Below are 57,671 nucleotides of genomic sequence, written 5' to 3'. Positions count from 1 at the left end.
TTGTGGGAGCGGGCTTGACCCGCGATGCAGTCGCCGCTATCTGTCAGGCGTCCGGCGCACAGCCCTTGAGCACCAGCCGGATGATGGTCTGCGCCGCCGCCTCGTAGTCGCTGTCCTCGAGCTTGGCCTTGCCGGTGACCACCGAGATCTGCCAGTCGAAATCGGCATAGGTCTGGGTTGCAGCCCAGATGCTGAACATCAGGTGGTGCGGGTCGACCGGCGCGATCAGGCCGCGCTCGATCCAGCCCTGGATGCATTCGATGTTGTGCCGTGCCTGCACGTTGAGCTGCTCGACCTGGCTGGCGCTCAGGTGCGGCGCGCCGTGCATGATCTCGCTGGCGAACACCTTGGACGCGAAGGGCAGGTCGCGGGAGATGCGCACCTTGGAGCGGATGTAGGCACTGAGCACCTCTTGCGGCTCACCGTCGGCATTGAACGGGGTGGAGGCCTGCATGATCGGCTCGATGATGCTTTCGAGCACCTCGCGGTAGAGGTTTTCCTTGGATTTGAAGTAGTAGTAGACGTTGGGCTTGGGCAGGCCGGCCTTGGCCGCGATGTCGCTGGTCTTGGTGGCGGCGAAGCCCTTGTCGGCGAACTCCTCGCTGGCGGCCCGCAGGATCAGTTCTTTGTTGCGCTCGCGAATGGTGCTCATGGTGGCGCTGTTCCTTGTATCTGGCCGCGTGCGGCAACAGGCCTGGGCAGGCGGTTGCGCATGGTAGCACCGCGTTCGCGAAGCGCTCAAGGTCGCCCCTTTTGCCCATCGACAGGCTAAGCTTGGCGCCATCTCACCTCAATGGAACATGAATCATGGCTGCAAGCAGTTTGCTGGTACTGATCGACGATATCGCCACGGTACTCGACGATGTCTCGGTCATGACCAAGGTCGCGGCCAAGAAGACCGCCGGCGTACTGGGTGATGATCTGGCCCTCAATGCCCAGCAGGTCACGGGTGTGCGCGCCGAGCGGGAACTGCCGGTGGTGTGGGCGGTGGCCAAGGGCTCGTTCCTGAACAAGCTGATCCTGGTGCCGGCTGCGTTGCTGATCAGCGCATTCATCCCGTGGGCGGTAACCCCGCTGCTGATGCTCGGCGGCGCCTACCTGTGCTTCGAGGGGTTCGAAAAGCTCGCGCACAGGTTTCTGCACAGCGCCGAGGAGGCCAAGGCCGGGCATGCTGCATTGACCGAAGCAGTGGCCAACCCGGCGGTCGACCTGGTGACGTTCGAGAAAGACAAGATCAAGGGCGCGGTGCGTACCGACTTCATTCTCTCGGCCGAGATCATCGCCATCACGCTGGGCACCGTGGCCGATGCGCCACTGCCCCAGCAGATCATCGTGCTGTCGGGCATCGCGATCGTGATGACGATCGGCGTGTACGGGCTGGTGGCGGGGATCGTCAAGCTGGATGACCTGGGCCTGTGGCTGACGCAAAAGGCCTCGCGTGCAGCCAAGGCCATCGGCAACGGCATTTTGAGTGCGGCGCCCTACATGATGAAAAGCCTGTCGGTGATCGGCACCGCAGCGATGTTCCTGGTAGGTGGCGGGATTCTGGTGCATGGCATCGCGCCGCTGCATCATGCCATCGAGGCCTTCGGCGAAGGGCGTGGCGGGGCGCTGACGACGGCCTTGCTCAATGCCGGCGTGGGCGTAGTGGCGGGGGCTGCGGTGCTGGCGGTGGTTGCGGTGGTGGGCAAGCTCTGGAAGGCCATCCGGGGCTGATGGCCTCTTCGCCGGCAAGGCCGGCTCCTACAGGAGTGAGCCGTCTGTAGGAGCCGGCCTTGCCGGCGAAGAACGCAACCCGGTCAGAAGTGCACTTTCACCAGCAGGCTCGCGGTGTTCTGGTCGGTATCGAAGGCGTCGCTGTCCTTGATGCCGTACTTGTCTTTCCAGTAGTCGTATTCGAAACCGACGTACAGCTGTTTTTCGCCCAGGTTCAGGGCCTTGCCCAGGTCATACTTGATCTGCGGGTTGAAGTGCAGGTTGGAATGATAGGTGCCGCGACGCCGGGTCTCGTCGTTGTCCACCACCCAGTCCATGTAGCCGTCGATCAGGATGTCCGACTTGCCCACGGGAATGGTGTACGACCACACCGGGGTGATCTGCCATACGTTGTCACCGGCGCGGCTGCCCTCGGTGTGGCGCTGGTAGAAGTTGAGCTGGAAGTAGTCGAAGCCGGGGATGGCCAGGTCGAAGCCTGGGCCGATCAGGTACGACTCGTTGTCTCCCTCGCCAAACTCGTAGGTCATGGCCAGCAGCACATCCTTGACCGGGCCGAACTCCAGTTTCTGGTCGAAGATCTTGCCGAACGACAGGCGCGGGGTGAACTCGCCGTAGTAGGTGTTCGGGCCGACGTTGCCGTCCTTCTTGCCGTTGTAGAAGATCTTGTCGATGAACAGGAAGTTGTCGCCGTACTTCCAGGCATCGGCGTGCTCGAAAGTGAAGGTCTGCTGGATCTGCGGGTTGACCGTAAAGTCCTTGCCGTAGAGGTAGGTCAGGCTGTTGTTCTGCCACTGCAGCAGGTCACCGGCGGTGGCGGTACTTGCCGCCAGCAGGCCGCCTGCAAGCATCAGGCTGTTGGTAATGCGCATTGCGTGCTCCCTTGATTGATTCGGCACTCTGTGTCGGCGCCGTTCTGGTTCAACGTGTTGTCTTTTTGGTCAGCTTTTTTCGATCGGCCACAGCGCGTTCGCAAGAGCTGAGCCAACCTTGGCGGGTTGGCGCAACGGGCCTGCTCGACGTCTTTCTGAACAGTTGAACAAGGGGCGTGAGGCTGGCAATACGCTTACCAACCGCCCGAATTCATTGACTGAGCGGTCAGTAAACGCAGGTAGGAGGGGTCCTACCCTGAGCGAGGGGGCGCGCAGATTACTGGCTTGCGCGCCGTCCCTCAAGTGCTCCGTTATGGAGCGTGTGCGACAAAAACTGTGCGTTCGATCAGGTTTTAGAAGTGAACCTTGATCAGCGCACTGGTCACGCTCTGGTTGGTCTTGAGGCGATCGCTGTCCTCGATGCCGTATTTGTCCTTCCAGTAGCTGTATTCGATACCCACGTACAGCTGCTTGGCGCCGATGTTCAGCGCCTTGCCAAGGTCGTACTTGACCTGCGGGTTGAAGTGCAGGTTGGCGTGGTAGGTGCCGCGACGGCTTTCGTCGTTGTCCACCACCCAGTCCATGTAGCCATCGATCAGCAGGTCGGACCTGCCCATGGGGATGGTGTAGGAGAACGCCGGGGTGATCTGCCACACGCGATCACCCGGGCGGCTGCCTTCGGTGTTGCGCTGGTAGAAGTTGAGGGTGAAGTAGTTGAAGCCGGGGATGGCCAGGTCGAAGCCCGGGCCGATCAGGTAGGCCTCTGTGTCGCCTTCACCGGTTTCGTAGGTCATGGCCAGCAGCACGTCCTTGATCGGGCCGAACTCCAGCTTCTGGTCGAAGATCTTGCCGAACGACAGGCGCGGGCTGATCTCGCTGTAGTAGGTGTTCTTGCCCTTGTTACGGTCTTGGCCGCCGTTGTAGAAGATCTTGTCGACGAACAGGAAGTTGTCGCCGTACTTCCATTTGTTGGCGTGCTCGAAAGTCACCGTCTGCTGGATCCGCGGGTTGACCTGAAAGTCCTTGCCGTACAGATACGTCAGGCTGTTGGTGTGCCAGAGCAGCAGGTCCTCCGCTACCGCAGGAAGCGTGGCCAGCAAGCTGCTGCCCAGCAAGAGGGAAGAGGTGATGCGTTTCATGTGGTTATTCCCGGCTATTGTTATTGTTGGATTGCGGTTTTTTCGGCGCAAACGCGCCCCGAGCGGCCCACTCCCAGGGGCCGACGGTACTGCGTGGTGCTCGGGTTGAGCGGGGCGGCAGGCGCCGCCCCGTGTATCAGTGCTGGTGCACGGCGTCGTTGTGCGCGGCGCGTTCGGCGCCGCCCAATACGTTGAACAGCAGGTTCAGTACCAGGGCACTGACGGTGGCCATGGCGATGCCGCTGTGGGTGATCGGCTCCATCCATTGCGGCATCTGCGCGAAGAACTCCGGACGTACCACCGGGATCAGGCCCATGCCGACGCTGACGGCCACCAGCAACTGGTTGCGTCGGTCGCCGATGTCGGCCTCCTGCAGGATCTTGATGCCGGTGGCCGCGACCATGCCGAACATGGCGATGGAGGCGCCGCCCAGTACCGCCGGCGGGATCGAGGCAATCAGGAATGCCGCCTTGGGCAGCAGGCTGAGCACGATCAGGAACAGCCCGGCCACCACGGTCACGTAGCGGCAGCGCACGCCGGTCATCTGGACCAGGCCGATGTTCTGTGCGAACGAGGAGTGGGTGAAGGTGTTGAAAAAGCCTGCCACGAACGAGGCGCCGGCGTCCCAGAACAGGCCGCGACGCAGCATGCCCGGGGTCACTTCACGCTCGGTGACCTTGCCCAGCGCCAGGAACATGCCGGTGGACTCGACAAAGATGATCACCACCACCAGGCACATCGACAGGATCGGCGCCAGGCTGAAGGTGGGCATGCCGAAGTGCAGCGGGGTGACCACCTGTACCCAGGGGGCCTGGGCCAGGCCGCTGAGGTCGACCATGCCGATGGCGCCGGCAATGATGTAGCCCAGGCCCATGCCGATCAGTACCGACACGTTCACCCAGAAGCCACGCATGAAGCGATTGATCAGCAGGATGGTGGTCAGCACCAGGCCGGCCACGGCCAGGTAGATCGGCGAGCCGAACGGCGCGGCCGCCGCGCCGCCGCCGGCCCAGTTGACGGCGACCGGGAACAGCGACAGGCCGATGGAGGTAATCACCGTGCCGGTGACCAGTGGCGGGAAAAACCTCACCACCTTGGACATGAACGGGGCGATCAGCATGCCGAAGAAGCCGGCGGCGATGGTCGCGCCGAAAATCCCCTGCAGGCCCACGCCGGGCATGCCGGCCATGGCCACCATGCTGCCGACGGCGGCGAAGCTGGCGCCCATCATCACCGGCATGCGGATGCCCAGTGCGCCAATGCCGAGCGACTGGACCACGGTGGCGACACCGGCGACCAGCAGATCGGCATTGATCAGGAATGCGATTTCTTCACGAGAGAGCCCGGCGGCCTGCCCGATGATCAGCGGCACCGCAATGGCACCTCCGTACATCAGCAGAACATGTTGCAAACCCACCAGGATCAGTTGCAGCAGGGGCAGTGGCTGTCGTGGCGGCGCAACGGGGATGTACGCCTTGCGTGACTCGGACATGCAGCACCTCAGGTTTTGTTTTTATTCTGGGTAGCTGCAGGCTCAGGCGCCCTGCTTGCGAAGAAGCAGGAGGCCGCGCCTGGCTTGCAGCTTGTAGCTTGCCGCTTGAAGCTTGTATCAGTTGGTTGGAGCACCCTTGGCGATCCATGCACCAATCAGTTCACGTTCCTGCTGGGTCATCTGGGTGATGTTGCCCAGGGGCATGATCTGGCTGGCGACGGCCTGTGCCTGGATGCGTGGGGCCAGTTGCTGGATCTGTTGCGGGGTATCGAGCATCACGCCGGCCGGGGCGGCACTGAACAGCGGGCTGGTCGGCTTGGCCGAATGGCACACGGTGCAGCGTTCCTGGATGACGCTGTGGATCTTGTCGAAGTTGCCGCTGTCCGCCGCAGCGGTGGCAGTGGCGGGTGCTTCGGCCGGGGTGGCGGCAGGTGCCGGGTTGGCAGCCTGTTCGGCGGCTTTCTCGGCAGCGGTCTTGCCACCCAGTGCGGTTTCCGGCAGCGGCTGGTACTGGACCTTGGCAGCGGCCTGCTCAGGGGCGGTCGGCATCGGCTTGGGGCCGGTGACGTAGGCCAGGCAGATCATCGCCAGGGCGCCGACGGGCAGGGTCCAGGCGTACTTGGCGCTGTCGTGGCGGGTGTTGAAGTAGTGACGCACCAGCACCGCTGCAATCGCGATCCCGGCCAGGATCAGCCAGTTGTACTGGCTGCCGTAGGTGCTCGGGAAGTGGTTGCTGATCATGATGAACAGCACCGGCAGGGTGAAGTAGTTGTTGTGGCGCGAACGCAGCAGGCCCTTGGCCGGCAGGGTCGGGTCGGGGGTTTCGTTCTTCTCGATGGCGGCGACCAGTGCACGCTGGGCCGGCATGATGATGCGGAACACGTTGCCGACCATGATGGTGCCGATGATCGCGCCGGTGTGCAGGTACGCACCACGGCCGCTGAACACCTGGCTGAAGCCGTAGCAGGCCGCAATGATCAGCACGAACAGCACCAGGCCGAGCAGGCCGGGGCGCTTGCCCAGGGGCGAGTCGCACAGCACGTCGTAGATGAACCAGCCGGCGATCAGCGAACCGACGCCGATGGCGATGCCTTCACCACCGCTCAGGGTGCTGCCGGGGGCCAGCAGGTAGACGCTGGGGTTCCAGTAGAACACCAGGCACAGCAGGGCAATACCCGACATCCAGGTGAAGTAGGCTTCCCATTTGAACCAGTGCAGGTTCTCCGGCATTTTCGGCGGGGCCAGCTTGTACTTTTCCAGGTGGTAGATACCGCCACCGTGAATCGCCCAGAGGTCGCCCGACAGACCGTCGCGCGGGTTGGCCCGGTTGAGGTTGTTCTCCAGCCATACGAAGTAGAACGACGCGCCGATCCAGGCCACGCCAGTGATCATGTGAACCCAGCGCACGCTCAGGTTCAGCCATTCCAACAGATGTGCTTCCACAGTCTTTACCTCTTGCCGGTCACCGCAGGCCAGTGACCGACCTTCTCTTATTGGTGGGGTGCGAGGATCAGTTGCTCATCCTCATTGAAGAAATGTTCGTCGCAGTTGTTGCCGGAACCGCTGCGATCAACCACCAGGAAGTCATCCCGCTTTTCGATCGTCAGCACCGGGTGGTGCCAGACGCCGCGATGGTAATTGATGCCCTGCCTGCCATTACTGACAAAGGCGCGGACAAGACCCGATACAGGTACATCGCCAACGGGCGCGACCACGATCAGAAAGGGATTGCCGAGCAGCGGGATGAAGGCCTGGCTGCCCAGCGGATGGCGCTCCAGCATGCGCACGGTCAGCGGCATGTCCTGCGCGTCGGCGCGGAAGATGCTGATGATGGCGGAGTCCTCGGGCTGGGCGGTTTCTACCGTGGCCAGCTTGTGGAAGCGCATGGTCGAACCGTTGTTGATCATGAAGTGGTCGCTGCCGTCGGTTTCGATCACGTCACCGAAAGGGGCGAAGGCTTCTTTGGTCAGGGGCTCAATCACTAAAGTGCGCATGCGGGTGTTCTCTAATTATGTGTTGTCGGGGCTTTGGCGAATGCCGGCAGGCCAGTGCCTGCCAAGGCGCGCCGGTTACAGCTGCTGCAGGCGGAACAGGGCGATCAGGTTGATCTGCGCCAGGGCTTCCTTGAACTCGGCCTCGACCGAGTTGTGGATGCGTTTCTCGAACGAGGCGAGGATCTGGTGCCGGTTGCTGCCTTTTACCGCCATGATGAACGGGAACTGGAACCTGGCCTTGTAGGCGTCGTTGAGTTCGGTGAAACGGGCGAACTCTTCGGCGGTGCACTGGTGGATGCCGGCGCCAGCCTGTTCGTTGGTGCTCGATTCGGTCAGTTCGCCCTGGACGGCGGCTTTGCCGGCCAGGTCCGGGTGAGCATTGATCAGGGCCAGCTGGCTGGCGTGATCGGCGCTGAGCAGGATGTCGCTCATGCGCTGGTGCAGGGCTTCGATCTGGTCCAGCTCGTGCAGTTGGCCCAGGTCGTAGGCTTTTTCGGCGACCCACGGCGAGTGCTCGTAGATGTCGGCGAAGGCGGCGACGAACGCGGCACGGTCCAGGGTCGAAGGCTTGAGGGTCTTGAAGTCGGTCATTTGGCGCTCTCGGCTTGGAAAGGGTGGGTGGCATGCCAGTGGCGGGCGATGTCCACGCGCCGGGCGAACCACACCTGCTCATGGCTCTTGGCGTACTCCACGAAGCGCTTGAGCGCGGCGATGCGTGCCGGGCGGCCGATCAGGCGGCAGTGCAGGCCGATCGAGAGCATCTTCGGCGCCTCGGCACCTTCGGCGTAGAGCACGTCGAAGGCGTCCTTGAGGTACTGGAAGAACTGCTCGCCACAATTGAAGCCCTGCACCTGGGTGAAGCGCATGTCGTTGGTGTCCAGGGTGTAGGGGATCACCAGGTGCGGCTTGCCGGTGGGGTTGTTGGGCTCCCAGTAGGGCAGGTCGTCGTCGTAGGTGTCGCTGTCGTAGAGGAAGCCGCCTTCCTCCATCACCAGGCGGCGGGTGTTGGGCCCGGTACGGCCGGTGTACCAGCCCAGCGGGCGCTCGCCGGTGAGGTCGGTGAGAATGCGGATGGCCTCGAGCATGTGCTCGCGCTCCTGGTTCTCGTCCATGTACTGGTAGTCGATCCAGCGGTAGCCGTGGCTGCAGATCTCATGGCCGGCGGCGACCATGGCGCGGATCACGTCGGGGTGGCGCTGGGCGGCCATGGCCACGGCAAACACGGTGAGCGGCACGCCGGTGTCTTCGAACAGCTTGAGCAGGCGCCACACACCGGCGCGGCTGCCATACTCGTAAAGCGATTCCATGCTCATGTTGCGGGCGCCCTGCAGGGGCTGCGCCGAGACCATCTCGGAAAGGAAGGCTTCGGATTCCTTGTCCCCGTGAAGAATGTTGCGTTCGCCACCTTCTTCATAGTTGAGCACGAAAGACAAAGCGATGCGGGCATTCCCCGGCCAGCGCGGATGGGGTGGGTTGTTGCCGTAACCGATCAGGTCGCGAGGATAATCAGCGCTCACTGCAGCCTTCCTTCTTGTACGTGAAAACGGGGGTGTGGTGTCTGAGTCAGGTCATCGGCCACAACGATGGAGTGATTGTATACAACTTTATTGACGATTTGTAAGCCTGTTTTTTCGCATTTCTTCCGCCATTTGACCTTGAAAAAGGTTGCAAGAAACCTGCCTGATTGGTCAGTAAATGACGATAGCGTCCGCCAGGCGCGCGGCTTTGCGACTGATGGCGTATTTACAGGGCACGCTCGGCAGGCTAACAAAATCGTCGAATTTATTGTGTACAATTTTATCTGAAAATGTCTTAATAATCCGACAGCCGCACGCTGCTCTGCTTCATCCCGGTGCCGTGCGGGTATTTTTTGCCCATAGATTGAAACGAGGCGCACGCAATGGGACGTTTGACCACGCATGTACTGGATGCCGCACATGGCTGCCCTGGCAGCTCGATCAAGGTCGAGCTGTACCGGGTCGAAGGCCAGCAGCTTGAGCTGGTGAACACGGCGCTGACCAACAGCGATGGCCGTTGCGATGCGCCACTGCTGCAGGGTGAGGATTACCGCAGCGGTGTGTACCAGCTGCAGTTCAGTGCCGGTGACTATTATCGTGCCCGTGGTGTGCAGTTGCCGGAGCCGGCGTTCCTGGATGTGGTGGTGCTGCGTTTCGGCATCAGCGCCGAGCAGGATCACTACCACGTGCCGTTGCTGATCTCGCCGTACAGTTACTCGACCTATCGCGGAAGCTAGTTGGTCGCTAGATGAATCTTCGTAGGTCCTTGCCCGCTCTCACTGGCGGGCTTTTTTTTGCCTCGGTTTCGAGGGCGCGCCTGCAGGGCTGTTCGCTGGCAGAGCGGCACAGGCAACAAAAAGCCCCGCCCGAAGGCGAGGCTCCTTGAACCGACGCAGTGCTTACAGGAACACGAACTTGGCCACAAAGATCGCACACAGCACCCACAGGCTCGCCGAGATCTCCCTGTAGCGCCCGGTGCCGGCCTTGAGCACCACATAGGTGATGAAGCCCAGCGCAATGCCGTCCGCCACCGAGAATGTCAGCGGCATCATGATCGCCGTGACGATCGCCGGAATGCTGTCGGTGGCTTCATCCCAGTTGATGTGCGCCATGCTGCCCATCATCAGCATCGCCACATAGATCAGTGCGCCGGCGGTGGCATACGCCGGGATCATGCCCGCCAGCGGCGCAAAGAACATCGCCGCGACGAACAGCAGGCCGACCACCACGGCCGTGAGCCCCGTGCGCCCGCCGGCCGCCACACCTGCAGCACTTTCCACGTAGCTGGTTACCGGCGGCACACCCACCACGGCACCGAACACGCTCGATGCACTGTCGGCCTTGAGCGCCCGCGACAGGTTTTCGATGCGCCCCTCGGCGTTCACCAGGTTGGCGCGCTGGGCCACGCCCATCAGCGTGCCGGCGGTGTCGAACATGTGCACGAACAGAAACGCCAGTACCACGCTGATCATGCTGACGTTGAACACGCCCGCCACGTCCATGGCCATCCAGGTGGGCGCCAGGCTCGGCGGCAGGGAGAACACGCCGCCATATTCCACCAGGCCCAGGGCCCAGCCGGCCAGTGTCACGGCGATAATGCTGATCAGGATCGCGCCGAACACCCGGCGATAGCTGAGCACGGCAATCATCAGGAAGCACGCCGCCGCCAGCAGCGGGCCAGGCTCGTGCAGCGAGCCGAGCTTGATCAGGGTGGCTGGGCTGGCGACGATGATGCCGGCCGTCTTCAGCCCGATCACCCCGAGAAACAGCCCCACACCCGCGCCCATGGCGTGGCGCAGGCTCAGCGGGATGCTGTTGAGCAGCCATTCGCGCACCCGCGACAGCGTCAGCAGCATGAACAGCACACCCGATACGAACACCGCACCCAGCGCGGCCTCCCAGGTGTAGCCCATGGTGCCGACCACGGTGTAGGTGAAAAAGGCGTTCAGCCCCATGCCGGGTGCCAGGCCCACCGGCCAGTTGGCATACAGGCCCATCAGCAGGCAGCCGAGTGCCGCCGCGATGCAGGTGGCCACGAACGCGGCACCGTGGTCGATGCCGGCGTCGGCCATGATGTTGGGGTTGACGAAAATGATGTAGGCCATGGTGATGAAGGTGGTTACACCCGCGATCAGTTCGGTCCTGACAGTGGTGCCGTGCAGCTTGAGTTTGAAAATCCGCTCCAGCCAGCTCGTTTCGAGCGGTGGGGCAAGATCCAGCGTAGGGGCTTGGGGTTTGCGGCTTTCCACAGCGTGTACTCCTCACGTCTTTTCTTGTTGTTCAGAGCTTGTCCTGCGCGTTGACTGGGGGCTCTGCGAGGGGGAGGGCATGGCGACCGGACCTGTTGTTGACCTGCGGGTCAGGAAGTTGCACGGCTGGATTATGCGTTTGTATACAAATAATGCAAATAATGTTTTTGTCGGTGTGTGCAGGTAAATTGTCGCCACGGCTATAACGTGATGGCACTCTGCAGAAATCGCCAAGCCTGTGTACAATGCGTCAATACCATGAACGTCTAATTTTCTATCCAGGACTTGCCATCGCCCTACTGGCTGGTATTACAGTCAGGATCCGATAGGTGGATCTCCGTGCTCGAGCGCCCATGAACGAACAGCTGCAACCCCTCAAGAAACCCACGCGCACCGGCAAGGCCGGTCGTAGCGGCACCCAGGACGATATCGTTTACGCGCACATATTCGAGGCAATCCTCGAACAACGCCTGGCGCCGGGTACCAAGTTGAGTGAGGAAGCCCTGGGCGAGATCTTCGGCGTCAGCCGCACCATCATCCGGCGTGCGCTGTCGCGCCTGGCCCACGAAAGCGTGGTGCTGCTGCGCCCCAATCGCGGTGCGGTAGTGGCCAGCCCGACCGTCGAAGAGGCGCGTCAGGTGTTCTTTTCGCGGCGCATGGTCGAGCGTGCCATCACCGAACTTGCAGTGGAGCACGCCACCGCCGAGCAGTTGAACGAACTGCGCCAGATGGTGCGCGAGGAGCGCGACAGCTTCTCGCGCGGCGACCGGGGTGCCGGCATTCGCCTGTCTGGCGAGTTTCACCTCAAGCTGGCGGAAGCGGCGGGCAATGCACCGCTGATCAGCTTCCAGCGCAGCCTGGTATCGCAGACCTCGCTGATCATTGCCCAGTACGAAAGCGGCAACCGCTCGCACTGCTCGTATGACGAGCACATGCAACTGATCGACGCCATCGAGGCGCGTGATGCGGCCCAGGCGGTGAGCCTGATGATGCACCACATGGACCACATCGACAGCAAGCTCAACCTCGACGAGGAGAGTGCGTCGGATGACCTGCACGCGGTGTTCTCGCACCTGCTGCAAACCAAGAAGCGCGGCAGCTCGGTGCCGGCAAAGGGCTGATACTGCGTCGCCTGCAATCGGGGGTCGAGCCCGCTCCCACAGGATTGTCTCGGTCCTTGTGGGAGCGGGCTTGACCCGCGATGCTTTCAGGGCTGCTGGCACTTGAGCCAACCTCTGCTAGATTTCTATCTGTTGCACTCCCGCAAACCTTCATCAAGCAGTTGGGCTTGCGCTTCAGGCGTACCACTTCTTGAGGACTGACTGATGTCGATGCCCATGAGCAAACGCATGGGAGCTGAATTGATAGGGACGTTCTGGTTGGTGTTGGGGGGTTGTGGCAGCGCGGTACTGGCTGCGTCTTTTCCGATCGGCATTGGCCTGGTCGGTGTCTCCATGGCCTTCGGGCTGACTGTGCTGACCATGGCATTCGCCATCGGTCATATCTCCGGTTGTCACCTCAACCCTGCGGTATCGCTGGGCCTGGTCGTGGGCGGGCGTTTTCCGCTCAAGGACCTGGTGCCGTACGTGATCGCCCAGGTGGTGGGCGCCATCCTGGCTGCCGGCGTGATCTACCTCATCGCCAGCGGCAAGGCCGGCTTCGAGCTGTCGAACGGGCTTGCCTCGAACGGCTATGGCGAGCATTCGCCGGGGCAGTACTCGCTTGGGGCAGGTTTTGTCAGCGAGGTGGTGATGACCGCGATGTTCATTCTGATCATCATGGGCGCCACCGATTCGCGGGCGCCGGCCGGCTTTGCGCCGATCGCCATCGGGCTGGCGCTGACGCTGATCCACCTGGTGTCGATACCGGTTACCAACACATCGGTGAACCCGGCACGCAGCACCGGGCCGGCGCTGTTCGTCGGTGGCTGGGCGCTGCATCAGCTGTGGCTGTTCTGGGTGGCGCCGCTGATCGGGGCGGTGATCGGCGGCGCGTTGTACCGCGGCCTGTTTCGAACGCCTTAGCGCTGGTGCACGCTGCGCCCGGCGGCAAAGGTTTCGCGAATGGTACGGTCGTCGCCCAGGGTGGTCAGCACGAACAGGGTCTCCTCGATGCTGCCGGACTGCTGGAGACGGTAGTCCAGCAGCGGGGTGGCCTTGTAGTCGAGCACGATGAAGTCGGCGTCGCTGCCCGGTTGCAGGGTGCCGATGCGCTCCTCCAGGTTCAATGCCCGCGCACCGCCCAGGGTGGCCAGGTACAGCGACTTGAACGGGCTCAGGCGCGCGCCCTGCAACTGCATGACCTTGTAGGCTTCGTTCAGGGTGTACAGCAGCGAGAAGCTGGTGCCGGCGCCCACGTCGGTGCCCAGGCCGACCTTGACCTTGTGCTGCTCGGCCTGGGGCAGGTTGAACAGGCCGCTGCCCAGGAACAGGTTGGAGGTCGGGCAGAACGCCACGGCCGAACCGGTCTCGGCCAGGCGCTGGCATTCGGCATCGCACAGGTGAACGGCGTGGGCGAACACCGAGCGCTCGCCCAGCAGTTCGAAATGGTCGTACACATCCAGGTAGCCGCTGCGCTCGGGGAACAGCGCCTTGACCCACTCGATCTCCTTGAGGTTTTCGCTCAGGTGGGTGTGCAGGTACAGGTCCGGGAACTCCTTGAGTAACTGGCCGGCCAGGGCCAGCTGTTGCGGGGTGCTGGTGGGCGCAAAGCGCGGGGTCACCGCATAGTGCAGGCGGCCCTTGCCGTGCCAGCGCTGGATCAGCGCCTTGCTGTCGGCGTAGCCCGACTCGGCGGTGTCGGTCAGGTAGTCGGGGGCGTTGCGGTCCATCATCACCTTGCCGACGATCAGGCGCAGGTCCAGGCGCTCGGCTTCCTCGAACAGGGCGTTGACCGAGGCAGGGTGCACGCTGCCGAACACCAGCGCCGAGGTGGTGCCGTTGCGCAGCAGCTCCTTGAGAAACAGCTTGGCCACCTTGTCGGCGTGAGCCTTGTCTTCGAACTGGCGCTCGCACGGGAAGGTGTAGGTGTTCAGCCAGTCCAGCAACTGCTCGCCGTAGGAGCCGATCATGCCGGTCTGCGGGAAGTGGATATGGGTATCGATGAACCCCGGGGTGATCAAGGCGTCCTGGTAGTGCACCACTTCGATGTCGGCGTCCAGGCCTGGCAGCAGTTCGCTGGCGTGGCCGATGGCGCTGATCTTGCCCTGGTCGATGACCAGCAGGCCGTCTTCGAAATATTCATACGATGCTTCGACGCCCACCTCGGCAGGGTCGGCGAGGCTGTGCAGCAGGGCGGCACGGTAGGCTTTGCGGGTTGCGCTCATGTGGCTCTCGTCAAATGGCTTGGCTGCGCCGTGACGGCGGCAGCAGTTTGGCAATGGGTTGGGTGGTGGCCGAGCCGGTATGCTGGCCGAAGTTCGCGTTGTAGGTGGCGATGATTTCGGCGGCGATGGACACGGCGATCTCGATCGGCAGCTTGCCCTTGACCTCGGCCAGGCCCATCGGGCAGCGCATGCGTGCCAGGCTGTCGGCGGCAAAGCCGCGCTCGCGCAGGCGGTGCTCGAACTTCACGCGCTTGGTCCTGGAGCCGATCAGGCCGAACCAGGTGAAATCGTTGCGCTTGAGGATCGCGGCGGTCAGTTCCAGGTCCAGTTGATGATTGTGGGTCATGACGATGCAATAGCTGCCGGCGGGCAGTTCATCGACCTCGTCGACTGGTTCCTCGCTGACGACCTTGCTCACCCCCGTGGGGATGGTGTCGGGGAATTCCTGCTCGCGCGAATCGATCCAGCGTACCCGGCAGGGCAGCGCGGCGAGCAAGGGTACCAGAGCGCGGCCGACATGGCCTGCGCCGAATACCGCGATCTGCGCCTGCACGCCGCCCATGGGCTCGAACAGCAGCACGGTAGCGCCGCCGCAGCACTGGCCAAGGCTGGCGCCGAGGCTGAAGCGCTCCAGGTGGGTGGTTTCGCGGCCTTCGGCAAGCATCTGCCGGGCGATGTGCATGGCCTTGTATTCCAGGTGCCCGCCGCCGATGGTGTCGAACAGCTGGGTCGCGCTGACGACCATCTTCGAGCCGGCATTGCGTGGGGTGGAGCCCAGCTCTTCGATGATGGTCACCAGCACGCAGGGTTCGCCGCGGGTGTGCAGGTCGGACAGGGCGTTGATCCAGGTGTGCATAGTCGGTTGCCTCTTCAGTGCCTGATCGGGCCTCTTCGCCGGCAAGGCCGGCTCCTACAGCAATCGCGCCCTGTAGGAGCCGGCCTTGCCGGCGAAAGGCGCACTACGGTGTAACGGTTTCCACCTCGGTAGCCGCCTGCCGGCCCGCCACCACCTTGCGCATCTGCTCGCAGCCCCACAGCACCCGCTCGGGGGTGGCCGGGGCATCGATCTGCGGTTGCTCGCGATAATCCGCCAGGCTGGCCACTGCATCCTTGATCGCGCACCACGGCGCGATCCCCAGCATGAACGGCGGCTCGCCCACCGCCTTGGAATGGAACACCGTGTCCTCGGGGTTCTTGCGGTTCTCCACCAGCTTCACCCGCAGGTCCACCGGCATGTCCGCCACCGCCGGGATCTTGTAGCTGGCCGGGCCGCTGGTCATCAGCTTGCCCTTGGCGTTCCACACCAGTTCCTCGGTGGTCAGCCACCCCATGCCCTGGATGAACCCGCCCTCCACCTGGCCAATGTCGATGGCCGGGTTCAGCGAGGCGCCCACGTCATGCAGGATGTCGGTGCGCAGCATCTTGTACTCGCCGGTCAGGGTGTCGACGATCACCTCGGCGCACGCCGCGCCGAAGGCGAAGTAGTAGAACGGGCGCCCGCGCGCCTGGCTGCGGTCGTAGTAGATCTTCGGGGTCTTGTAGAAGCCGGTGCTCGACAGCGACACCTGGGCAAAGTAGGCCTGCTGCACCAGGCTCTCGAAGGTGAGGATTTCATCGCGCACGCGCACGTGCCCGTTGCGAAACTCGACGTCTTCTTCACTGACCTTGTACTGGCGCGCGGCAAACTCCACCAGGCGCTGCTTGAGGATTTCGGCCGCGTTCTGCGCCGCCTTGCCGTTCAGGTCGGCGCCGCTGGAGGCCGCCGTGGGCGAGGTGTTGGGCACCTTGTCGGTGTTGGTGGCGGTGATCTGTATGCGGCTGAAGTCCACCTGGAACACTTCGGCCACCACCTGGGCCACCTTGGTGTTCAGGCCCTGGCCCATCTCGGTGCCGCCATGGTTGAGGTGGATGCTGCCATCGGTGTAGATGTGCACCAGCGCACCGGCCTGGTTGAGAAAGCTGGCGGTGAACGAGATGCCGAACTTCACCGGGGTCAGCGCCAGGCCCTTTTTCAGCACCGGGCTGTTGGCGTTGAAGCGGCGGATCGACTCGCGGCGCTGCTGGTAGTCGCTGCTGGCTTCGAGCTCGGCGGTGATCTCCTCGAGCATGTTGTGCTCGACCGTCTGGTAGTAGTGGGTGACGTTGCGCTCGGTCTTGCCGTAGTAGTTGGCCTTGCGTACTGCCAGCGGGTCCAGTGCCAGGTGGCGGGCGATGCGGTCCATCACCTCTTCGATGGCAACCATGCCCTGCGGGCCGCCAAAGCCGCGGTAGGCGGTATTGGACGCGGTGTTGGTCTTGCAGCGGTGGCCGTTGATGGTGGCGTCGCCCAGGTAGTAGGCGTTGTCGGAGTGGAACATCGCACGGTCGACGATCGAGGCCGACAGGTCCGGCGAGCAGCCGCAGTTGCCGGCCAGTTCCAGGTTGATGCCATGCAGGCGGCCGCTGTCATCGAACCCCACGTCGTATTCGATATAGAAGGGGTGACGCTTGCCGGTCATCAGCATGTCCTCGACCCGTGGCAGGCGCATCTTGGTCGGCTGACCGGTCAGGCGCGCGATCACCGCGCACAGGCAGGCGGGGCTGGCGGCCTGGGTTTCCTTGCCGCCGAAGCCGCCGCCCATGCGGCGCATGTCCACCACGACCTTGTTCATCGGCACGTCCAGCACTTCGGCCACCAGCTTCTGCACCTCGGTGGGGTTCTGCGTGGAGCAGTACACGATCATGCCGCCATCCTCGGTGGGCATCACCGAAGAGATCTGGGTTTCGAGGTAGAAGTGCTCCTGGCCGCCGATATGCAGGGTGCCCTGCACCCGATGCGGGGCGCTGGCCAGCGCGGTGGCCGAATCGCCGCGCTGGTGGGTGTGGCTGTCGAGCACGAAATGCTTCTTGCGCAGGGCCTGAACCACATCCAGCACCGGCTCCAGGTCTTCGTATTCGATGATCGCGGCCATCGCTGCGCGGCGGGCGGTGTCCAGGTCGCAGGCGGCCACGGCCAGCACCGGCTGGCCGACGAACTCGACGGTGTCGATGGCCAGCAGCGGGTCGCCCGGCAGCAGCGGGCCGATGTCCTTCAGGCCCGGGATGTCTTCGTGGGTGATGGCGATACGCACGCCCTTGATGGCGTAGCACGGGCGGGTGTCGATGCTCAGCACCCGTGCATGGGCGCGGTCCGACAAGCGAGCGTACACATGCAACTGGTTGGGGAATTCGAGGCGGTCATCGATATACACCGCCTCGCCGGACACATGCTTGTCGGCGCTGTCGTGCTTGATGCTGCGCCCGACGCCACTGGTCAGGCCCTGGGCGAACAGCTCGGCCAGTTCGGCCTGGCTCCTGGCCACGTGAGGATGGTTAGACATAGGCGGTCACCCGGGTTTCGATGTGCGGCGTGTGCAGTTCGATGAAGTACTTGCGCAGCAGGTTCTGCGCGCCGAGCAGGCGGTATTCCTTGCTGGCCCTGAAGTCCGACAGCGGGGTGAAGTCTTCGCCCAGCGCCTGGCAGGCGCGCTCGATACCGGCCTGGTTGAACGGCTTGCCGAGCAGGGCGGCTTCACAGGCGCGGGCGCGCTTGGGGATGGCGGCCATGCCGCCGAAGGCGATACGGGCCTCGGCCACCACGCCGTTGTCGATGCGCAGGTTGAAGGCGGCGCACACCGCCGAAATGTCGTCGTCCAGTCGCTTGGACACCTTGTAGGCCCGGAACGCCCAGGCCAGGTTGGCCCGCGGCACGATGATCTTCTCGATGAACTCGCTTTCCTGGCGTGCGGTGATGCGGTAGTCGATGAAATAGTCTTCCAGCGCCAGGGTGCGTGTGTCCTGACCCCGGCGCAGCACGATCTGCGCACCCAGGGCGATCAGCAGGGGCGGCGAATCGCCGATCGGCGAGGCGTTGCCGATGTTGCCGCCCAGGGTGCCCTGATTGCGGATCTGCAGCGAGGCGAAGCGGTGCAGCAGTTCGCCGAAGTCGGGGTATTCACGGCTCAGCGCGTCATAGCAGTCGGTGAGCGGTGTGGCGGCGCCGATTTCCAGGCGATCGTCAAAGGCCTCGACCCGCTTCATCTCGGCGACGTTGCCCACGTAGATCATCACCGGCAGGGTCTTGTGGAACTGCGTGACCTCCAGCGCCAGGTCGGTGCCGCCGGCCAGCAGGCGGGCTTCGGGGTGCGAGCCGTACAGCTCGGCCAGGTCGGCCACGGTCAGCGGCACCAGGCAGCGCTTGTCGCCGCTGTTGAGTTCGCCGGTTTCCTTGGGCGCAATCGCCTGGAGCCGGGCGATGGTCTGTGCCTGGGCGCTGTCGAACTGGTCGGGGGCGGCCTGGCAGCAGGCCTGCTCGGCGGCTGCCAGGATCGGCCGGTAGCCGGTGCAGCGGCACAGGTTGCCGGCCAGGGCCTCCTGGGCGCGGTGCAGGTCGGGGGCGTCGCTGTTCTTCTGCAGGGCAAACAGCGACATCACGAAGCCCGGGGTACAGAAGCCGCATTGCGAGCCATGGCAGTCGACCATGGCCTGCTGCACGCTGTGCAGCTTGCCCTGGTGCTTGAGCCCTTCGACGCTGATCAGCTGCTTGCCATGCAGGGACGAGACGAACGTCAGGCACGAATTGAGGCTGCGATAACGCAGGTGCTGCCGGCCGTGTTCATCTGCAGCCAGTTCACCGACCACGACGGTGCAGGCGCCGCAATCGCCGCTCGCGCAGCCTTCCTTGGTACCGGGTTTGCCCAGGTGCTCGCGCAGGTACTCGAGCACCGTCAGGTTGGGGTCCAGGGCATGCTCACTGCGCAGCTCCTGGTTGAGTAGAAACTGGATCACGGAAGGCCTCACAAGCGAATTATTGTTGTTGAGTGGACGGGGTCGACTGTAGGCAGACTTGACTTGCCGGTCAACTGCTTTCTGACTTCAAGGTCAGCTTTTTGTGCGTGCTGATCCTGTCATCCTCGATAGCCTCTGTATTCAGCATAGAACCGGGGCCGGGTTGACGATTGTTTTGCTTCAATCGTGCCAACTGCGTGCCTGTGCCGCTGCGCGAGGTGCAGGCAAGTGCGCTACAATCGGCGCTTGTGCACAGTTCAATGATTTTGAAGGAAAACCATGACGTTCAAGGCGCCGGACAGCCTCTCCGAGCAAATTGCCCATTACCTGGCCGAGCGGATCATCCGCGGTGAGCTCAAACCTGCCGAGCGCATCCAGGAACAGAAGGTCACCCAGGCGCTCAATGTCAGCCGTGGCTCGGTGCGCGAGGCACTGCTGATACTCGAGCGCAGGCACCTGGTGACCATCCTGCCGCGCCGTGGCGCGCAGGTTACGGCGCTCAACGAGCACAACGTGCGCAGCCTCTGCACCCTGATGAGCGAGCTGTACATCCTGCTGGGCAATGCCGTGGCCAGCGCGCCGCGCAGCGAAGCCGAACTTGCACCGTTTCTGGTCATCCAGCAGCGTCTGCACGCCGCCAGTGCGCGCCAGGACATCAAGGCCTTCGTCGAAGAGAGCTTCGCGGTGATGCGCGCCGCGTACCCGTTCGCCAACAACCCCTACCTGCAGGAAACCGTCGAGAACCTGCAGCCGGCCATGAGCCGCACCTATTACCTGGCGCTGGACCAGCGCAAGGCCAACATGAACGACTTCCTGGTGCTGTTCGCCCAACTGCTCGAAGCGGTGGTGGGTGGCGACCTGCCGCGTATCCGCGAGGTGCTGACGCAGTACTGCGAGCGCAGCTGCACGCTGGTGCTGTCCTCGCTGGTTGCTGGCTGAGCATGCGCCTCAAGTGCATTCGCCTGGCGGGGTTCAAGTCGTTCGTCGACCCGACTACCGTCAACTTCCCCAGCAACATGGCGGCCGTGGTCGGCCCCAATGGCTGCGGCAAGTCCAACATCATCGATGCGGTGCGCTGGGTGATGGGCGAAAGCTCGGCGAAAAACCTGCGTGGCGAGTCGATGACCGACGTCATCTTCAACGGCTCCACCAGCCGCAAGCCGGTCAGCCAGGCCAGTATCGAACTGGTGTTCGACAACAGTGACAACACCCTGGTGGGCGAGTATGCCGCCTATGCCGAGATCTCGATCCGGCGCAAGGTGACCCGCGACGCGCAGAACACCTATTACCTCAACGGCACCAAGTGCCGTCGGCGCGACATCACCGATATCTTCCTGGGTACCGGGCTGGGCCCGCGCAGCTACTCGATCATCGAGCAGGGCATGATCTCCAAGCTGATCGAGGCCAAGCCCGAAGAGTTGCGCAACTTCATCGAAGAGGCCGCCGGCATCTCCAAGTACAAGGAGCGCCGCCGCGAAACCGAAAACCGCATCCGCCGCACCCACGAGAACCTGGAACGCCTGACCGACCTGCGCGAAGAGCTGGAACGTCAGCTCGAACGCCTGCACCGCCAGGCCCAGGCAGCGGAGAAATACAAGGAATACAAGGCCGAGGAGCGTCAGCTCAAGGCCCAGCTGGCGGCCCTGCGTTGGCGTGCGCTGAACGATCAGGTGGGCCAGCGCGAGGCGATCATCGGCGACCAGGAAGTGGCCTTCGAGGCCCTGGTGGCCGAGCAGCGCAATGCCGATGCGAGCATCGAGCGCCTGCGCGACGGTCACCACGACCTGTCGGAGCGTTTCAACCTGGTCCAGGGGCGCTTCTATTCGGTAGGCGGCGACATCGCCCGGGTCGAGCAGAACATCCAGCACGGCCAGCAGCGCTTGCGCCAGTTGCAGGATGACTTCAAGGAAGCTGAACGCGCGCGTCTGGAAACCGAATCGCACCTGGGCCACGACCGTACCTTGCTGGCGACCCTGGGCGAAGAGCTGGAGATGATCGAGCCCGAGCAGGAACTGTCGCTGGCGGCAGCCGAGGAGGCCGCCGCGACCCTTGAGGAAGCCGAGACCACCATGCATGGCTGGCAGGAGCAGTGGGACAGCTTCAACACCCGCTCCGCCGAGCCGCGCCGCCAGGCCGAGGTGCAGCAGTCGCGCATCCAGCAGCTGGAGCAGAGCCTGGAGCGCGTCTCGGAGCGCCAGCGCAAGCTGGGCGAAGAACGCGACCAGTTGAGCGCCGACCCTGAAGATGCGGCCATCCTGGAACTGAACGAACAACTGGCCAGCAGCGAATTGCTGCTCGAAGACCTGCACCTGGAAGAACAGCAGGTGATCGAGCGCCTCGACGCGCTGCGCGAGCAATTGCAGCAGGCCGCCCAGGCGCAGCAGCAGGCCCAGGGTGAACTGCAGCGCCTGGGTGGCCGGCTGGCATCGCTCGAAGCCTTGCAGCAGGCCGCGCTGGACCCAGGCAGCGGTACCCTCGACTGGTTGCGCGCGCAGGGCCTGGAGCAACGCCCACGCCTGGCTGAAGGCCTGCGCGTGGAGCCGGGTTGGGAGCTGGCGGTGGAAACCGTGCTGGGCGCCGACCTGCACGCGGTACTGGTGGACGACCTGGCCGGGCTCGACCTGACGGGCTTCGAGCAGGGCGAGTTGCGTCTGCTGGAGGCCGCCGGCACCGGCAAGCGCCTTGCCGGCAGCCTGCTGGACAAAGTACAGGGCGGCGTTGACCTGGCCCCCTGGCTGGGCCAGGTCAAGCCGGTCGAGAGCCTCGAGCAGGCATTGAGCCTGCGCGGCCAGCTGGCCGACGGCCAAAGCCTGATCAGCCGCGACGGCTACTGGGTGGGGCGCCACTTTCTGCGGGTCAGCCGAGGCAACGATGCCCAGGGCGGCGTGCTGGCCCGCGGGCAGGAGCTTGAGCTGCTGGGCCTGGAGCGTCTGGAGCAGGAAGCTGCCCTGGAGCAGCTCGAAGCGCAGTTGCTGGCCCTGCGTGAACAGCAGCGCGTGCAGGAAGACAGCCGTGAACAACTGCGTCGTCGCACCCAGGAAGAAGCCCGCCAGCAAGGTGAGCTCAAGGCCCGTCTGTCGGCCGGCAAGGCCCGCGCCGAGCAGCTGACATTGCGCCGCCGGCGCCTTGAAGAAGAGCTGGCCGAGCTGCTGGAACAGCGCGCCATCGAACACGAAAGCCTGGGCGAGTCGCGCCTGCACCTGCAGGAAGCCCTCGACCTGATGGCCCACGACACCGAACAGCGCGAGGCCTTGCTGGCCCAGCGCGACAACCTGCGCGAACGCCTCGACCGCGTGCGCCAGGAAGCCCGCCAGCACAAGGACCACGCCCATCAGTTGGCGGTGCGCCTGGGCTCGCTGCGTGCCCAGCACGACTCCACGCGCCAGGCCCTCGAGCGCCTGGAGCTGCAGTCGGAGCGCCTGAACGAAAAACGTGAACAACTGAGCCTGAACCTGGAGGAGGGCGAGGCGCCCCTCGAAGAGCTGCGCATGATGCTCGAGGCGCTGCTGGAAAAGCGCATGAGTGTCGACGAGGAAATGCGTCAGGCGCGCCTGCACATGGACGAGGCCGACCGCGAACTGCGCGAGGCCGAAAAGCGTCGTACCCAGGCCGAACAGCAATCCCAGCTGCTGCGCGGTCAGCTCGAACAGCACCGCATGGAATGGCAGGGGCTGAGTGTGCGGCGCAAGGCCCTGCAGGAACAGTTGCAGGCTGACGGCTATGATCTGGAAGGCGTGTTGGCGACCTTGCTGGCCGAGGCCAGCGAGCAGGAGGCTGAACTTGAGCTGGAGCGCATCGATGCGCGCATCCAGCGCCTGGGCGCGATCAACCTGGCGGCCATCGACGAGTACCAGCAGCAGTCCGAGCGCAAGCGCTACCTCGACGCCCAGGATGCCGACCTGGTCGAGGCCCTCGATACCCTGGAAAACGTGATTCGCAAGATCGACAAGGAAACACGCAACCGCTTCAAGGATACCTTTGATCAGATAAATGCCGGATTACAGGCACTTTTCCCAAAAGTTTTCGGTGGTGGCAGCGCTTATCTGGAACTGACGGGCGAAGATCTACTCGATACAGGGGTAACGATCATGGCGCGCCCGCCGGGCAAGAAGAACAGCACCATCCATCTGCTCTCGGGCGGCGAGAAGGCGCTGACGGCCCTGGCCCTGGTGTTTGCCATCTTCAAGTTGAACCCGGCACCGTTCTGCATGCTCGACGAAGTCGATGCGCCGCTGGACGATGCCAACGTCGGACGCTATGCGCGCCTGGTCAAGGAGATGAGCCAGACCGTGCAGTTCATCTATATCACCCACAACAAGATCGCCATGGAAATGGCCGATCAACTGATGGGGGTGACCATGCACGAGCCCGGTTGCTCGCGGCTGGTGGCGGTGGACGTGGAGGAGGCGATGGCCATGGTCGACGCCTGAAAAACGGATACAACGCACGAACTTGCAGCAAATGCCCCTGTCAGTTGCGACAGACGGTGTAAAGTTATCTTTGGTCGTGCTAGCTTAATGTAAATTTTTCTATGCGTGGGTAAAACGCCTGTCAGAACATAGAGTTGGCGCCACGTTTTAAAGGGGTTTAAACCCTTTATTTTTCAGCATTTTTCACAGAGGCACGGGATTACATGGAAATCGGTCTGCGCGAGTGGCTGATCGTCATCGGCATCATAGTCATTGCCGGTATTCTTTTTGACGGCTGGCGTCGCATGCGCGGCGGCAAGGGCAAGTTGAAATTCCGTCTGGACCGCAGCTTCTCCAACCTGCCGGACGAAGAGACCAGCGCCGAAGTGCTGGGCCCGCCGCGGGTGCTTGACGACCACAAGGAGCCCCAGCTCGACGAGCACGACCTGCCGTCGATGACGGCTGCGCGCGAGCAGCGCGAGCCGAAGGTGGGCAAGGGGGCCAAGCGTGCCAAGCGTACCAGCGAGCCGCAGCAGGGCGACCTGAACCTGGCGGCCGAGCCACGCGAGCCTGACCTGTTCGGCAACGCCGACGACGACTTCCCGGACGAAAGCCCCAAGAGCACCGGCTTCGGTGCCAGCGAAGGCAAGGACCTGCCGCCGGTCGAGGAAGTGCTGGTGATCAGCGTGATTGCCCGCGACGAGAGCGGCTTCAAGGGCCCTGCGCTGCTGCAGAACATCCTGGAAAGCGGCCTGCGCTTTGGCGAGATGGACATCTTCCACCGTCACGAAAGCATGGCCGGCAATGGCGAAGTGCTGTTTTCCATGGCCAACGCGGTCAAGCCTGGGGTGTTCGACCTGGACGACATCGACCATTTCAGCACCCGTGCGGTCAGCTTCTTCCTTGGCCTGCCGGGCCCGCGCCATCCCAAGCAGGCGTTCGACGTGATGGTGGCGGCGGCGCGCAAGCTGGCCCATGAACTGAACGGCGAGCTCAAGGATGACCAGCGCAGCGTGATGACCGCGCAGACCATCGAACACTACCGCCAGCGCATCGTCGAGTTCGAGCGCCGCGCCCTGACCCAGAAACGCTGACAGGTATGGCCGCTCCCTGCAGGAGCTGGCCTTGCCGGCGAAAGCTGCCCCGCCGATCCACCGATTTGAACGCCAAGAGCAGCCCCGAGCTGCTCTTTTGCTTTGCAAGAGACGACACACATGACCGCCCAAACCCGCATCCTCGAACTGCGCGCCGAACTCGACCAGCACAACTACCGCTACTACGTGCTCGACGAGCCAAGCGTCCCGGACGCCGAATACGATCGCCTGTTCCGCGAGCTGCAGGCCCTTGAGGCCGAACACCCCGAGCTGGTCACCCCCGATTCCCCCACCCAGCGGGTGGGCGGCGCGGCGCTCTCGGCCTTCACCCAGGTGCGTCACGAGGTGCCGATGCTGAGCCTGGGCAACGCCTTCGAGGAAAATGACCTGCGCGAGTTCGACCGGCGCGTGGTCGAAGGCCTCGACCTGCCGACCGGCGACCTGTTCGGCGCAGGGGCGGCGGTGGACTACAGCTGCGAACCCAAGCTCGACGGCCTGGCGGTCAGCCTGTTGTACCGTGACGGCCTGCTGGTGCAGGGCGCCACCCGTGGCGACGGCACCACCGGCGAAGACATCAGCGTCAACGTGCGCACCATCCGCAACGTGCCGCTCAAGCTGCAGGGCAAGGGCTGGCCGGCGGTGCTGGAGGTGCGCGGCGAAGTGTTCATGAGCAAGGAGGGCTTCGAACGGCTGAACGCAGCCCAGGCCGAGATCGGCGGCAAGACCTTCGCCAACCCGCGCAACGCCGCCGCCGGCAGCCTGCGCCAGCTCGATTCGAAGATCACCGCCAGCCGCCCCCTGGAGTTCTGCTGCTATGGCGTGGGCCAGGTGTCCGAGGCCATCGCCGACACCCACATCGGCACCCTCGAAAAGCTAAAGGGCTGGGGCATGCCCATCAGCCGCGAACTGCGGCATGCCGCCGGCATCAAGGAATGCCTGGACTACTACCGTGACATCGGCGAGCGGCGCAACGCGCTGCCCTACGAGATCGACGGGGTGGTGTTCAAGGTCAACAGCCTGGCCTCGCAACGCGAACTGGGCTTTCGTGCCCGTGAGCCGCGCTGGGCGATAGCGCACAAGTTCCCGGCCATGGAAGAGCTGACCGAGGTGCTCGACGTCGAGTTCCAGGTTGGTCGCACCGGTGCGGTAACCCCCGTCGCACGGCTCAAGCCGGTCAAGGTGGCCGGCGTGACCGTGGCCAATGCCACCTTGCACAACATGGACGAAGTGGCGCGCCTGGGGGTGATGATCGGCGATACGGTGATCATCCGCCGTGCCGGTGATGTCATCCCGCAGGTCATGCAGGTGGTCACCGAGCGTCGCCCGGCCGATGCGCGTGCGGTGCACATCCCTACCCAGTGCCCGGTGTGTGGCTCGCAGGTCGAGCGCACCCAGCTGGTCAAGCGCAGCAAGGGCAAGGAAACCGTCAGCGAAGGCGCGGTGTACCGCTGCGTCGGCCGCCTGGCCTGTCGCGCGCAGCTCAAGCAGGCGATCATCCACTACGTGTCGCGCCGCGCCATGGACATCGAGGGCCTGGGCGAGAAGAGCGTCGAGCAGTTGGTGGATGAAGGGCTGATTGCCTCGCCGGCAGACCTGTACCGCTTGAAATTCGAAGACATCGTCGACCTCGAAGGCTTTGCCGAGGTGTCCAGCAACAAGCTGCTGGCTGCCATTGCCGACAGCAAGCGCCCGAGCCTGGCACGCTTCATCTACGCCCTTGGCATCCCGGATGTGGGCGAGGAGACCGCCAAGGTGCTGGCGCGCTCGCTGGGCTCGTTGCAGCGCGTGATGGTGGCGTTGCCGCAGGTGCTGACCTACCTGCCGGATATCGGCCTGGAAGTGGCGCACGAGATCCACAACTTCTTCGAGGACGAACATAACCGCAGCGTCATCGCGCAACTGCTCGAGAACGGCCTGCAGTTGCAGGAGGAGGGCGAGCTGGCCGCCGAGTTCGCGGCCAGTACGACCCTGGCCGGGTTGATCGCCAAGCTCGACATCCCTTCTGTCGGCCCGACGGGTGCCGAGAAGCTGGTGGCCAAGCTGCAAAGCCTTGAGCGCATCATTGCCGCCGACGGCATCGACCTGCGCCAGGCGCTGGCAGCCAAGCAGGCTGATGCGGTGCGCGAGTTCTTCCTGGTCGAGGCCAATCAGGCACTGGCGCGCAGCGTCGAGGCGCAACTGCGCGAGTTCGGCATGCACTGGGAGAGCGAGAAGAAGGTTGCCCAGGGCTTGCCGCTGGCGGGGCAGACCTGGGTGCTGACCGGTTCGCTGGAGCGCATGAGCCGGGATGTCGCCAAGGACAAGCTGGAGAGCCTGGGGGCCAAGGTGGCGGGGTCTGTTTCGGCCAAGACCCACTGCGTGGTGGCGGGCCCGGGGGCAGGCTCCAAGTTGGCCAAGGCCACTGAGCTGGGGCTCAGGGTGTTGGATGAGGATGCGTTCGTGGCGTTTCTGTCGGAGCAGGGCATAGCGGTGTAGCGGTCACGCGGCCCGCTTCTGCCCGAAGGGCGTGGGAGCGGGCTTGACCCGCGATCGAGCGCGAAGCGCTCGCAACACCTGAGCGCACGGTGCGTCAGGCACACCGCAAGCGCTGTCACGCACATGGTGTAGGCTAGGCTCCAGCCAGGAGGTGGCCCCATGTACCCATTCTTCGAACAGCTTGTCGCCCGTATCGCCGCACCCTTCGTCAGCCAGGCACGCCGCAGCACGCGCGTGTGGCAATGCGAGTGCGGACAGTCCGTGTTCTTTCGCAACAGCCAATGCCTGGCCTGCCAGGCGTCGCTGGGCTACTGGCCCGATACCCACCATGTCGGCACATTGCTGCCGGCCGCTGTGGACGGCCAATGGTACCTGGACGGCCAGCCAGAACTCGGCCCGCTCAAGCGTTGCGCCAACCTCGACACCCCGGCTTGCTGCAACTGGCTGCTGGCTGTCGACGACCCCGAAGCGTTCTGCCTGGCCTGTCGCCTCAACCGCACCATCCCCGACCTGTCGTTCACCGAAAACCACCTGCGCTGGCGCAAGCTGGAAACCGCCAAGCGCCGCCTGATTGCGCAACTGCTGCACCTGGGGTTGCCGGTCACGCCCAAGCAAGGCGCAGCCGGCGAGGGCATCGCCTTCGACTTCATCGGCATCGACATTGCCGGCAATCCCCCCACCACCGGCCACGCTGGCGGCCTGATCACCCTGGATATCCGCGAAGCCGACGACGACTGGCGCGAGCAGGTGCGCGTACAGCTTCAGGAGCCCTACCGGACCGTGCTGGGCCACCTGCGCCACGAGATCGGGCATTACTACTGGGACCGTCTGGTGGCCAGCAGCGCCTGGCTGCAGGACTTCCGCCGCCTGTTCGGCGACGAGCGCGCCAGCTACGCCCAGGCCATGGAGCGCCACTACCAGCAAGGTGCACCGCTGGACTGGACCGTCGCCCACGTCAGCGCCTATGCCACCATGCACCCCTGGGAGGACTGGGCCGAAACCTGGGCGCACTACCTGCACATGACCGATGCGGTGGACACCGCCCTTGCGCTGGGCATGGACGCCTCGGTGATGGACCTGGACTATCCGCCGTTCGATGCCCGCAGCTTGTACCAGCCCGAGCACCCTGGGGCGCCTGCGTTCCTGGCGTTCATCAATGCCTGGGTGGAGCTGTCGGCGATGCTCAACGAGCTGTCACGCAGCATGGGCCAGACCGACTTCTACCCGTTCGTGCTGAGTGCGCCGGTGGTGGCCAAGCTGCACTTCATTCACTGCGTGATCCAGGGCGATGCCCCGGCGGCAGTCACAAGTCCTTGAGCCAGAGTGGTTTTTTCACGGTACAGAGGTTGTAACTTCGCGTCAGACCGGTACAATGGCCCCGCTCGCTGCCAGGCGAGCATCGTTATGGTGACCCCATCGGTCCCCCCGCAACGATTACCCGTAAACCTGGTCAGGCCCGGAAGGGAGCAGCCACAGCGGGAACATCGTGTGCCGGGGTGTGGCTGGTGGGGTTGCCTCCATAACGCAAGCCCTTGTCTGCCAGGGGCCGCCTCTATCCAGTTCCCTTTCCCCCGAATACGCATGCAGTGCACTGCTTTCCCTTCGCGCGCACGAAAAATGCCTGCGACCGGATCACTGTCGCAGACACCTCACTCTCTTCAGCGCTATCAGCAGGGCTCGTAAATGAACGCCTTGTAATCGCCACCCTCCCGGTAGATATAGCGCCCGATACATTCAATGTTGGCTATCTGTGCAACGTAGGTAATACGGTCCGGTTTGAATTCCCGTGCCGCGGTGAGCAGCACTTTGGACAGGTCTCTTTTGACGTTTGTCACATGTTGCTCGTTGGTCTGGCTGAAATCATCATACTCGATGGCCCAGACGGTATTCACACCAGCCAACTTCTTCCATTGTTGTTCTGCCAGGAAGTTGTTGAAGTTGTCTCGTTCCGATTCCTTGTTGGTGAGGTCCAGCGAAAGCAATACCCTGATCATTGAGTCATTCCTTTGTGCGGTGCGCTAAGGGACGACGCTGCCCGCTGGCAGCGCCCGGCGGGCATGATTGCAGAAGCGCAGCGCTCGCTTCAAGACGCTGTAATTGCGCCGAAACGGCACGCCTTTGAATGTTTCTGTTTATTTTAAAGTGCCTGAAAGCCCTTTGTTCCATAAAAAGACTTTATAGCTCGTGTTTCTTTGCGTAGTAACTTTCCTACATGGCCTTGGCTAAGTTGTTTAGTTGCTGTTTTTTGGTAAATTCTTGAATTATTTTAACTCTCAGGTGATGGCCATTTAGCATTGATGGATGAAAAGTGAGTGACTAGGTTGCAAGGGAATTTCACTGCTTATGGGAGCCCACCATGACCCTCTGCCTGTTGTCCCTCGACCTGTCCAATACTGGCGAAGTTCAGCGCGTGGCCTTTTGCAAGGTGCTCAAGGACGATAACTGGAAGCGATTTCGCAATGCCGACGCCACCTGGGAGAAGTCATACGAACTGGCCTACGACGCCCTTGTCGAAAAGCGCGTCAAGACCCTGCTCGAAGCTGCCGCCAATATGGCGGGTATCGAAGAACTGAGGTTCGTGGTGCAAGCCGGCGAGCAGGAGGGCTGGTGTTGCCAGCTGGAGAAGATCCACGGCATTTACCACTTCACCACGTTCGATTCAGCGGCAGATCTGAAAAAGCTTGCCTGAGCATTCGCCAGCGCCCGCCGCGCCGTGTCAACGCGCGCAGCGGGCGTGGTGCGTCATGGCTTGGGGGGCAGCTGCACGTCACCCGCATAGGGCGTCTGCAGGTCGCGCTCGGGTATCTCCCAGATCACCAGCTGTGGCGGCGTCTGCCTGAACGCCGGGCTGTCGAAGTAGGCCTTGGCGGCTCCGGAGAACTCGCCGCCGTCCTTGGCGAAGTTGCCCACAGGCGCCGACAGGGCACGTTGCAGAAAGCCGACAAAGCTCGAGTTGCGCGAAAACGAGGTGCCGATCAGCGCGACGTTCGGCAGGTTGTCGTCGCCGAACAGGTCATCGAGATTGTCGCCCGCATCGCTGACGGCCTCGGCCCGCTCGGTGATGACCGTTGGCGCCACCTGTTCCTGCGGCGGCTGCAAGGCCACTGGCAGCCAATCGATGCCGGCCAGCCGCACCAGGTCCCCGGGGCGCGGTGCCAGAGGCTCCTGGCGGGTGTCGAAGGTCTTGCTGGGGGTGGCGCTCAAGCCCATGCCCTTGACCTGCTCGGCAATGGCCTGCGCGGCGGCCTGGGCGCCGGCTTCGCTCCAGTGGGTATCGGTACGCAGGAACGCACTGGCGCCCAGCGGCTGCAGGCTGGCAGTCAGGTCCAGGGTGGTCACGCCGGCCGCCTGGAGTTTCTGCGCCCACTGCTGGATGCGCGCCTGCGAGGCCGTGGGGCGAGTCAACCCGCACAGCTCGCTGGCGGCGATACGGCTCTTGTCCGGCACCACGCTCACCAGCAGGCGGATACCCCGTTGCTGCAAGCTGCGTTGCAGGGCGATCACCGCATCGGCCTTGGCCTGGGCGTTGTCGGCCGCGTGCCGGTCGAGCTTGAGTTCATCGCTCAGAAACAGCCACTGCGTGCAGCCCGGCCGCACCCGCGGCCCGGTGTCGCCCAGCAGCAGCCAACTGCTGGCCCGTTCCAGGTCGGCGGCCTCGCTCGGCAGCGGCGCCTTGGCCAGCTCCTTGGCAATGCGGTGGGTGATTTCGCCGTGCAGCACCTGGCCATTGGACAGGTGCTTGTCGGGCATCAGCTCGAGCTTGTCGCTGGCCACCAGCCAGCCACACGACAGCAGGCCGGCACCCAGGAACAGCGCCAGGGTGACGCCGGCGATCGGGCTGGTGCGCAGGGCCAGTGCACTGGGGGGCGTGGGCGCTGTACTGGGAGGAGGTGTCTTCATCGTCATCAGAACTGGAAGTACAGGAAGGGGACCGAATCACGGCTGGCGATCAACGCGAACGACAGCACGAAGCCGGCCACGGGCCACAGGGCAGCGGCATGCACGAACCACGCGCGGCTGGCGAAGCGGTGCTCGGCGCGTGCCTGCCAGATCGGCAGGATGATGCACGCCACGCCCAGCAACGCCGCCAGGCCGTGCACCGGGCGTACGGTGGCTGCCAGTGCCTCGCCCAGGGCAAAGCCGTGCAGGCCGAACTGGCCGGCGTACATCGACAGCGCCGTATGAAAGTCCGGGGCGCGGAACAGCGTCCAGGCCAGGCACACGAACAGCAGCGTCAGGGTGTGCGACAGCACCTTGGGGATCGCCGGCAGGCTGGAACGGCTCCAGGCCCGGTCGACGCACAGCGCGATACCGTGGGCCGAGCCCCACAGCACGTAGTTCCAGCTGTCCCCGCCATGCCACAGGCCGGCAATGGCCATGGTCAGGAACAGGTTGCGGTAGGTGTTCCAGGTGCCGTGACGGTTGCCGCCCAGGGCGATGTACAGGTAGTCGCGCAGCCAGCTCGACAGCGACAGGTGCCAGCGCCGCCAGAAGTCCTGGATGCTGCTGGCCAGGTACGGCCGGTTGAAGTTCTCGGGAAAGTGGAAGCCCAGCATCAGGCCCAGGCCGATGGCCATGCAGCTGTAGCCGGCAAAGTCGAAGAACAGTTGCAGCGAATACGCCAGGCAGCCCAGCCACGCGTCCAGGAACGACGGGTTGTCCAGGTGGAAGGCCACGTCCACCAGCGGCGACAGGGTATCGGCCACCAGCACCTTCATGCACATGCCGATCATGAAGCGGCGCGCGCCCAGCGAGAAGTTCTGCCAGTTGAAGTAGCGCTGGTTGAGCTCGCGGCGTACCCAGTCGTAGCGGATGATCGGGCCGGCGATCGAGTGGCCGAACATCGAGATGTAGGTGGCGAAGTTCACGAAACTGCGCTCTACCGGCACGGTATGGCGGTGCACATCCACTAGGTAGGAAATCGCCTGCAGCACGATGAACGACAGCCCCGCTGGCAACGCCACCCGCTGCCACTCCATCGGCAATGCACCGTAATAGGTGATCAGCTCGTTGTAGTTGGCGGCCAGGATGTTGGCGTACTTGTACCAGCACAGCACCAGCGTATTGAACACGATCAGCGCGGCCAGCAGGCGTATGCGCCCGCGCGAGTCCTCATGGCTGCGGTTCACCAGCAGCCCGCCAACCCACGCGACCACGGTCAGCGCCATGTGCAGCAGCAGGAACAGCGGGCTCAGCCAGCCATAGAACAGCCAGCTGCCGATCAGCAGTACGCCGTTGCGCCAGGCCGGACGGCTCAGCGCGTACACCAGCATGAAGATCGGCAAAAACAGCGTCAGGAACTCGAGTGAGGCGAATACCATGGTGGTGAAGACGTCCGATCAGTTGGAGAGCGTGTCCGTGACGGGCACAAGCTGCGGGCCGCTCGCCGTGGGCAGCAGCAATACGCTGTAGCGCTCGCCGGCCTTGAGTTCGCCCAGGTCCACCGGGCCGCCGACGTTGGCATTGGCGCACACCAGTTGCACCGACAGCTTCACCGGGTTGATCGATCTACGCTGCACGCTGGCCTCTGGCGCGTCCTTGAACAGGTCCGCCGTGCGCCCGGCAGGGCGCAGGCTTGCGCCCTGGCAGGAAGGGTCGAGGTTGACGAAGGCCAGCGAAGCCTTCAGCGCATTGAAGTCGTCGGGTTGCTCGCGTACCACGCGTTGCCGGATGCCGCTGGCGTCCTGCAGGGCGACTACCGTGGCGAATTCGCCAGGAGCAACGCTCAGCTGCAGGGCCGAGCGCTGGCCGTCACGGCTCAGGGTGCCCTTGATGGCCTTGTTGGCCGGTACCGGCAGGTACGCCGACACCGGTTTGGCCGCGTCCAGCTGCAGGCTGGCCCTGGAGCCGTCCGCCACCAGTTGCAGGGTGCCGGGGGCCGCATTGACGAAGCGCAAGAACGCCGAGTCTTCGCTGGGGCCGGTGGGGTACAGCGCGATCTCGGCCTGGGCCAGGCCCGCGCCGAGGGCGGCGGGCAGGGCCAGCAGTACAGCGTGCAGGGCGCGCTTCATTTCTTGATGCTCGTCACGACCGGCGCCTTGACGATCTCTTCGCTGATCTTCTTGCTCCAGGCCAGGTAGCCCGGGGCGGTCAAATGCTGACCGTCGACCGTGGCCCACTCGCCTTGCTTGGAGAATTTGAGCGAGTCGACGTAGTCGCACGGCGCCACGTTGGCGGCGAGGAACTTGGAGGTCAGTTCGACGCGGGCGTAGGTCTTGCCGTACTTGCCGCCTTCGGTTCCCCAGTTGGGGCCGACCCATACGCACTTGGCCCCGGTGTTGGCGATTTCCTTGGCAAAGCTGGTGGTCTGCTGCCACAGCCAGGCCTTGGGGAAGGCCGGTTTGGTGTAGCTGGCCATGGTGTCGCCCATCACCACGACCACCAGGTCCGGCTTGTCCGCCTTGATCAGGTCGCCGATCGGCCGGGTGGCCGCCTTGCTGCCCAGTACCACGGGCTTTTCGGTGCCACGGCGCTCGGCACCGCCGCAGGTGCCAGGGGTGGCTTTGAGCCAGTCGCCGGCATTGGCGCCGCAGATACCCAGCGAGTGCACTTGGGCACCTTGCTGCACGAGGTTGTCGTGCAGGCTCTTGATCAGGTAATCGGGGGTCGCCAGGTGGCTGTCGCCGATCATCAGAATGGTCAGGCCTGCGAGAAGTGAACTAGCCATGGTTGATACTCCTGCAAATCAATTCGAATAAGGGGAACGGTACGGGTTGACGGGCAACGGCATGGCGCCGCGGCCGTCGTCGAACAGGTAGCGCAGGTACAGGCCACCGGTCCATTGCTGGTAGTCGCGGGCGTTGTCCACACCCAGTGTGCCGCCGAAGAAGAACCCATCGCCCAGCCGGTATTCGCCACTGGCGCCCAGCGAGTAGCCGATGCCGGTCTTGCTCTGCGAGGCATAGGTGGTGCGCAGGGTTGTACCGTCCGTGGCAAAGGCCTGGGAAATTCGTTCCAGCGCCGCTTGTGACTGCCTGTCGCGGAAGTACGGTGCGCTGTCCTGCTCGATGTGCTGCATGCCCACCGAACCCTGCACCTGGTAGCTGAAGTTCGGTCCCCGCTGCGCCCAGCTGACCGGCACACCGATGGAGAAGAAGTTCTGCGGGCTGAAGTAGCCGCCGTGGCCGTAGGTGAAGAAGCTCTGGTTGTTCGCGTAATGCGCCCCGGACACGCTCAGGCCTGCGGTGAGGCGTTCATCCTGATTGTTGAGCAGGTACCAGTAGATGCCGCTGCCCAGTTCACTGCGGGTGTTGGACTCCACGTCGTGACCCAGCAGCTTGTGCCAGGAACCATAGCCGTACATGCCGTAGGTCTGATTGTCATAACCCAGCTGCAGACGACCACCGTTGGAGGTTACGCCACCCCATTGCAGGTCGGTGCGCTTGTCGCGGGCTCCGGCGAAGGAGGTCAGGCTGTCGGTGACCGAGCGCCGGGACAGGTTGAGGTTGTAGCGCCAGTTGCTGCCTTCTGCAAAGGGGCGATCCAGGCTGATGCCGCCCACGGCGGTGTTGTACAGGAAGCCTACCGGGCTCACGCCCAGGTCTGCCTTGAGGCCCTGCGACGGGTTCTCGTAGGCTACGGCCACGCCTACGCCGCTGTCCTTCTGCGAGCCGGGGCTGTCGATGTAGAAGTCCTCTGCTTCTGCAAGCAGGTCGGGTAGCGGCATGGCGAGTATGTTCTTGGCCATTTCGCTGGTGATCCCGCCAAAGCGCGAATTGGCGCTCAGCTCGTTTTTCACCCCCCCTGCGTTCAGCGACACTGGCGTGATGCGCAGGGCCAGTCGATCGTCGTTCCACGGCACGCTGATCTCCAGCGGCGCCTCCACATCGGTAATCTTGCCCAGCCCCGATTCGCTGTCGTTACCGCGGAAAGTGACACCCTGCTTGATTTGCGGGCTGCGCGCCTCGCGAATCGTATCCAGCTCGGTCTGCAGCGCGGCGCGCGGGTCGACCGGTGCCGGCGTGGCGAGCTGCGGCGTGGCCTGGCTGGCCGTGCGCAGGCCAGGTTCGCTGTCGCGACTGGCCAGCAGCACCGGTGCGTCGAACGCCTCGTTGGCGCGGCTGCTGACCTGGGTCTGTGCCGGCTCGGGAATCTCGGCCAGCACCGTTTCGCTCAGGCGCGACTGCTTGCGCTGGCCCGGCTGGCCGACGAAGGGGTTGACGGCAATCGCCTGGCCGAAGGGGTTGAGCACGTTCTGCTCCGGCGGCGCCTGCAAGGCCAGGGCCTGGGCATACAGCTGCTCGGCCTTGGCCAGCTTGCCGCGGCCACGGTAATAGCCGGCAGCACTGGTGAGAATCTGCGGGTTCTGCGGGGCCAGTTGCAGGGCCTTTTCAACGGCGCGCTCGGCCTTGTCGGCATCGCCGGCCTGTACGAAGGCCTGGGCGGCGCCCATCTGCACGTCGGCATTGTCCGGGTACTGGCGCAGCAGCGGGGTGAACAGCTCCACCGCCTTGGCCGGGTTGCGGTTGTCCAGGTACATGCGCGCCAGCGACGACACTGCCTGCGGGTCTTGCGGGCGTTGCGCCAGGGCCGGGGCGAGGGTGTCGTAGGCGGCCACCAGGTCGCCCTTTTCACGCAGCAGGTCGGCCTGGCGCACGGTGTACTGGAACACCAGGTCGTCGTAGCTGCGCTGGTCGCCGGCCTGCAGTGGCTGGCTGCGCAGCTCGCGCAGAATCTGGTTCACCTGCACGTCGTCGCCGGCCTTGAGCAGTGCGCCGGCATAGGCCAGGCGCAGGGACGGGGAGGGCGTGCTGCTCTGGGCAATGGCGGTGCGCAGCATGCCCAGCGCATGTTCGGTCTGGCCGATATCGATATAGGTCGCGGCCAGCGCCGAGAGCATGCCGGGGTTGTTGGCCGCTGCCGGTTCGGCGCGTTGCAGCAGCTTCATGGCCTGTTGGCGCTGGCCCTGTTTGGCCAGGTCTGCCGCCTGGCGGGTCAGCAGGTGCAGTTCGATCTCTTCGGCCAGGGTGTGCATGGCGGCGCTGCGCTGGGCCGTGGGCACCTGCGCCAGGCTGCGCTGGGCCGACTGCCACTCGCCCAGGCGGCTGGAGAACAGCGCGCTGGCATACAGCGCCTCGGCCCGCTGCGGGTTGGCCTTGAGCATCTCGTCGATGGTCTGGCGCGCCTTGCCGGAGGCATCGCTCTTGAGGTAGACCTGCGCCAGGTCGTAACGCGCCCACACGTTCTGCGGGTCGTTGCGCACGGCCTCTTCCAGCGCCTTGCGAGCGCCGGCCAGGTCGCCACTGCGCTCGGCGTCGCGGGCCTGGCCTACGGCGATGGCCGCGCGCAGCACGCGCAGGTCGCCCAGGCGTTCGCGCTGGGCATCGCTGAGCCCGTCGATCAGGCGCTGGCTTTCGCCCAGCTTGCCGTTCTGCGCCAGCACGCTGACCAGCCCGCGCAGCGCATCGGGGTTGCCGGCATCCAGGCTCAGGGCCTGGCGATAGGTGGTTTCGGCGCTGTCGAACTGACCCTGGGCGGCCTGCAGGTCGGCCAGGCTGACAGGCCCCTGCACCTGGCGCGGGTTCATCGCGATGGCGCGTTGCAGCAGCTCGCGGGCGTCTTGCGGATTGCCGGCGTCGCGGGCGGCATTGGCCTGGTCCAGCAGCACCCAGTAGCGGTTGCCTTGCAGGGCGCTTTGCCAGCGGCTGCTGTTGCCACGGCTGATGGCCTGCTTGAACAGTGCATCGGCGTCGCCCAGGCGGCCCTGGCGCTGGCGCACGATGCCCAGCCCGCCGAGGGCGTCGGCATCCTGCGCCTGCTCGCGCAAACGGGCCTGGAACGACTGCTCGGCCTGGGGCAGGTCGTTGGCGTCCAGCGCCTTGAAGCCACGCACCAGGTGGCTGTTCTGGCGTTGGACGGCGCTGGCCTGGCTGGCACGGGCACCGCTCTTGAGCTGGTTGCGGATCTCTTCGTCGTCCGGGTAGGCCTTGAGGTAGGCATCGAACAACGGCACCTCGGCGGGGCGCGGCGCACCCAGCCAGGACAGGCCCTGGCGCCAGCCCTCGATCGATTCACTGCCGATCACCGGGTCGTTGGCATAGGACGCCAGCCGGCGAATGCCCTCCACCCGCGTGCTTTCGTTGCGCAGCAGCAGCTTGGCCAGGTTGAGCTTGATCTTGGGGTTGTCCGGCGACTGGCCCTGCAGGCGCTCCAGGCCCTGGCGCGCTTCCTGCCAGCCGGTGGCGGTGTAGCCCAGGTAGCTGTAGAACTCCAGGCCCAGTTCGCCCTGGGGTGCACTGCCACTGAACAGCGTGCGGTATGCCGCCACAGCCTGATCCAGCTCGCCCGATTCGGCGAGTTGGCGGGCCTGCTCCAGTTGCGCGGTGTTATCGGCGCTGTGCAGGGCGATCTCCTGTTGCAGCAACAGGGTCTGACGCTCGCCGGGGTGCGCCTGCCTGAGCTGGTCGAGGTAGCGCTTGGCGCCCTGCGGGCGATTGCCATCAAGCTCCAGCAGGCCAAGGCCGTACAACGCGTCGGCCTGCTGCGGATCGATCAGCAGCAGCTTGCGCCATGCCTCGGTGGCGCGGGTGGTGTCTTTGCGGGCCTGCCAGTATTGACCCTGTTCCAGCAGGACCTTGCCGTTCTCGCTGAGCTCGGCAAAGCTGCTGTTGTGGATCAGGGCGGCAAGCACCCCAATGGCTAGGGTTTGGCGGCGCGAGGGCATGAAGTCTCCCAGAGTGGTTGCAGCTTCCCGTCGTCGAGGAAGTGGTAACGATCATCCATGAAGCCGAGGGCGAACAGGCTCAGCACGAAGTCGTAGTAAGGGGGTTGTCTGGCCTGCAGCGCTTCGGGGCTCAGGCTTTTGCTCATCAGCTGGTCGACACGGGCACGCTGCTGTTCCTGCAGCCAGGGTTGCTGGCGCGCCTTGAAATACGGCAGCAGGGCGGCAGAAAAGCCGAACGGGCCATCGCCGCTGCTGGTGTTGGCCTGCACCTGCACTTTCTCTGGCGGTACGCCGTGGGTCGCGACACTGCGCGCCATGCCGTCGAGGCTGTCGAGGATCGGCTTGGCCAGTGGGTCCTTGGCCGGGGTCATGCCGGCCCACAGGTAGGTGCGGATGGCGTCGTAGCTGCCGGTTTCGCCCTTGACCGGCTCGATCACGAACAGGCCCTTGTCCGGGCCGGTGGCACGGTAGCCCACCCAGTCGGCCACATAGCCGTTGTGGCTCACGCCCTTGATCAGGCTGGCGGTGCTGCGGGCGATCTGGCTCCACGGCCCCTTGGGGTCGACCACCGCCAGGCGTCGCAGCACCGGCACCGGCAGGTAGCTGGGGTTGAGCTGCCAGAAGTGATCGGGCTTGGCAAAGCCCTCCACGCCGGGCAGCAGCATCATGCCCAGGCCCGGCAGCTCGGCCACTTCGCGGGCCTTGATATTGGCCAGCAGCTGGGCAGCCTGGGCGTTGTAGGCCGGGGTGTTCCACAGCCGCGCGGCCTCGCTCAGCGCGTAGGCGAACCACAGGTCGGCGTCCGAGGCCGAGTTGTGGTCCAGCAGGCGCCACTGGCCCTTGTCGTCCAGGCCCCAGATCCACCCCGGCAGGTTCTGCTTGATGTCGCCACCGGCAAGGTTGTTGCTGGCCCACAGCCAGAGCTTGTCGAAGCTGGCCTGGTCGTTGGCCACCAGGGCAAAGAACATCGCGTAGGACTGGCCTTCGGACGAGCTGTGCTGCTGCGGCGTGCTGGCATCGAGCACGCGCCCGTCGGGTTGCACGAAGTGCTGGCGAAACACCTGCCACAACGGCCAGGGGTCGGCCTGGCAGCTGTTGGCCTGGCTCACGCCGGGCAGCAGCAGGGTAAGGGCGCTGGCGCCCAGCAGGCGGCGCAGCAGCGAGCGCGGACGCCTGGCGGGCAACGGTGCGGTGTGTCCGGTTGGCAGAGGCATGCGATTACTCGATGTTGAGGCGACGTTTGGCCTGGGCGCGCAGCGAGAAGAACGCCACCAGGCTGACCAGGGCAACCCCCAGCAGGGTCAACAGCAGCAGCGCCGGTACATGCTGGGACAGCAGCCACTGGATGTAACGGAACGGCCCCAGGTGCCCCACGTAGTAGGCCTGCTCGGCCACCAGCGATTCGACATTCCTGCCGTTGATCACCACAAGGCTGCCTTGCAGTGCCTGGGTGTACTGTTCGCCGCCGATCAGGGCGTCGGTGACCTCCACCAGGTTCTGCGGCTGCGGGCTGGACAGCACCACCACGCTGCGCCCGCTCTTGAGCGGCGACTCGAACCCGGTGACGTACGAGCTGCGGTTCTCGCCGGTGAAGGTGAGCGCACCGCGCGCGGCGCGCAGGTTGGCCTTGGGATCGGGGCTGATCCATTCGCGCAGGCGCATCGGCAGGTCGGAGAACTCCACGTAATGCCTGGCGTCCTGGGTCCTGCTGGGCAGGTAGTCGGCCCAGGTCTTGAGCAGTGGCTGGTTGTCGCCGGAAGCCAGCACCAGCAGGTCCTTGTCGGCCAGGGCATCGACCTGGCCGGCCTGGGCCACGGTGACGGCGGTGGCCGGGTAGCCGGTGGAGTCGCCAAAGCGTCCGAGCACGGTGAGGTAGGCGCTCCAGTCGGCGCTGCCGGCGTTGTCGGGCAGTATCACCGCCGAGTCGGACAGGTCGGCCAGGCGCGTGAACGGGAAGCCGCTGTCCTTGAACACGCCCAGGTTGGGCATGGCGATGAAGTGGTCGTAGCCGCTCAGGTCCAGGGTGGAGTCCGGGTCGATGGCGCCGCGCATGTTGTCGATGATGATGTCGCGGCATTCACCCTGCTTGATGTAGTCGTACATGAAGCGGAACTGCAGGCGCGACTGCAGGGCGACCGAGTCCAGCGGCAGCAGCATGCTCGCCTCGCGGGCGATGCTGTCGTCTTTCTTCAGGGCTGCCAGCAGGCTGTCGCCGCCGCCCAGGCGCTCGATCGAGGGCAGGTTCATCGACTTGATGAAAGTGTCGTTGAAGCTCACCAGCAGCGAAGAGTTGGACGAGGTCTGCTGTGGGGTGTAGCGGTACTTGAGGTCCAGCCGGGCGCCCTGTTCGCGCCAGTTGAACAGGTCGGGTGGCAGGCGCACCGGCACGGTGATCATGCCGGGGTTGTAGCCCGACACATTGAGCTGACGCGGGTCGATCAGCTCGCCAAGGCGCACCGGGCGATCGGTCGGCAGCCAGTTGGGCGCGTCATACGGCTGGCGTGGCTGCAGCGCATTGACGGTGTCGATCTGCACGCTGGGGCCGGAGAAGCTGCGGTAGCCGATCACCAGGGCGGTGGCGGCGCGCTTGAGTTCGGCGCTGTCGCGTCCGGCGATGACCAGCAGCTTGCCGTGCGGGTCGTTGGGGTTGCTCACCAGCGACAGGGTCGGGCCCTTGAGGTCGGGCAGCGTCAGGCCCTCGACCTGGTTGGCCTCGGCGGTGTTGACCAGCACCACTGCGTTGCCGCTGGCGGGCAGGCTGTGCAGGTTGGTGGGGAAGTTTGCGCCACGGTAGCTGGCCAGTGCACCGATCCACGACGACACCGCGCCCGCCGCTTCGAGGGTGGTGTTGTCGGGGGCCACGGCAAACACGAACGGCAGGCTCAGGGCGCGTGGGTCGCGACGGTCGAACAGCGGCAGCGGCAGCAGGGCCAGGTCGTTGGGCAGCACCACCGGCTTGACCTGCAGGCTCAACTGGCTTTCGTTGCTGATCTTGGCCCACAGGCTCGAATGCAGCGGGTCTTCGCACTGCATGGTGTAGTGGCCGATCAACTGCACGCCGAGCCGGTTGAACTCGGTGATCAGGTACGGCGGAATGTCGATCACCTGCTTTTGCAGGACGCCGGCGTTTTCCTTGGGCAACGGCAGGCTGGCGGCCACTTCGTCGTTGACCATGATGTTGATCTGCGAGAGGTCGCTGAGCAGCGCTGGCGAATAGGTGTATTGCAGGGTCAGTTGCGCGCCGGTCACCACCTCGTCGGCCCGCACGTCGAAGTTGACCGTGTCGGTCGACTCCACGCCACGCAGGCTCATGGTGTAGTTCTTGCCCAGCTGCTTGAGGCTGAGCTGGTACTTTTCGCCGGCCGCATCCGGTGCCGCCGGCGCCGTTTCGCTGGCGGCGGGCTCCGTGGCGGGCGCCGCTGCGCTGGCCGCGACCTCATCGGCCTGGGCAGGTTGCAGCAGGCTGCCCAGGCACAGCAGCGAGCCGGCGAGCAGACGGCGAGAACGGCGCGACAGGTTCACTTGTTGGTCGGTATGAAGCATGACGGTCATTGCGAGTCCAACGAAGGTTCGAGGTGGGTGGGGGCTTGCTTGCGCTTGTAGCGACGATGGCGCAGGGCGCTGAGGGTCGCCTGGGCCAGGTCCATGATGCCGCGCACGCCGATGCGGCTCACATCGTGCAGGGCGCTCAACGGGGTGTCGGGCTTGCTGCCACCCCAGGTTGCGGCCCAGGTGTCGGCCCGCGAGAAGGTCAGGCGCACGAAGTCGCTCTGCTGGCGCAAGGTCAGCGGCTTGAACTGCACCCCGACCATGGCGCCACGGCTGAACACCACGGTGGCCGGCAGTACGCAGGCCTGCTGCTTGCGCATCAGGATCACCTGGATGTCCTGGCCCTTGTGCAGGCTCTGGCCCTCGGGAAGCTTGAAGCCCACGCCCTTTTGCGAGAAGTCCACGGTGGTGCAGTCGATGGTGGTGCCGTCGGCGGTCTGCACCTGAATCGGCAGCTCGGCGCGCACGCGCGGCTCGGAACGCACCTGGCGGGTTTCACTGGCAACCGCAACGGCAGCGCTGGTGATGATCACGTTGTAGATCGTCCAGGCCAGGTTGATGATGATGGTGATGGCTGCGGCCGGGTCGCCCCAGATCAGTTGCACCACACCGAACACCATGCCGATCAGGTTCAGGGTCAGCAGGATGATGTAGGGGCGCGCCAGCTCCCAGTCGAAGTATTCCTTGTCGATGATGCCGCCCTTGTCGGTCACGTTGAAGCCGCCGAGCTTGGGGTTGATCAGCGCCACCAGTACCGGGCGCATGATGTACCAGGCCAGCACCGACTCGTAGACCTCGTTCCAGAACGAATGGCGAAAGCGCCCCTGGATACGCGAGTTGGTCAGGCTGGCGTGGAAGATGTGCGGCAGCACGTAGGCGGTGATCATCAGCGCCGAGGCGTGGAAGATCTGCGCGCCGAAGATCAGGTACGCCAGCGGCGCGGTCAGGAAGACCAGGCGCGGCAGGCCGTAGAAGAAGTGCAGCATGGCGTTCACGTAGCACACGCGTTGGCCGAAGCTCAGGCCCTTGCCGATGAACGGGTTGTCGGTACGGAAGATCTGCGCCATGCCGCGTGCCCAGCGGATGCGCTGGCTGATGTGCCGCGACAGGCTCTCGGTGGCCAGGCCCGCAGCCTGGGGGATCGCCAGGTACGCGGTGTTGTAGCCCTTGCGGTTGAGCTTGAGCGCGGTGTGCGCATCTTCGGTCACCGTCTCGATGGCCACGCCGCCCACTTCCAGCAGGTGGCTGCGGCGGATCACTGCACACGAGCCGCAGAAAAAGGTGGCGTTCCACAGGTCGTTGCCGTCCTGCACCAGGCCGTAGAACAGCTCGCCCTCGTTGGGCACCGAGCGGAACGTGTCGAGGTTCTTCTCGAACGGGTCGGGCGAAAAGAAGAAGTGCGGGGTCTGCAGCAGGGCCAGTTTCGGGTCCTTGAGGAACCAGCCCATCGCCACCTGCAGGAAGGAGCGCGTGGGCACGTGGTCAGCGTCGAAAATGGCGATGTACTCGCCGTCGGTGACTTTCAGGGCCTCGTTGAGGTTGCCGGCCTTGGCGTGGACGTTGTCGGCGCGCACGATGTAATTGACCCCGATCTGCCGGCAGAACTCGCGAAAATCGTCGCGGCGGCCATCATCCAGCACGTGCACGCGCAGCTTGTCGCGCGGCCAGTCGATGGCCTGGGCGGCGAAGATCGTCAGCTTCACGATGCTCAGCGCTTCGTTGTAGGTGGGGATGAACACATCCACCGTGGGCCAGTCCTTGGGGTCCTGGGTAAGAATCTTGGGCTTGCGCTGCAAGGGCCAGGCGGTCTGCATGTAGCCGAACGCCAGCACCACCAGGGCATAGAACTCTGCTGCCACCAGGCCGTAGCCGAACACGATGTCCAGCCAGCTGTCGAAGCCCAGCGTGTCGGTGACGCGCCAGTACACATAACGCAGGGTGGCCACCAGCGACAACACCACCATGGCCAGCACCGGCAGGCGCCCGGGCAGCTTGCGCAGTATCAGCAGGCCGGCGAAGCACAGGGCGGCGAAGGCGAACTGGCGCTCCAGCTCCAGGGGGGCGGTGACCACGGCCACCAGCAGCAGGGCGCCGATCAGGCCGGCACCGATCTTCAGCGCGCGCAGCACCGGGGCGGGCCATTGCCCGAAGCGTTCGAGCCAGACATTCAAGCGCGCAACCGTGTTGGGCGCCTGCACTGCAGACGCCTGGTCTAAGGGGGCGGTCATGGGGTACCGGACTGTTGGTGGTGATGGGCGAGGTGGGCGCCAAGGGCATGCGCCACGTCGCGCAGGTCCTGGCAGGCAGGGCTGTCGGGCACCTTGACGAACGGATCGAATTCGAAGGCCTGGGCTTCGTCCAGGCTGTGGTCGAGACGGACCATGCCCAGCAGCTCGCGACCGATGCGCTGGCGCAGTACCTGGCACATGTCCAGGTCCAGCGCGCGGGTGGGGTCGACCTTGTTGATCAGGTAGCCGCAGCGCGGCGCGGGGCTGCGCTGGTGCAGGGGCGCAAGCCAGGCCTGCAGTTCATCCAGCACGCGGTAGGCGGCTGGAGTCGGCAGGGTCAGGGCCACCACCTGGTCGGCCATCTCCAGCACTGGCGCAAGCCATGGGGTGGCGCCGGTGGGCAGGTCGATGATCAGTACGTCAGCGGGTGTCAGTGCCAGCGTTGCCAATTGCTGCAGCAGCCAGCTAGGCTGGTTGGCCAGGCGCTGCTCCAGGCTGCGCAACTGGGTGGCGTCGGCGTGCCCGAATGGCAGGCATTCGGCGGTCGAGTCGGGCACTGGGTGGCAGTGGATGCTCCAGGGTTCGTCGCTGTCGGTAGCCTGGCTCAGACCGGGGGCGGTACGCGGCAGCATCAGTTGGCTGGCGAGGCTGTTCTGCGGGTCCAGGTCCAGTGCCACCACGCGACCGTGCGGGCGCTCCAGCAGCTTGGCCAGCGCGGCGGCAAAGGTGGTCTTGCCCACACCACCCTTGGCCGAAACCACAGCGATGATGCTGGCCTGGGGGCGTGTCGGTGCCGGTTTGTGCATGGCATGCTCCAGTGCACCCTGATTCAGCCCCTGGGCCGTGGCATGGCGCAGGCGAGCCGCCGCTTCGAGTTGTTCACGCAGCGACAGGGGGGCGCCGGCGGGCTGTGCAGCCGGTTCGGGAGCGGGCGGTATACGCTTCACGGGCGCGGGCACCGCAACGACTGCCGGCGCAGGAGCTGGTGCCTGTACCGGCGCAGGCACCGATGCCAGGGTCGGCGGCAGCTTCAGGGCCGCCAGGGTCGCGGCCACCGGGGCAACCGGCTCGGGCGCGGCAGCAGGTGTGATCGGTTCAGCCACCGTCAGCGCGGGTTCGAGGTATTCGAACTCGGTGTCGATTTCTTTATAGCTGTCCGCACTTGCCCCAAACCTGGTGAACAGATTTCCAATGTCGTCTGCATGACTCATATGTGTAATCCCGGCCTACGGCTATCTGATCAACTGCTGGGGCAGATAAGGTCTGTCACACTGCTAGGATGCTAATGTGTGATATCAAACTGATAGTGTCAATATTTTGTTTATTTCTGGGCTGGTTTTTCGCATTTTCGCCGAGTTAAAAAAATACCGCCATAAGTTTGACTATTTTGTCGCTGCCTGTGCAGCGCATCTGCACGATGGATGCCGTTCTTGAACAAGGTCGGCACGAACGGCATAAAGCTTAGCCTAGCTTGTAGGAAATGACTGATAAGTCGTGCTGACATATATCAGTTTGTTTCACGATTGGCACATAGGTTACCAAGCTTTGCCTGGCGCGTGTTCAGTCAGAGGACAGGCAACCGGCCAGCCCGGGCCGTTGTCCGATCAACGGTGACTGGCCGGCGTGCCCATGCACGGCGGATGCATTTTTGCCCCTGCTCCGCTAGGATTAGCGGTCTTTGGTCTATCTATCCGACGGTTTTCGATGAGTTATCAGGTTCTTGCACGTAAATGGCGTCCGCGCTCGTTCCGCGAAATGGTCGGCCAGACCCATGTGCTCAAGGCCCTGATCAACGCGCTGGACAACCAGCGGCTGCACCACGCCTACCTGTTCACCGGCACCCGCGGGGTGGGCAAGACCACCATCGCGCGCATCATCGCCAAATGCGTCAACTGTGAAACCGGCATTACCTCGACACCGTGCGGCACCTGTTCGGTGTGCCGCGAGATCGACGAGGGGCGCTTCGTCGACCTGATCGAGATCGACGCCGCCAGCCGCACCAAGGTCGAGGATACCCGCGAGCTGCTCGACAACGTGCAGTACGCGCCAAGCCGCGGGCGCTTCAAGGTCTACCTGATCGACGAAGTGCACATGCTCTCCAGCCACTCGTTCAACGCCTTGCTCAAGACGCTTGAAGAGCCGCCGCCCTACGTCAAGTTCATTCTTGCCACCACCGACCCGCAGAAGCTGCCCGCCACCATCCTGTCGCGCTGCCTGCAGTTCTCGCTCAAGAACATGACCCCCGAGCGGGTGGTCGAGCACCTGAGCCATGTGCTCGGGGTCGAGAACGTGCCGTTCGAAGACGACGCCCTGTGGTTGCTGGGCCGCGCCGCCGACGGTTCGATGCGCGATGCCATGAGCCTCACCGACCAGGCCATCGCCTTTGGCGAAGGCAAGGTGCTGGCGGCGGATGTGCGCGCCATGCTCGGCACCCTCGATCACGGCCAGGTCTATGGCGTGCTCCAGGCCCTGCTCGAAGGGGACGCACGGGCCCTGCTCGAAGCCGTGCGGCACCTGGCCGAGCAGGGGCCGGACTGGAACGGCGTGCTGTCTGAAATGCTCAATGTGCTGCACCGCGTGGCGGTGGCCCAGGCGCTGCCCGAGGCGGTGGACAACGGCCAGGGTGATCGTGACCGCGTGCTGGCGCTGGCCGGCGCTCTGCCGGCCGAAGATGTGCAGTTCTATTACCAGATGGGCCTGATCGGCCGGCGCGATCTGCCGCTGGCCCCCGACCCGCGTGGCGGCTTCGAGATGGTGCTGTTGCGCATGTTGGCGTTCCGCCCGGCCGACACCGTCGATGCGCCGACACCGACGCTAAAGTCGACGGGGATCAGCCAGGCCACAGCTGACTCCCCACCCGCGGTGGCAGCGGTCGCCGCGCCGGTGGTGGCTGCACCGGTCGTGCCCACGCCCGTTGCCGAACCTGTTGCCCGCCCGCAGCCCGAACCCGAGCCGCCGGTGCAGGCTGCGCCAGTGCTGCAAGCGCAGGTTGCCGAGCCGCCAGTGCCCGAGGTCGACCTGCCCTGGAACGAGCCGGCCGCGCCTGCGCCCGAGCTCGCTGCGGCGCCTGAACCCGAGCCGGAACCCGAGCCGCAGCCCGAACCTGAACCCGAGGCGATTGCTGCGCCCGTGCCAGCCGCGCCCGCGCCGGCCATCGCGCATCACGATGAGCCACCGATCGCCGACCACGCCAGCTATAGCCCGGCGGGCATGGAGCGCGACGACGAGCCACCGCTGGACGAAGATTACTACGACGCCGAGATCGACCCGGTGGGCTACAGCTACCTGGACGAGCTGGCCAGCGAGACCGCGCCGGAGCCTGCACCGGAGCCCGAGCCAGAGCCTGCCGCGCAACCGGCCACCGGCCTGGCGTTGCAATGGCTGGAGATGTTCCCGCTGCTGCCGATTTCGGGCATGACCGCCAGCATCGCCGCCAACTGCACGCTGATCGCGATGGACGGTGACAACTGGCTGCTGCACCTGGACCCGGCGCACAGCGCCCTGTTCAACGCCACCCAGCAGCGGCGCCTGAACGATGCGCTCAACCAGCACCTTGGGCGTACCCTGAACCTGAGCATCGAGCTGATTCGCCCCGAGCAGGAAACCCCGGCCCAGGCCGCGTCGCGCAGGCGTGCCGACCGTCAGCGCGAGGCCGAGGCGTCGATCGAGAACGATCCGTTCATCCAGCAGATGATCCAGCAGTTCGGCGCCACCGTGCGTCACGATACTATTGAACCTGTCGACGCCCTGGTGGCCCAGGGCGACTAATCCGTTTACCCCAGCACCGCGGTCTGCCGCGGTGTGCCAAGTAACTTGATACCGAGGTGATTCCCATGATGAAAGGTGGCATGGCCGGCCTGATGAAGCAGGCACAGCAGATGCAGGAAAAAATGGCCAAGATGCAGGAAGAGCTGGCCAACGCCGAAGTGACCGGCCAATCGGGCGCCGGCCTGGTCAGCGTGGTGATGACCGGTCGCCATGACGTCAAGCGCATCAGCCTGGACGACAGCCTGATGCAGGAAGACAAGGAAGTGCTGGAAGACCTGATCGCAGCGGCCGTGAACGATGCGGTGCGCAAGGTCGAGGCCAACAGCCAGGAAAAGATGGGCGGTATGACCGCCGGCATGCAACTGCCGCCGGGCTTCAAGATGCCGTTCTGAGGCATTGCCTGCGTGACCCTCGGTGGGAGCACAGCCATTCGGTTGTCGCTCCCATCGTCGTTTTTCCGTTCAACCGATGATCTGCCAGGCCTTTTACCATGAGCTTCAGCCCCTTGATTCGCCAACTGATCGACGCCTTGCGCACGCTGCCGGGTGTGGGTCAGAAAACTGCCCAGCGCATGGCCCTGCAACTGCTGGAGCGTGACCGCAGCGGCGGCGTGCGCCTGGCCCAGGCGTTGAGCCAGGCCATGGAGGGGGTGGGGCATTGCCGTCAGTGCCGCACCCTGACCGAGCAGGAGCTGTGCCCGCAGTGCGCCGACCCACGGCGTGACGACACCCTGCTGTGCGTGGTGGAGGGGCCGATGGACGTGTACGCGGTGGAGCAGACCGGTTATCGCGGCCGCTACTTCGTGCTCAAGGGGCATCTGTCGCCACTGGACGGCCTGGGGCCGGAGGCCATCGGGATTCCGCAGTTGCTGGCGCGCATTGCCGAGCAGGGCAGCTTCACCGAGGTGATCCTGGCCACCAACCCCACGGTGGAAGGGGAGGCCACGGCGCATTACATCGCGCAGCTGCTGGCGGACAAGGGGCTGGTGGCTTCACGCATCGCCCATGGTGTGCCGCTGGGCGGGGAGCTGGAACTGGTAGATGGCGGAACGCTGGCGCATTCGTTCGCGGGGCGCAAGCCGATCACGCTGTGACCGTGCCGGCCAATCGCGGGTCAAGCCCGCTCCTATAGGGGTTGCGTAACACCTTGTGGGAGCGGGCTTGACCCGCGATTGGCTGCACAGCGGCCCCATCAATATTCGCTGAGCGAAAACTCGGTCAGGCAGAACGTCTGCACCCCTGCCGCCTGCAGCTTCTGCGAGCCGCCCAGCTCCGGCAGGTCGATGATCGCCGCCGCCTCGAACACGGCCGCCCCCATGCGCCGTATCAGGCTGGCCGCTGCCAGCAGGGTGCCGCCGGTGGCGATCAGGTCATCCATGATCAGCACCGCATCGCCCTCGCACAGGCTGTCGGCATGCACTTCCAGAAACGCCTCGCCATATTCGGTCTGATAACCCTCGGCCAGCACATCGGCCGGCAGCTTGCCCTGCTTGCGAAACAGGATCAGCGGCTTGTTGAGCTGGTGGGCAATGATCGAGCCGATCAGGAAGCCGCGCGCATCCAGCGCCCCGACATGGCTGAAGTCAGCCTCGACATAGCGTTCGATGAATTGGTCGGCAACGTGGCGCAGGCCCCGAGGGGACTGGAACAGCGGGGTAATGTCGCGAAAGATCACCCCCGGCTTGGGAAAGTCCGTTACCGGGCGGATCAGGGATTTGAGGTCGAACGCATCGGTCGGCATGGGGCAGGTATCCTGAAGGGCAAACGCCAGCCAGTATACCTGCTGCGCCAGGTGTCAGCTGTCCAGCGAGCCGCCGGCCAGCGCGCACAGCTGAATCGGGTCGATGATGCGTACTTCCTTGCCTTCGGCTTCGATCAGGCCGTTCTGCTGGAAGCGCGTGAACACCCGTGACACGGTTTCCACCGCCAGGCCCAGGTAGTTGCCGATTTCGTTGCGCGACATGCTCAGGCGGAACTGGTTGGCCGAGTAGCCGCGTGCGCGAAAGCGCGCCGACAGGTTGACCAGGAAGGTGGCGATGCGCTCGTCCGCAGTCTTCTTGGACAGCAGCAGCATCATCTGCTGGTCGTCGCGAATCTCGCGGCTCATCACCCGCATCAGTTGGCGACGCAATTGCGGCAGTTGCACCGACAGCTCGTCCAGGCGCTCGAAGGGGATCTCGCACACCGAAGTGGTTTCCTGGGCCTGCGCCGATACCGGGTAGGCCTCGGTGTCCATGCCCGACAGCCCGACCAGCTCGCTGGGCAGGTGGAAGCCGGTGATCTGCTCCTCGCCCGCGTCGCTCAGGCTGAAGGTCTTCAGGGCGCCGGAGCGCACGGCGTAAACCGAGCCGAAGTTGTCGCCCTGGCGGAACAGAAACTCGCCTTTTTTCAACGGACGCCCGCGCTTGACGATTTCGTCCAGTGCGTCCATGTCTTCCAGATTCAGCGAAAGAGGCAGGCACAAGGGCGCCAGGCTGCAATCCTTGCAATGGGCCTGGTTGTGAGGGCGCAGTTTAACTGGCTCGGACATTTTCATTCGATCCTTCTGGGGAAAGCACACATAAGCCGTAAGGGTAACTCAGACGGCCGGGTTCAGGCCAGCGTGCGCGCTTTTGGTGCGTGCTGGGCTCAAGATCGGCGATGTTTGGCCGATGACCTGGAATAGTGTCCTTAACAGGAAAGACTGTCCATGCTCTCTATCGATTCAAATCCTCTGAATAGCGCTGCAACCCAACTCAAACCCCCTGTCGCCAAGACCAATGTCGACGGTGCCCAGAGCGCCCAACCGGCCGAGGCTCCTGCCAAGGAGGGGGTCAGGGTCAACCTGTCCCTGGCGGGCCTGCAGGCGTCCAAAAGCAGCGGCGGCAACAAGGACATCGAGGAAAGCGGTCTGCCCCAGACCATCCAGCAGACCCTCAAGACCATCCGCAAGCTGCAGCAGCAACTGGCTGAAAAGATGCAGCAGATGCAGGCCGTCATGCGAGACAACTCCCTGACCCCCGAGCAGATGCGGCAAAAGGTCTCATCGCTGCAGGGTGAGATCGCCACGCTGACGGGGGCAATCACCACCGCCACCGCCAACCTGAACAAGGCCATGAAGCAGGAGAACCTGAGCCTTGATCAGGTCGCGAAGGTGTTCGAGTTGATGGGCTGATTCAAATCACCCGCGAAAACCGCTGGCGGTTGTGCAGGTCCAGGTAGGCATCGAACACCATGCATACCGAGCGTACCAGCAGGCGCCCCGCCGGCAACACCTTGATCCCGTTGGCATCCAGGCTGATCAGGCCGTCCTTGGCCATGCCCAGCAGGGCAGGCCACTGCGCGTTGAAGTAACCGCGAAAATCGAGGGTGAAGGCGCGCTCGATGGTCTCGAACTCCAGTTCGAAATGGCAGATCAGCTGCTGGATCACCGCGCGGCGGATGCGGTCGTCCTCGTTGCAGATCAGGCCGCGACTGGTGGGCAACTGCGAGGCGCCGAGGGTGTTCTGGTATTCGTTCAGATCACTGCTGTTCTGGCAGTACAGGTCGCCGATCTGGCTGATGGCCGACACGCCAAGGCCGATCAGGTCGCAGTGGCCGTGGGTGGTGTAGCCCTGGAAGTTGCGCTGCAGGGTCGACTCTTCCTGGGCAATGGCCAGTTCGTCGTCGGGCAGGGCGAAATGGTCCATGCCGATGTAGCGATAGCCTGCCTCGGTCAGCTGCTCGATGGTGTTGTGCAGCATTTCCAGTTTCAGCGCAGGCGCCGGCAGGTCGCTGCTGTCGATGCGCCGCTGGGGCTTGAAACGCTCGGGCAGGTGCGCATAGTTGAACACCGAGAGGCGGTCGGGCTGCAGCTTGATCACTTCCTCGACGGTGCGTGCAAAGCCTTCGGTACTCTGCTTGGGCAGGCCGTAGATCAGGTCGAGGTTGATCGAGCGAAACTGCAGGGTGCGCGCGGCCTCGATGATCGCGCGGGTCTGCTCCAGGCTTTGCGGGCGGTTGATGGCCCGTTGCACCACCGGGTCGAGGTCTTGCACGCCCAGGCTGACACGGTTGAAGCCCAGTTCGCGCAGCAGCCCCATGGTCGACCAGTCGGCCTCGCGCGGGTCGATCTCGATGCCGTAGTCGCCCGAATCATCATCCAGCAGGTTGAAGTGCTGACGCAGGTGCGTCATCAGCTGGCGCAGTTCGGCGTGGCTGAGGAACGTCGGTGTACCGCCGCCCAGGTGCAACTGCTCCACGGTCTGGCGCGGGTCCAGGTGGCAGGCGATCAGCTGGATTTCCTGCTCCAGGCGCTGCAGGTAGGGCTGGGCGCGGCCGCGGTCCTTGGTGATCACCTTGTTGCAGGCGCAGTAGTAGCAGATGTTGGCGCAGAACGGCACGTGCACGTACAGCGACAGCGGGCGCGCGGCGCGGCGGCTGTCACGCAGGGCGTGCAACAGGTCGAACGAGCCGACCTGGCTGTGCAGTTGCACGGCGGTCGGGTAGGAGGTGTAGCGCGGGCCCGCCAGATCGTAACGGCGAATAAGGTCGGGGTCCCAGTGGAGGGCGTCGAGCATGGTGGCAGTCCCTGGAATGGCGGCAGTGTCCGGAGTCTAGGGAGCGTTGTGTCAGGGCGTGTTGATTTGTATCAACGGGTGTTCAGTGCCCCATGAGCCAGTGCTGGTGCGGCCCCGGCAGGGTCCACAGGCCGAACAGGATCACCAGCAGGCCCCCCGTCACGCGTACCCCGCGCTTGCGCAGCAGGGCGCTGGTGCGCTCGGCAGCCAGCCCCGTGGCCAGCAGCACCGGCCAGGTGCCCAGGCCGAAGGCCAGCATCAGCAGGGCGCTGTGGGTGGCGTTGCCCTGGCTGGCGGCCCACAGCAGGGTGCTGTAGACAAGCCCGCACGGCAACCAGCCCCACAGCGCGCCCAGCAGCAGCGCGCGCGGCAGGCTCGACACCGGCAGCAGGCGATTGGCCACCGGCTGTATGTGCCGCCACAGGCCGCGCCCCAGGCTTTCGATGCGGGTCAGGCCGCTCCACCAGCCGGCCAGGTACAGGCCCATGCTGATCAGCAGCAGCGCCGCGAGCACGCGCATGCCGGTGGCCAGCGGGCCGCCCGCCACCGCCCAGCCGGCCAGGCCCAGCAGCAGGCCGGCAGCGGCATAGCTGAGGATGCGCCCCAGGTTGTACGCCAGCAGCAGCTGAAAGCGCCGGCTGCGCTGCGCCTTGGGGATGGCCAGGGTGAGTGCGCCCATCAGGCCGCCGCACATGCCCAGGCAGTGGCCGCCCCCCAGTAGGCCGAGGATCAGCGCCGAACTCAGCAGCGGCAACAGGTCAAGCATGGGGCGGGGCGCCGCTGTCGTCGGGCTTGCGCGGCTCGGCCTGGTCCAGGGCGGCCTGGTGCTTGGGGTCCTGGTCGTCGAACAGGATACTGTGGGCCGGGCCTTCGAGGTCGTCGTACTGGCCGCTGTCCACGGCCCAGAAGAAGATGTACACGGCGATCGCGACGATCAGCAGCGCGGCGGGAATCATGACGTAGAGCGCGGGCATGGGGTCTCCGGGTCAGGCCGTCGCGGGGTGTGCGGCGTCGACGATAGGGGCGGTGGCAGGCAGCTCGCGGATGCGCGTAAGGCGCAGGGCGTTGAGCACCACGATCAGCGAACTGACCGACATGCCGACCGCCGCCCAGATCGGAGTGATCCAGCCCAGTGCGGCGAACGGCAGCATGAGGCCATTGTACAGGCCAGCCCACAGCAGGTTCTCGATGATTATCCGGCGCGTGCGGCGCGCCAGGCCGAAAGCCTGCACCAGTGCCTCCAGGCGGTTGGACAACAGCACCGCATCGGCGCTGGTCTTGGCCAGGTCGGTGGCCGAGCCCATGGCAATGCTGATGTCGGCCGCGGCCAGCACCGGCACGTCGTTGACCCCGTCACCCAGCATCAGCACCTTGTGTCCCTTGGCCTGCAGGGCCTTGAGCCGTTGCAGCTTGTCGTCCGGGCGCAGGCCGCCGACGGCCTGGTCGATGCGCAGCTCGGCGGCGACGCTGGCCACCATCGGCGAGCTGTCGCCCGACAGCAGCAGGGTCTGCCAGCCGCGGGCACGGCAGGCTGCCAGCAGGTCGGCGGCGTCGTGGCGCAGGCGGTCGTCGAGCACGAACCAGGCCAGCGGCCCGTGGCTGTCGCCCAGCAGCAGCCACTGCCCGGGTTCGTCGGGCATCGCCGGCACTGCGCTGTGGCTCAGGGCGCACACGAAGTCGGCCTGGCCGATGCGCAGGCGGCGGTTCTCCACCTGCCCCTCAAGACCCAGCCCCGGCGTGCTCTGCACGTCGTCGGCGACCGTGATGGTGCGCCCGAAGGCGCGGGCGATCGGGTGCTCGGAGCGGCTTTCGAGGGCGGCGGCGAGGGTCAGGCACTGGTCGGCGTCCAGCGTCCCCAGCGGGCGGATGGCGCGCAATGTCAGGCGCCCCTCGGTGAGGGTGCCGGTCTTGTCGAAAATCACCGTGTCGATCTGGTTCAGGCCCTCCAGCACATGGCCGCGGGTGAGCAGCAGGCCGAGCTTGTGCAGCGTGCCGGTGGCCGCGGTGAGCGCGGTGGGGGTGGCCAGCGAGAGTGCGCAGGGGCAGGTGGCGACCAGCATGGCCAGCACGATCCAGAACGCCCGCGAGGGGTCCAGTTCCCACCACAGCAGGCCGATGGCCGCGGCGGCCACCAGCGAGAACAGCAGGAACCACTGCGAGGCACGGTCGGCGATCTCGGCCAGGCGAGGTTTTTCCGACTGGGCGCGTTCGAGCAGGCGCACGATGGCCGACAGTCGGGTGTCCTGGCCCAGGGCCTGCACCTGCACGGTCAGTACGCTCTCGATGTTCAGCGTGCCGGCCGTCACCGCATCGCCGCGCTGGCGCGGTTGCGGCAGGTACTCGCCGGTCAGCAGCGATTCGTCGACGCTCGACTGGCCGTCGATGATGCGCCCGTCGGCGGGCAGCACCGCGCCCGGGTGTACCAGGACCCGGTCACCGGTCTGCAGCTCGCGCAGCAGGATGCGCTGGCTGTTGCCGTCGGCATCCAGGCGCAGGCACGAGGCCGGCAGCAGGTTGACCAGTTGCGCGGTGGCTGCGGCGGTGCGCTCGCGGGCACGGCGTTCCAGGTAGCGCCCGGCCAGCAGGAACAGCGCGAACATGCCCACCGCATCGAAATACAGCTCGCCGCTGCCGGTGATGGCAGTCCAGATGCCGGCGAAGTAGGCCAGGCCGATGGCCAGCGACACCGAGACGTCCATGGTCAGGTGGCGGGTGCGCAGGTCGCGGGCGGCGCCCTTGAAGAACGGCGCGCAGCTGTAGAACACGATGGGCGTGGTGAGAAACAGTGCCACCCAGCGCAGGATGGTGTGCAGCTCCGGGCTCAGGTCGATGTTGAACTCGGGCCAGGTGGCCATGGTTGCCATCATGGCCTGGAACCACAGCAGGCCGGCCACGCCGAGCTGGCGCAGGGCGGTGCGGTTCTCGCTGGCCAGCTGCTCGGCGGCGCGGTCGGCCTGGTAGGGGTGGGCGGCGTAGCCGATATGGCGCAGTTCACCCAACAGTTGCGAGAGCGGCAGCTGGCTGTCGGCCCATTGCACCTGCAGGCGATGGTTGGACAGGTTCAGTCGCGCCTCTGCCACCGCCGGCAGGTTGCGCAGGTGCTTTTCGATCAGCCAGCCGCAGGCGGCGCAACTGATGCCTTCGATCATCAGGGTGGTTTCAGCGAGTTCGCCGGTGTGGCGCACGAAAGGCTTCTGCACGTCGCTGCGATCGTACAGGGCCAGTTCGTCGACCAGTTGCACGGGCAGCGCGTCGGGGTTGGCGCTGGCTTCGCTGCGGTGCTGGTAGTAGCTTTCCAGGTTGCCGGCGACGATGGCTTCGGCCACGGCCTGGCAGCCGGGGCAGCAGAATGCACGGGGTTCGCCGAGTACCACGGCGGTGAAGTGGCTGCCGGCCGGGACGGGCAGGGCGCAGTGGTAGCAAGGCGTGGGGCTGGTCATTGTTATCTATCGCAGATGGGTGGTGACCTTGTCGCGGGTCAAGCCCGCTCCCACAGGGTGTCTGAGCACCGAAAACCTGTGGGAGCGGGCTTGACCCGCGATTGCAGTCGACTCATTTCTCGAGGTGTTCAGCCCCTTGCAGCGCCTCGTCACCCAGCATCAGCGTGGTGTCGTGCGCCACTTGCTCTTCTTCGAACAGGCGCCATACCTGGCCCTTTTCGGTACCCAGCAGCTCGACGAAACGCCGGCCCTCGACCTTGTCGCTCAACTGCCCCAGGTAACGCCCGGGCTCGCTTTCGCTGCGGGTCAGCATGATCTTGCGGTCCTTCTCCGGCTGGGTCGGCGAGATCAGGTTCAGCTCCAGGGTCTGCGGCTGGCTGTCACCGCTCAGGCGCAGGTCCACTTCGCCGGTCAGCTCGTCCAGGTGCACGCTGGCCTTGAGCTTCAGGCTCTGCCCCAGCAGCTCGCGGTCCAGCGAGCGGTTGATGCCCTTGCCAGCCTCGTAGTAGTTGTCGTTGACCAGGTTGTCCGGGTTGTTCACCGCGATGGTCACCATGGTCAGGCTCAAGGTCACCGACGTGGCCAGCACGCCGATGATGATCCACGGCCAGAGGTGGTGGTGCCAGGGGCTGGAGGCGTTTGCAGGCATGTCTCTACTCTCTTAGCGAATGTTGGGGCCGATGAAACGGCTCTTGGCTTCGACCTGGGTGCCGTTGTCGTCGGCGTCCTTGAGGGTGAAGGTGACTTCGTTGGCAGTCGAAGGCAGATCTTCCGGTGCCATCGACAGTTGTACCGGCAGGCTGACGATATCGCCGGCCGCCACGCGGATCTCCCGCGCGCCTTCGAGCTTGAGGTCCGGCAGGCCGGAGGCATCGAGCACGTACACGTGGTCGCGCTGGTCCTTGTTCATCACCTTGAGGCTGTACACGTTCTCGATGCGGCCCTGGGCGTTCTCGCGGTACAGCACGCGGTCCTTGCTCACGTCGAAGCCCACCAGCGGGCGCATGAGGAAGGCGGTGGCCAGCAGGCCGATCATCACCAGCAGCACCACGAAGTAGCCGATCAGGCGCGGGCGCAGCATGTGCGTCTTCTGCCCCGACAGGTTGTGCTCGGTGGTGTAGCTGATCAGCCCGCGCGGGTACTCCATCTTGTCCATGATGGTGTCGCAGGCATCGATGCAGGCGGCGCAACCGATGCACTCGATCTGCAGGCCGTCGCGGATGTCGATGCCGGTCGGGCACACCTGCACGCACATGGTGCAGTCGATGCAGTCGCCCAGGCCCTTGGCCTTGTAGTCCATGTCCTTCTTGCGCGGGCCGCGGGTTTCGCCGCGACGCGGGTCGTACGACACGATCAGCGTGTCCTTGTCGAACATCACGCTCTGGAAGCGCGCATACGGGCACATGTAGATGCACACCTGCTCACGCAGCCAGCCGGCATTGCCGTAGGTGGCCAGGGTGAAGAAGCCGACCCAGAAGTAGGCCCAGCCGTCGGCCTGGCCGGTGAAGAATTCGATGCTCAGTTCGCGAATGGGGCTGAAGTAGCCGACGAAGGTCATGCCGGTGACGAAGCCGATGCTCAGCCACAGGCTGTGCTTGGCCAGCTTGCGCAGCAGCTTGTTGGCGCTCATGGGCGCCTTGTCGAGCTTGATGCGCTGGTTGCGGTCGCCTTCGGTGACCTTCTCGCACCACATGAAGATCCAGGTCCACACGCTTTGCGGGCAGGTATAGCCGCACCACACGCGCCCGGCGAACACGGTGATGAAGAACAGGCCGAAGGCCGCGACGATCAGGATGCCCGAGAGCAGGATGAAGTCCTGGGGCCAGATGGTGGTGCCGAAGATGTAGAACTTGCGCTCGGGCAGGTTCCACCACACGGCCTGGTGCCCGCCCCAGTTCAGCCAGACGGTACCGAAGTACAGCAGAAACAGGAGGGCCCCGCCGGCCATGCGCAGGTTGCGGAACAGGCCGGTGAAGGCGCGGGTGTAGATCTTTTCCCGTGCGGCATAGAGGTCGACGCCGCCGGCATCTTTCTTGGCAGGTGGGGTGACGTCATGTACTGGAATCTGTTTGCTCATCATTGAGTCCCACGGCAGTGGAAAAGTGCCGCGGCCAGTACATGCCGACCGCAGTCAGAAGTTGTTGCTGCTCTAGGGCGCATGATACGCCTGTCATTGCGGTACAGGGTGCAGTGCGACCTTTGGTCGCGTTGGTTAGTGGCGGGCGATAGTGTAGTGGAGCTTGTCAATTGACCTGAGTCACGTGGGTGGCAGATCCGGCCCCTTGGCCGGCTAGCCGGCAGAAGGGGCCTGCGCCAATAAAAAGGCCCCGCCAGCAACACTGGCGGGGCCTTTTCACAGCCGGGGCATGTTCACTGCGCTTCGGCGGTTTTCTCTGGCTGG

The 57,671-nt window shown here is 64.7% G+C and carries 45 protein-coding genes and 1 other RNA gene; 15 read left to right on the top strand and 31 right to left on the bottom strand.

Going from position 1 to position 57,671, the window contains the following annotated elements:
* Positions 1–43: 43 nt before the first annotated feature.
* On the bottom strand, positions 44–652 hold the full coding sequence (locus DN387_RS17575) for a TetR/AcrR family transcriptional regulator (RefSeq protein ID WP_043862341.1): 609 nt from the start codon (positions 650–652) through the stop codon (positions 44–46).
* A gap of 155 nt (positions 653–807) precedes the next feature.
* On the opposite strand from DN387_RS17575, the gene DN387_RS17570 reads away from it, so the two are divergent.
* Positions 808–1,716 carry a DUF808 domain-containing protein gene (locus DN387_RS17570; RefSeq protein ID WP_054915600.1) on the top strand — a complete coding sequence of 303 codons (909 nt, stop codon included), beginning with the start codon at positions 808–810 and terminating at the stop codon, positions 1,714–1,716.
* Between the two features lie 83 nt (positions 1,717–1,799).
* Here DN387_RS17570 and DN387_RS17565 read toward each other — a convergent pair whose 3' ends face one another.
* The 7 genes from DN387_RS17565 to puuE form a co-directional block, all read right to left on the bottom strand.
* The gene (locus DN387_RS17565; protein ID WP_043862344.1) at positions 1,800–2,585 is read right to left on the bottom strand and encodes an outer membrane protein OmpK; all 786 of its coding nucleotides are present in this window, start codon (positions 2,583–2,585) and stop codon (positions 1,800–1,802) included.
* Positions 2,586–2,938: 353 nt separating this feature from the next.
* The gene (locus DN387_RS17560) at positions 2,939–3,724 is read right to left on the bottom strand and encodes an outer membrane protein OmpK (protein WP_054915599.1); all 786 of its coding nucleotides are present in this window, start codon (positions 3,722–3,724) and stop codon (positions 2,939–2,941) included.
* Between the two features lie 136 nt (positions 3,725–3,860).
* On the bottom strand, positions 3,861–5,216 hold the full coding sequence (locus DN387_RS17555) for a nucleobase:cation symporter-2 family protein (RefSeq protein ID WP_043862346.1): 1,356 nt from the start codon (positions 5,214–5,216) through the stop codon (positions 3,861–3,863).
* 117 nt (positions 5,217–5,333) lie between these two features.
* On the bottom strand, positions 5,334–6,659 hold the full coding sequence (locus DN387_RS17550) for a urate hydroxylase PuuD (RefSeq protein ID WP_043862347.1): 1,326 nt from the start codon (positions 6,657–6,659) through the stop codon (positions 5,334–5,336).
* Between the two features lie 47 nt (positions 6,660–6,706).
* Positions 6,707–7,210, bottom strand: coding sequence for an ureidoglycolate lyase (locus DN387_RS17545; protein ID WP_043862348.1), 504 nt, complete (start codon positions 7,208–7,210; stop codon positions 6,707–6,709).
* A gap of 75 nt (positions 7,211–7,285) precedes the next feature.
* Positions 7,286–7,801 carry a 2-oxo-4-hydroxy-4-carboxy-5-ureidoimidazoline decarboxylase gene (uraD, locus tag DN387_RS17540; RefSeq protein ID WP_043862349.1) on the bottom strand — a complete coding sequence of 172 codons (516 nt, stop codon included), beginning with the start codon at positions 7,799–7,801 and terminating at the stop codon, positions 7,286–7,288.
* Positions 7,798–8,727, bottom strand: a complete 930-nt coding sequence (gene puuE, locus DN387_RS17535) for an allantoinase PuuE (RefSeq protein WP_043862350.1) — start codon at positions 8,725–8,727, stop codon at positions 7,798–7,800. The genes uraD and puuE overlap by 4 nt, the downstream gene beginning before the upstream one ends.
* 383 nt (positions 8,728–9,110) lie before the next feature.
* Here puuE and uraH point away from each other — a divergent pair, with 383 nt between their 5' ends.
* Positions 9,111–9,464, top strand: coding sequence for a hydroxyisourate hydrolase (gene uraH, locus DN387_RS17530; RefSeq protein ID WP_043862351.1), 354 nt, complete (start codon positions 9,111–9,113; stop codon positions 9,462–9,464).
* 162 nt (positions 9,465–9,626) lie between these two features.
* On the opposite strand, the gene DN387_RS17525 is transcribed toward uraH, so the two are convergent.
* On the bottom strand, positions 9,627–10,946 hold the full coding sequence (locus DN387_RS17525; protein WP_213085891.1) for an NCS2 family permease: 1,320 nt from the start codon (positions 10,944–10,946) through the stop codon (positions 9,627–9,629).
* Positions 10,947–11,329: 383 nt separating this feature from the next.
* Between DN387_RS17525 and DN387_RS17520 the strand changes: the two genes are divergently transcribed.
* Together DN387_RS17520 and aqpZ are read left to right on the top strand one after the other, a co-directional pair.
* On the top strand, positions 11,330–12,097 hold the full coding sequence (locus DN387_RS17520; RefSeq protein WP_054915597.1) for a GntR family transcriptional regulator: 768 nt from the start codon (positions 11,330–11,332) through the stop codon (positions 12,095–12,097).
* 204 nt (positions 12,098–12,301) lie between these two features.
* The gene (gene aqpZ, locus DN387_RS17515) at positions 12,302–13,000 is read left to right on the top strand and encodes an aquaporin Z (protein WP_054915596.1); all 699 of its coding nucleotides are present in this window, start codon (positions 12,302–12,304) and stop codon (positions 12,998–13,000) included.
* Here the strand turns inward: aqpZ and guaD are convergent.
* The 4 genes from guaD to xdhA all read right to left on the bottom strand — a co-directional run bounded on the left by guaD (position 12,997) and on the right by xdhA (position 19,107).
* Positions 12,997–14,301, bottom strand: a complete 1,305-nt coding sequence (gene guaD, locus DN387_RS17510) for a guanine deaminase (protein ID WP_054915595.1) — start codon at positions 14,299–14,301, stop codon at positions 12,997–12,999. The two genes, aqpZ and guaD, sit on opposite strands and share 4 nt — an antisense overlap.
* Positions 14,302–14,311: 10 nt before the next feature.
* Positions 14,312–15,157 carry a xanthine dehydrogenase accessory protein XdhC gene (gene xdhC, locus DN387_RS17505; protein WP_054915594.1) on the bottom strand — a complete coding sequence of 282 codons (846 nt, stop codon included), beginning with the start codon at positions 15,155–15,157 and terminating at the stop codon, positions 14,312–14,314.
* Positions 15,158–15,260: 103 nt separating this feature from the next.
* Positions 15,261–17,660 (bottom strand): xanthine dehydrogenase molybdopterin binding subunit, encoded by a 2,400-nt coding sequence (gene xdhB / locus DN387_RS17500; RefSeq protein ID WP_054915593.1) that lies wholly within the window; start codon positions 17,658–17,660, stop codon positions 15,261–15,263.
* Positions 17,653–19,107, bottom strand: a complete 1,455-nt coding sequence (gene xdhA, locus DN387_RS17495) for a xanthine dehydrogenase small subunit (protein WP_054915592.1) — start codon at positions 19,105–19,107, stop codon at positions 17,653–17,655. Before xdhA ends, xdhB begins: the two co-directional genes overlap by 8 nt.
* Positions 19,108–19,386: 279 nt before the next feature.
* On the opposite strand from xdhA, the gene DN387_RS17490 reads away from it, so the two are divergent.
* The 6 genes from DN387_RS17490 to ffs all read left to right on the top strand — a co-directional run bounded on the left by DN387_RS17490 (position 19,387) and on the right by ffs (position 28,596).
* Positions 19,387–20,046 (top strand): GntR family transcriptional regulator, encoded by a 660-nt coding sequence (locus tag DN387_RS17490; RefSeq protein WP_043862359.1) that lies wholly within the window; start codon positions 19,387–19,389, stop codon positions 20,044–20,046.
* A gap of 2 nt (positions 20,047–20,048) precedes the next feature.
* Complete coding sequence (smc, locus tag DN387_RS17485; RefSeq protein WP_054915591.1) at positions 20,049–23,537, top strand: chromosome segregation protein SMC; 3,489 nt, start codon at positions 20,049–20,051, stop codon at positions 23,535–23,537.
* 203 nt (positions 23,538–23,740) lie between these two features.
* The gene (zipA, locus tag DN387_RS17480) at positions 23,741–24,610 is read left to right on the top strand and encodes a cell division protein ZipA (RefSeq protein WP_054915590.1); all 870 of its coding nucleotides are present in this window, start codon (positions 23,741–23,743) and stop codon (positions 24,608–24,610) included.
* A 120-nt stretch (positions 24,611–24,730) separates the two neighbouring features.
* Positions 24,731–27,085 carry an NAD-dependent DNA ligase LigA gene (gene ligA, locus DN387_RS17475; protein ID WP_054915589.1) on the top strand — a complete coding sequence of 785 codons (2,355 nt, stop codon included), beginning with the start codon at positions 24,731–24,733 and terminating at the stop codon, positions 27,083–27,085.
* A gap of 159 nt (positions 27,086–27,244) precedes the next feature.
* A complete protein-coding gene (locus DN387_RS17470) occupies positions 27,245–28,402 on the top strand; it encodes a putative zinc-binding metallopeptidase (RefSeq protein WP_054915588.1) in 1,158 nt (385 codons plus the stop codon).
* A 97-nt stretch (positions 28,403–28,499) separates the two neighbouring features.
* Positions 28,500–28,596: signal recognition particle sRNA small type (ffs, locus tag DN387_RS17465), an RNA gene on the top strand.
* A 156-nt stretch (positions 28,597–28,752) separates the two neighbouring features.
* Here the strand turns inward: ffs and DN387_RS17460 are convergent.
* The gene (locus DN387_RS17460) at positions 28,753–29,079 is read right to left on the bottom strand and encodes a hypothetical protein (protein ID WP_043862364.1); all 327 of its coding nucleotides are present in this window, start codon (positions 29,077–29,079) and stop codon (positions 28,753–28,755) included.
* Positions 29,080–29,441: 362 nt separating this feature from the next.
* Here DN387_RS17460 and DN387_RS17455 point away from each other — a divergent pair, with 362 nt between their 5' ends.
* On the top strand, positions 29,442–29,774 hold the full coding sequence (locus tag DN387_RS17455) for a hypothetical protein (RefSeq protein ID WP_043862365.1): 333 nt from the start codon (positions 29,442–29,444) through the stop codon (positions 29,772–29,774).
* A gap of 53 nt (positions 29,775–29,827) precedes the next feature.
* Here the strand turns inward: DN387_RS17455 and DN387_RS17450 are convergent, their stop codons facing one another.
* The 9 genes from DN387_RS17450 to bcsQ are packed head-to-tail and all read right to left on the bottom strand — an operon-like array spanning position 29,828 to position 44,736.
* On the bottom strand, positions 29,828–30,991 hold the full coding sequence (locus DN387_RS17450) for a cell division protein FtsQ (protein WP_054915587.1): 1,164 nt from the start codon (positions 30,989–30,991) through the stop codon (positions 29,828–29,830).
* Positions 30,991–32,406: an MBOAT family protein gene (locus DN387_RS17445; protein ID WP_054915586.1), complete on the bottom strand. Its 1,416-nt coding sequence runs from the start codon at positions 32,404–32,406 to the stop codon at positions 30,991–30,993. The genes DN387_RS17450 and DN387_RS17445 overlap by 1 nt, the downstream gene beginning before the upstream one ends.
* Positions 32,407–32,424: 18 nt before the next feature.
* On the bottom strand, positions 32,425–33,096 hold the full coding sequence (locus DN387_RS17440; protein ID WP_054915585.1) for an alginate O-acetyltransferase AlgF: 672 nt from the start codon (positions 33,094–33,096) through the stop codon (positions 32,425–32,427).
* Positions 33,093–33,752 carry an SGNH/GDSL hydrolase family protein gene (locus tag DN387_RS17435; protein WP_043862368.1) on the bottom strand — a complete coding sequence of 220 codons (660 nt, stop codon included), beginning with the start codon at positions 33,750–33,752 and terminating at the stop codon, positions 33,093–33,095. The genes DN387_RS17440 and DN387_RS17435 overlap by 4 nt, the downstream gene beginning before the upstream one ends.
* An 18-nt stretch (positions 33,753–33,770) precedes the next feature.
* A complete protein-coding gene (locus tag DN387_RS17430; RefSeq protein WP_054915584.1) occupies positions 33,771–37,748 on the bottom strand; it encodes a cellulose biosynthesis protein BcsC in 3,978 nt (1,325 codons plus the stop codon).
* Positions 37,724–38,962, bottom strand: a complete 1,239-nt coding sequence (gene bcsZ, locus DN387_RS17425) for a cellulose synthase complex periplasmic endoglucanase BcsZ (RefSeq protein WP_082405755.1) — start codon at positions 38,960–38,962, stop codon at positions 37,724–37,726. Before bcsZ ends, DN387_RS17430 begins: the two co-directional genes overlap by 25 nt.
* A gap of 4 nt (positions 38,963–38,966) precedes the next feature.
* Positions 38,967–41,300: a cellulose biosynthesis cyclic di-GMP-binding regulatory protein BcsB gene (bcsB, locus tag DN387_RS17420; protein ID WP_043862370.1), complete on the bottom strand. Its 2,334-nt coding sequence runs from the start codon at positions 41,298–41,300 to the stop codon at positions 38,967–38,969.
* A complete protein-coding gene (bcsA, locus tag DN387_RS17415; RefSeq protein ID WP_043862371.1) occupies positions 41,297–43,525 on the bottom strand; it encodes a UDP-forming cellulose synthase catalytic subunit in 2,229 nt (742 codons plus the stop codon). Before bcsA ends, bcsB begins: the two co-directional genes overlap by 4 nt.
* Positions 43,522–44,736: a cellulose biosynthesis protein BcsQ gene (gene bcsQ, locus DN387_RS17410; protein WP_043862372.1), complete on the bottom strand. Its 1,215-nt coding sequence runs from the start codon at positions 44,734–44,736 to the stop codon at positions 43,522–43,524. The genes bcsA and bcsQ overlap by 4 nt, the downstream gene beginning before the upstream one ends.
* 493 nt (positions 44,737–45,229) lie before the next feature.
* On the opposite strand from bcsQ, the gene dnaX reads away from it, so the two are divergent.
* The 3 genes from dnaX (at position 45,230) to recR (ending at position 48,386) form a co-directional block, all read left to right on the top strand.
* Complete coding sequence (gene dnaX / locus DN387_RS17405) at positions 45,230–47,293, top strand: DNA polymerase III subunit gamma/tau (RefSeq protein ID WP_054915582.1); 2,064 nt, start codon at positions 45,230–45,232, stop codon at positions 47,291–47,293.
* Positions 47,294–47,358: 65 nt separating this feature from the next.
* Complete coding sequence (locus tag DN387_RS17400) at positions 47,359–47,685, top strand: YbaB/EbfC family nucleoid-associated protein (RefSeq protein ID WP_010226011.1); 327 nt, start codon at positions 47,359–47,361, stop codon at positions 47,683–47,685.
* A gap of 98 nt (positions 47,686–47,783) precedes the next feature.
* Positions 47,784–48,386 (top strand): recombination mediator RecR, encoded by a 603-nt coding sequence (gene recR / locus DN387_RS17395; RefSeq protein ID WP_043862374.1) that lies wholly within the window; start codon positions 47,784–47,786, stop codon positions 48,384–48,386.
* A gap of 98 nt (positions 48,387–48,484) precedes the next feature.
* On the opposite strand, the gene DN387_RS17390 is transcribed toward recR, so the two are convergent.
* Complete coding sequence (locus tag DN387_RS17390) at positions 48,485–49,033, bottom strand: adenine phosphoribosyltransferase (protein WP_054915581.1); 549 nt, start codon at positions 49,031–49,033, stop codon at positions 48,485–48,487.
* A 54-nt stretch (positions 49,034–49,087) separates the two neighbouring features.
* Complete coding sequence (gene fnrA / locus DN387_RS17385) at positions 49,088–49,822, bottom strand: Crp/Fnr family transcriptional regulator FnrA (protein WP_043862376.1); 735 nt, start codon at positions 49,820–49,822, stop codon at positions 49,088–49,090.
* A 159-nt stretch (positions 49,823–49,981) separates the two neighbouring features.
* On the opposite strand from fnrA, the gene DN387_RS17380 reads away from it, so the two are divergent.
* Positions 49,982–50,446, top strand: a complete 465-nt coding sequence (locus DN387_RS17380; RefSeq protein ID WP_043862377.1) for a hypothetical protein — start codon at positions 49,982–49,984, stop codon at positions 50,444–50,446.
* A 1-nt stretch (position 50,447) separates the two neighbouring features.
* Here the strand turns inward: DN387_RS17380 and hemN are convergent, their stop codons facing one another.
* From hemN to ccoG, 6 genes are all read right to left on the bottom strand, one after another.
* Complete coding sequence (hemN, locus tag DN387_RS17375; RefSeq protein WP_054915580.1) at positions 50,448–51,830, bottom strand: oxygen-independent coproporphyrinogen III oxidase; 1,383 nt, start codon at positions 51,828–51,830, stop codon at positions 50,448–50,450.
* Between the two features lie 82 nt (positions 51,831–51,912).
* On the bottom strand, positions 51,913–52,596 hold the full coding sequence (locus tag DN387_RS17370; RefSeq protein ID WP_043862379.1) for a sulfite exporter TauE/SafE family protein: 684 nt from the start codon (positions 52,594–52,596) through the stop codon (positions 51,913–51,915).
* The gene (gene ccoS, locus DN387_RS17365) at positions 52,589–52,804 is read right to left on the bottom strand and encodes a cbb3-type cytochrome oxidase assembly protein CcoS (protein WP_054915579.1); all 216 of its coding nucleotides are present in this window, start codon (positions 52,802–52,804) and stop codon (positions 52,589–52,591) included. Before ccoS ends, DN387_RS17370 begins: the two co-directional genes overlap by 8 nt.
* A 12-nt stretch (positions 52,805–52,816) precedes the next feature.
* On the bottom strand, positions 52,817–55,270 hold the full coding sequence (locus DN387_RS17360; protein ID WP_054915578.1) for a heavy metal translocating P-type ATPase: 2,454 nt from the start codon (positions 55,268–55,270) through the stop codon (positions 52,817–52,819).
* Between the two features lie 112 nt (positions 55,271–55,382).
* A complete protein-coding gene (locus tag DN387_RS17355) occupies positions 55,383–55,919 on the bottom strand; it encodes a FixH family protein (protein WP_043862382.1) in 537 nt (178 codons plus the stop codon).
* Between the two features lie 12 nt (positions 55,920–55,931).
* A complete protein-coding gene (gene ccoG / locus DN387_RS17350; protein ID WP_054915577.1) occupies positions 55,932–57,347 on the bottom strand; it encodes a cytochrome c oxidase accessory protein CcoG in 1,416 nt (471 codons plus the stop codon).
* Positions 57,348–57,671 lie beyond the last annotated feature (324 nt).

It is taken from the genome of Pseudomonas sp. FBF18 (assembly GCF_024261405.1).
Classification (GTDB): domain Bacteria; phylum Pseudomonadota; class Gammaproteobacteria; order Pseudomonadales; family Pseudomonadaceae; genus Aquipseudomonas; species Aquipseudomonas palmensis.
The sequence above is the reverse complement of the archived record's forward strand: the minus strand, read 5'-3'. Positions and strand labels throughout refer to the sequence as shown.

Coding starts and splice junctions, on each gene's coding strand:
- DN387_RS17545 (WP_043862348.1), bottom strand. CDS start 7,210: ATGCGCACTTTAGTGATTGAGCCCCTGACCAAAGAAGCCTTCGCCCCT.
- DN387_RS17460 (WP_043862364.1), bottom strand. CDS start 29,079: ATGATCAGGGTATTGCTTTCGCTGGACCTCACCAACAAGGAATCGGAA.
- DN387_RS17380 (WP_043862377.1), top strand. CDS start 49,982: ATGCTCTCTATCGATTCAAATCCTCTGAATAGCGCTGCAACCCAACTC.
- hemN (WP_054915580.1), bottom strand. CDS start 51,830: ATGCTCGACGCCCTCCACTGGGACCCCGACCTTATTCGCCGTTACGAT.
- recR (WP_043862374.1), top strand. CDS start 47,784: ATGAGCTTCAGCCCCTTGATTCGCCAACTGATCGACGCCTTGCGCACG.
- dnaX (WP_054915582.1), top strand. CDS start 45,230: ATGAGTTATCAGGTTCTTGCACGTAAATGGCGTCCGCGCTCGTTCCGC.
- guaD (WP_054915595.1), bottom strand. CDS start 14,301: ATGAGCGCAACCCGCAAAGCCTACCGTGCCGCCCTGCTGCACAGCCTC.
- ligA (WP_054915589.1), top strand. CDS start 24,731: ATGACCGCCCAAACCCGCATCCTCGAACTGCGCGCCGAACTCGACCAG.
- bcsQ (WP_043862372.1), bottom strand. CDS start 44,736: ATGAGTCATGCAGACGACATTGGAAATCTGTTCACCAGGTTTGGGGCA.
- bcsZ (WP_082405755.1), bottom strand. CDS start 38,962: ATGCCTCTGCCAACCGGACACACCGCACCGTTGCCCGCCAGGCGTCCG.
- fnrA (WP_043862376.1), bottom strand. CDS start 49,822: ATGTCCGAGCCAGTTAAACTGCGCCCTCACAACCAGGCCCATTGCAAG.
- DN387_RS17445 (WP_054915586.1), bottom strand. CDS start 32,406: ATGGTATTCGCCTCACTCGAGTTCCTGACGCTGTTTTTGCCGATCTTC.
- aqpZ (WP_054915596.1), top strand. CDS start 12,302: ATGTCGATGCCCATGAGCAAACGCATGGGAGCTGAATTGATAGGGACG.
- DN387_RS17390 (WP_054915581.1), bottom strand. CDS start 49,033: ATGCCGACCGATGCGTTCGACCTCAAATCCCTGATCCGCCCGGTAACG.
- DN387_RS17555 (WP_043862346.1), bottom strand. CDS start 5,216: ATGTCCGAGTCACGCAAGGCGTACATCCCCGTTGCGCCGCCACGACAG.
- smc (WP_054915591.1), top strand. CDS start 20,049: ATGCGCCTCAAGTGCATTCGCCTGGCGGGGTTCAAGTCGTTCGTCGAC.
- DN387_RS17455 (WP_043862365.1), top strand. CDS start 29,442: ATGACCCTCTGCCTGTTGTCCCTCGACCTGTCCAATACTGGCGAAGTT.
- DN387_RS17435 (WP_043862368.1), bottom strand. CDS start 33,752: ATGGCTAGTTCACTTCTCGCAGGCCTGACCATTCTGATGATCGGCGAC.
- DN387_RS17565 (WP_043862344.1), bottom strand. CDS start 2,585: ATGCGCATTACCAACAGCCTGATGCTTGCAGGCGGCCTGCTGGCGGCA.
- ccoS (WP_054915579.1), bottom strand. CDS start 52,804: ATGCCCGCGCTCTACGTCATGATTCCCGCCGCGCTGCTGATCGTCGCG.
- DN387_RS17400 (WP_010226011.1), top strand. CDS start 47,359: ATGATGAAAGGTGGCATGGCCGGCCTGATGAAGCAGGCACAGCAGATG.
- DN387_RS17355 (WP_043862382.1), bottom strand. CDS start 55,919: ATGCCTGCAAACGCCTCCAGCCCCTGGCACCACCACCTCTGGCCGTGG.
- DN387_RS17430 (WP_054915584.1), bottom strand. CDS start 37,748: ATGCCCTCGCGCCGCCAAACCCTAGCCATTGGGGTGCTTGCCGCCCTG.
- bcsB (WP_043862370.1), bottom strand. CDS start 41,300: ATGACCGTCATGCTTCATACCGACCAACAAGTGAACCTGTCGCGCCGT.
- ccoG (WP_054915577.1), bottom strand. CDS start 57,347: ATGAGCAAACAGATTCCAGTACATGACGTCACCCCACCTGCCAAGAAA.
- uraD (WP_043862349.1), bottom strand. CDS start 7,801: ATGACCGACTTCAAGACCCTCAAGCCTTCGACCCTGGACCGTGCCGCG.
- xdhB (WP_054915593.1), bottom strand. CDS start 17,660: ATGTCTAACCATCCTCACGTGGCCAGGAGCCAGGCCGAACTGGCCGAG.
- DN387_RS17450 (WP_054915587.1), bottom strand. CDS start 30,991: ATGACGATGAAGACACCTCCTCCCAGTACAGCGCCCACGCCCCCCAGT.
- DN387_RS17490 (WP_043862359.1), top strand. CDS start 19,387: ATGACGTTCAAGGCGCCGGACAGCCTCTCCGAGCAAATTGCCCATTAC.
- DN387_RS17370 (WP_043862379.1), bottom strand. CDS start 52,596: ATGCTTGACCTGTTGCCGCTGCTGAGTTCGGCGCTGATCCTCGGCCTA.
- xdhC (WP_054915594.1), bottom strand. CDS start 15,157: ATGCACACCTGGATCAACGCCCTGTCCGACCTGCACACCCGCGGCGAA.
- DN387_RS17520 (WP_054915597.1), top strand. CDS start 11,330: ATGAACGAACAGCTGCAACCCCTCAAGAAACCCACGCGCACCGGCAAG.
- DN387_RS17570 (WP_054915600.1), top strand. CDS start 808: ATGGCTGCAAGCAGTTTGCTGGTACTGATCGACGATATCGCCACGGTA.
- DN387_RS17470 (WP_054915588.1), top strand. CDS start 27,245: ATGTACCCATTCTTCGAACAGCTTGTCGCCCGTATCGCCGCACCCTTC.
- zipA (WP_054915590.1), top strand. CDS start 23,741: ATGGAAATCGGTCTGCGCGAGTGGCTGATCGTCATCGGCATCATAGTC.
- bcsA (WP_043862371.1), bottom strand. CDS start 43,525: ATGACCGCCCCCTTAGACCAGGCGTCTGCAGTGCAGGCGCCCAACACG.
- DN387_RS17575 (WP_043862341.1), bottom strand. CDS start 652: ATGAGCACCATTCGCGAGCGCAACAAAGAACTGATCCTGCGGGCCGCC.
- DN387_RS17440 (WP_054915585.1), bottom strand. CDS start 33,096: ATGAAGCGCGCCCTGCACGCTGTACTGCTGGCCCTGCCCGCCGCCCTC.
- DN387_RS17560 (WP_054915599.1), bottom strand. CDS start 3,724: ATGAAACGCATCACCTCTTCCCTCTTGCTGGGCAGCAGCTTGCTGGCC.
- uraH (WP_043862351.1), top strand. CDS start 9,111: ATGGGACGTTTGACCACGCATGTACTGGATGCCGCACATGGCTGCCCT.
- DN387_RS17360 (WP_054915578.1), bottom strand. CDS start 55,270: ATGACCAGCCCCACGCCTTGCTACCACTGCGCCCTGCCCGTCCCGGCC.